The following is a 56,915-nucleotide window of genomic DNA, read 5'->3' as shown; positions in this document are numbered from 1 at the left end:
CCACCATCATGTTGAGCAGCAGCTTGACCCGGTTCTTGGGCAACAGCAGCCGCGGCAGATTCCAGGTGATCGAGGTCTTGGCGTCCTCGATGTGGCCGCGCGCCATGGTCTGGGCGTCGCCGAGATCGATCTGCGCGCCCGCCGAGCCGGCCGCACCAAAGGCGAGGCGGCAGAATTGCAGCCGGGCCGACGCCGTCTTGGCGCTCTTGCGGATCAGCTCCAGCGCGAAGTCGCGATCCTCCGGCTTCGGATTGTCGTCGAGCACCTCGAGCCCATTGACGATGGCGCCGACCGGACTAATCAGGTCGTGGCAGACCTTCGAGCAGAGCAGAGCGGCAAGTTCGAGCGTATCGGGAGCGGGAATCGGATTGGCGATCTCGGGAGAGGACGTGCCGGACATTCGATGTTCCTGAAATCCGCGAACCTGGGCGAATCATGCTTGCGTTAACGCTTGATACACTGCGAAAGCAGGGACCGCCACCGGACTGAGCGCGGGACACGGGAAAGTACGTAGCGGTCTTCCCGGCAGCCGCGGCTCAACGACCATGCGAACGGCCGTACCCGGATGCGCCGGGCGCCAGAACAGGGATACGATGATGCAAGCTGCGTACGGACCGGCCGGAAGGAGCACCGCGCAATGACGACGGCACCGACTGCAGGAACCGTCGAGGTCGAGGCCGCCGCGGCGCTGATGGCGCCCCTGACGGAGCTCGTCGTCGAGGCGGCCCACGCGATCCTCGCCGTCAACCGCCGCGCCATGGCCGTCACCGACAAGTCCGACGGCTCGCCGGTCACCGAGGCCGATCTTGCCGCCGACCGGGTCATTGCCGAGGGGCTGGCCCGGCTGGCGCCGGCGATTCCCGCGCTGTCGGAGGAGCGGGTCGGAGCCAGCGCAGGACCGTTCAAGGGCAGCTTCTTCCTGATCGATCCGCTCGACGGCACCAAGGAGTTCGTCGCCGGGCGCGGCGAGTTCACGGTCAATCTGGCGCTGGTCACCGGCGGCAGCCCGCTGCTCGGCATCGTCTGCGCGCCGGCCATCGGCCAGATCTGGCGCGGGCTGGTCGGCCGTGGCGCCGAGCGGCTGTCGTTCACGGAGGCGGGTCTGGCGGCCGCCGAGCCGATCCGCACCCGGCCGATGCCGCCGCAAGGCGCGGCATGGGTCGCCGCGGTCAGCCGGTCGCATGGCGATGCCCGCACCGAAGCCTTCATTGCGGCGCGACCGGGCGCCGTGCGCCTGCCGCTCGGCTCGGCCGTGAAGTTCGGCCGGCTCGCCGAAGGTCTGGCCGACATCTATCCGCGGCTCGGCCCGACGTCGGAATGGGACGTGGCGGCAGGCCATGCCGTGGTCGTAGCCGCCGGCGGCACCGTCACCAGCGAGACCGGCGCGCCGTTGCGCTATGGCGAGCGCCCCGACGGCTTCATCGTGCCGTCCTTCATCGCCTGGGGCGACCCGGCTGCGGTGAAGGTGTGAGACAGCCCTGCCGCGCTATTGCGGCAGGTCGTCCTCGAGCGCCGGCCAACGGGCCTCCGCACGCGGCAGATAGCGGCCCGGGTCGGCCGCGAAAGCGTCGCGGCTCTCCTCACGGTTGAACAGGAACAGCCGTTCCTCGACCACGACGAAGAAGCGCGGGTTGCCGGCCACCGTCACGCCGCGGGCCACGTCGGTCGGGTCGTAGCCGCCGAATTGCGGGCCGTAGACCTCCGGATGGGCCAGGAACGAGGCGCGATTGCCCTCGTTGCGAAACCGCCAGACCACCCCGCCCTGGGACGCCTCGAAATCCGGCAGCCCCGGCATGGCCTTGCCATCCACGAAATAGGAAACAGGATCGAAGCCGTCGATCGCCAGCCCGCTGAAGCGGTCGGAGATGATGCGCTGCGTCGTGGCCGCCGGCGCGCCGACCGGCGGCAGCGCGGCGAGCGTGATGGCGGCAATTACAAGGCGAAACAGCGACTTTGACCCGGTCTGGGGCGGTTGTTGCCGTTGTGCGGTCATAGTTGGTGCCGATAACATGGGAGTCGCAGGGGCATCGCCCCTCGCCCGACAATCGCCCGATGTGGTTGGCGTCAGGTTAAGGCGAGGCTCGGGCAGCCGATAGCAGGGGATTTCCATCGATGAGTTTCGCATCCCGCCTTGCCGCCACGACGCTCGCGGCCGTGCTGGCCATGACCGCGTCGGTCGCCGCGCAGCAGGCGCCCCCGCCTGCCGCGCCGCCCTACCAGGCCGCGCCGCCGTATCAGCAGCCCGCACCGCCGCCGCGCCCTGCGCCCGGCCCGGACAGCTTCAATCCGGACGAGCTGGTCAATGCCGGCCACCGCTTCTTCGGCAACGTCTCGCGTGGCCTCGCCTCGGTGATCGAGCGCGCCGTCAGCCAATGGGGCCTGCCGAATGGCTACATCCTAGGTGAGGAAGGTGCCGGGGCCTTCGTCGCCGGTCTCCGTTACGGCGAAGGCACGCTCTACACCAAGAACGCCGGCGACCTCCGCGTCTACTGGCAGGGCCCCTCGCTGGGCTTCGACTGGGGCGGCGACGGCGCCCGCACCATGACCTTGGTCTACAATCTGCCGGCCACCAGCGCGATCTATCAGCGCTTCGTCGGCATCGACGGCTCGGCCTACATCGTCGGCGGCTTCGGCATGACGGCGCTGACCGCCAACAACATCGTGCTGGTGCCGATCAGGTCCGGCATCGGCCTGCGGCTCGGCGCCAATGTCGGCTACCTCAAGTTCACGCCGAGCGCGACCTGGAACCCGTTCTGACGGCGCTGGCTGATACCGCCAGGACACGTTCTCCCGTGACGGATCAAGGTTAACACGGCATTGGGCTGGCAATGAATCAGCCCGCCGTGCATTGTGATTCCGTTAATCATTTCGGATCGGGAGTTGTGCGTCATGGTCGAGCCGATCATGTATTTTGCGATCGGTTTTCTGATCGCCATGCTCTGTGCCCTCATGGTCGTGCCGCTGGTGCACAATCGTGCGGTGCGGCTGACGACGCGACGGCTCGAGGCGGCGACGCCGCTGTCGATGGCCGAGATCCAGGCCGACAAGGACCAGCTGCGCGCGGAGTTCGCGATGTCGGCGCGGCGGCTGGAGATGAGCGTCGACGCGCTCAAGAACAAGGCCACCGGCCAGCTCGCCGACCTCGGCAAGAAGACCGACGCCATCAACCGCATGAAGATCGAGCTCGGCGAGAAGAACGCCGCGATCTTCGCCCTCGAGGCGCGCGAGAAGGCGCTCAAGGACCAGCTCCGCGCCACCGAGGAAGAATTCGCCGCCAAGACCGAGGCGCTGCGCGCCGCCGAGCAGGCGCTGAAGGAGAAGCAGGCCGAGCAGGTCCGCCTCACCGCCGAGCTCAACGACAAGGCGCTGCTGGCCGACAGCCGGCAGGTCGAGCTGGTGTCGGTCAGGACCCAGGTCGAGGAGCTGCGCAGCCGCGTCTCCGACGCCGAGAAGGAATTCTCCGCGACCCAGGCCCGCCTGGCGCTGGAGCGCGACGAATCCGACACCGCGACCAAGGCGCTCAACGACGCCCGCGCGCGGGTCGAGAATCTCAGCCAGCGCGTCACCGAGCTCGACCGCCAGCTGATCGTGCAGGTCAAGGAAGCCGAGATGCTGGCGACGCGCGTCGCCGACCTCGAAAGCCGGCTGTCGACCCAGGGCAAGCTGCTCGCCGAGCGCGATTTCGAGAACAACCAGTTGCGCGAGGCCAACGTGGCCGCCGACCGCGCCCTGAAGGAGCTGCGCGAGGAGCTGGCCGGCATGGGCAGCGGCAAGTCGGCCGCGTTCGAGCGGCTCAAATCCGAGAAGGCCACCCTCGAACAGCAGCTGCAGGCCGCCCGCGACGAGCGCACCAAGCTGCAGCGAGAGATGAACGCCATCCAGCAGCAGGCCGAGAGCACCTGGGCCCAGGAGCGGATGGAGAACGCGCTGCTGCGCGAGCGCATCAACGACATCGCCGCCGAGGTCGCCAAGCTCGCGATGCAGATCGAGGGCCCGAACTCGACCATCGAGGCCATGCTCGCCGCCGAACCGGCCCCCGCCAAGCCCGCCAACGCCAATGGCGTCGCCGCGGCGCCGGCTGCTGCGGCCGGCGGCGTGCCCCAGGGCGGCACCCTGGCCGACCGCATCCGCGCGCTGCAGTCGCACGCCTCGCGGGCAAGGCAGATCGGGGCCTGAGAACGGGCCAGCGGGGCGCGGAGTGCGCGGCGGATCTGCCCCTCAGTTCAGCATGGAAGCCGGCACGCCATGGGGCCGGTTTCGGCCCCGATCGAGGACAGCCCGGCGCGCACCAGCAGTTTTCCTCGCCATCTCCGCCGCAAATCCTTGACACCCCCTGCCCGCGCTTCGTAAATCGCGGGCTCCGACGGACTGCTTCGGGCGCCTCGCTGGCTCACAGCCACGACCGCCATCGGCAACCGGGCGCATAGCTCAGCGGGAGAGCGTTCCCTTCACACGGGAGAGGTCCAAGGTTCGATCCCTTGTGCGCCCACCATTTGCCGTCGCCATCCTTTTCCTGTGATGCGACCCCTTGGGCTCGTCTGGCCTGTCGTCATGCCTCGGGCGACGCGATGGTCACGCAGGATTGAGCGGGATCAACGACTGCGTCGGCGCCTGTCCTATGTTAGCTGTCTCGCTCTGCGACCGGAAAGGTAACTCCATCTCGATGCGGCTCGTCCGTACCATCCTGGCGTTCGCGATTGCCCTGTCCGTGGCGATGCTGCCGATCGGCGCATCGGCGGCTGCGATTGCGTCGTCGGACGAGATGCAGACAAGCCTGCAGATGGACGACGGGGCCGGCATGTCGATGGACGAATGCTGTCCCGACGACATGAAGGGCACCGGTTCTCCTTCGCACACCTACAAGTGCGGCATGGGTTTCTGCTGCGCGGGCGGGACGGTTGCGCTCGGCGATGTCAGGGCCGTTGCCTTCGCGCCCCTCGCCGTGAGCGCGATCACGATCGCCATTCCCGCCGATCAGGTCGCTTCTCTTCACAGCGGCAGCCCTCCGTTCCGACCTCCTCGAATCTGATCTCGCACGAGCCGATGCGCGCCCTGCATGCGCGCCGATGACTGACGTGCGCGCCGCGGGCGCCACGGCCGAGATCCATTCATGAGGACAGGACCATGCTTTCCGGAATCAGCACCGCGGCGCTTGCCGCCACCCTTTCGCTCGCCGCATCGGCCGCCGTCGCCGGCGCCGCCGACTACAGTTTCGAGCCCGTCACCGCCGAGATGAAGAAGGGCGACGACGTCACGGTCGCCGTTCGTCTCACCCACAAGCAGACCGGCAAGGCCGTAACCGACGCGGTCATCTTCAAGACCCGCGTCGACATGGCGCCCGACGGGATGGCCGACATGGTGTCGGAGGTGGCGCCGCTGCCCTCCAAGGAGCCCGGCGTCTACGCCTTCAAGACCGACCTGCCGATGGCCGGGCGCTACCAGGTCACACTCTCCGCCAAGGTGCAGGGCGAGCCGGAGACGGTCACCGGCAAGGTCATCGTCAAGGCGACCAAGTGAGCCTGCGGGGCGCTCCCCGACGGGCGCCCCACCCTTCCAATGGATAGCGCGCGCCAGCGCGCCTGATGCCATGACCATTTTTCGCCTGCTCGCGACCGTCACACTCGGCGCCGGAATTAGTATGGCCGGTCTCTGGTCGATCGAGAGCTCGCTCCCGTCGCTTCGCACGCATCTCGCAGCGGCGGCGGCAGAGCGAATGCCGCTGTACTACCGCGATCCCAGCGGCGCCCCTGCCTGGTCGGCGGGCTCCAGGAAAGACGATCGCGGGCGGGACTACCTGCCGGTCTACGACGACGATCAGGCCGCGCCGGAGCCGGCCAAGCCGAAGCAGCAGGCCGACTCCTCGCGCCGGATTCTCTACTACCGCAATCCGATGGGCCTGCCGGACACGTCCCCTTCCCCGAAGAAGGACCCGATGGGGATGGACTACGTGCCCGTGTACGAAGGCGACGATGCCGAGGATGGCGTGGTCAAGCTGTCGCCCGGCAAGATCCAGCGAACGGGCGTGAGATCCGCGTCGGTCGAGCGGCGCACGCTTCGCATCGCGGTCAAGGCGCCGGGTACGATCCAGCTCGACGAGCGGCGCGTCTCGGTGATCGCGATGCGGGCAGAGAGCTTCGTACAGAAGGTCACCGACGTCACCACGGGCACGCGCGTGAAGGCCGGCCAGCCGCTGATGGAGATCTACAGTTCGGCGATCGCTGCCGCCGCAGCCGAATATCTCTCGACGATCAACTCGAACCTCGTCGGCGGCAATGCAGTCTACGGACGCGGCTCGCGCCAGCGCCTGACCAATCTCGATGTCCCGGAGCCGGTGATCACCGCCATGGAGAAGTCGCGCATCGCACCGGTCACGGTGCAATGGTCGGCGCCCCGCGACGGCATCGTGCTCGAGCGCAACGCGATCGAAGGCATGCGCGCCAATCCGGGCGACGTGCTGTTCCGGATCGCCGACATATCCGTGGTGTGGGCGCTCGTCGACGTGGCCGAACGCGACCTCGGCAACATCGCGGTGGGTCAGCCCGTGACCATCCGCGCGCGCAGCTTCCCGGGCCGGACCTTCGCCGGATCCATCGCGGTGATCTATCCCCAGGTGAACAAGGACACGCGTACCGTGCGGGTGCGGATCGAGCTCACCAACCACGACCTCGCGCTGCTGCCGGACATGTATGTCGACGCCGAGATCGACACCGCGGATCCGGCGCCGCTGTTGGCCGTGCCGGCCGATGCCGTGCTCGACACCGGCAGCCGCCAGGCTGTCCTGATCGACAAGGGCGACGGTCGCTACGAGCCGCGCGCCGTGAGGCTCGGCCGCCGCGATGCCAGCTATGTCGAGGTGCGCGACGGCCTGTCGGATGGCGAGGCGGTCGTGACCTCCGCCAACTTCCTGATCGACGCCGAAAGCAACCTGAAGGCCGCGCTGAAGAGCTTCGCGGACGCCGACGGAGCGCAATCCGCCGGCGGCGACCACGCCGGCATGGGAGAGCACAAATGATCGCCCGCGTCATCGCCTGGTCGGCACGCAACCTGCTGCTGGTCCTGTTCGGCACCGGATTCGCCGCCGCGGCCGGCTTCTACGCGCTCATTCACCTCCCGCTCGACGCGATCCCCGATCTGTCGGACACCCAGGTGATCGTCTACACCGAATATTCCGGTCAGGCGCCTCAAGTCATCGAGGACCAGGTCACCTATCCCCTCACGACCGCCATGCTCACAGTGCCGAAATCGAAGGTCGTGCGCGGCTTCTCGTTCTTCGGCGTGTCGTTCGTCTACGTCATCTTCGAGGACGGCACCGACATCTACTGGGCGCGCTCGCGCGTGATGGAGTTCCTGAACGGCGCCGCCTCGCGGCTTCCGGCGGGGGTCACGCCGACGATCGGGCCGGACGCGACCGGCGTCGGCTGGGTCTATCAATACGCCGTCATGTCGAAGGAGCTGAATCTCGCCGACACCCGCACGATCCAGGACTGGAACCTGAAGTTCGCGCTCGCCAAGGCCGAGGGTGTCGCCGAGGTCGCGAGCATCGGCGGCTTCGTCAAGCAGTACAATGTGGTGCTCGATCCGCAGCGCATGCGCGACCGCGGCATCTCCTTGCAGAAGATCCGCGATGCGATCCGCGCCAGCAACGCCGATGTCGGCGGCCGCACCGTCGAGCTGTCCGAGTTCGAATATGTCATCCGCGGCAAGGGCTATCTGCAGAGCATCAACGATCTCGGCAACATCGTGCTCAAAAGCTCCGGCGGCACGCCCGTGCTGCTGCGCGACGTCGCCAATGTCGAGCTCGGGCCCGACGAGCGGCGGGGCATTGCCGAGCTCAATGGCGAGGGCGAGGTGGCCAGCGGCATCGTGCTGCAGCGCTTCGGCGTCAATGCGCTCGACGTGATCGAGAACGTCAAGAAACGCTTCAGGGACATCGCGAGCAGCCTGCCCAAATCGGTCGAGATCGTTCCGGTCTATGACCGCTCGAACCTGATCTATGCCGCGATCGACACGCTCAAGCACACGCTGCTCGAGGAGAGCATCGTCGTTGCCTTGGTCTGCATCGTGTTTCTGCTGCATGTGCGCAGCGCCCTGGTCGCGATCCTGATGTTGCCGGTCGGCGTGCTGATGGCGTTCGGCGCAATGAAGCTGCTCGGGCTCGGCTCGAACATCATGAGCCTGGGGGGCATCGCAATTGCGATCGGCGCCATGGTGGATGCCGCGATCGTCATGATCGAGAACGCCCACAAGCATCTGGAGCGCGCCGAGCCCGACGCATCACGCGTCCAGATCCTGATCGACGCGGCCGCGGAGGTCGGTCCCGCCCTGTTCTTCAGCCTGCTGATCATCACCGTGTCGTTCATGCCGATCTTCACGCTGGAGTCGCAGGAAGGCCGCCTGTTCAGCCCGCTCGCCTTCACCAAGACGTTCTCGATGGCGGCAGCGGCGCTGCTCTCGGTGACGCTGGTGCCGGCGCTGATGGTGATCTTCGTCCGCGGCAGGATCATTCCCGAGCATCGCAACATCATCAACCGCTTCCTGATCTGGATCTACCGTCCGGTCATCAAGGGCGTGCTGCAAGCGAAAACGCTCGTGATCCTCGCAGCCATGGTCGTTCTTGCCGTCTCCATCTGGCCGGCGCGCCAGCTCGGCACCGAGTTCATGCCGAGCCTGAACGAGGGCACGCTGCTCTACATGCCGACCACCCTGCCCGGCATCTCCGTGACCAAGGCGGCAGAGCTGATGCAGATGCAGGACCGGATCATCAAGTCGTTCCCGGAGGTCGCCTCGGTTTATGGCAAGGCCGGACGCGCGGCGACCGCCACCGACCCTGCGCCGACCGAGATGTTCGAGACGGTCGTCAACCTCAAGCCGAGGGAGCAGTGGCGTCCCGGCGTCACCATCGACGGCCTCGTTGCCGAGATGGACAGGGCGCTGCAATTCCCTGGCGTCTCCAACGCCTGGACGATGCCGATCAAGGCGCGCATCGACATGCTCTCGACCGGCATCCGCACGCCGATCGGCGTCAAGGTGATGGGCACGGACCTCGCCGAGATCGATCGTCTGGCCAAGCAGATCGAGCGGGTGATCAAGACCGTTCCCGGAACCTCCTCGGCCTATGCCGAGCGCGGCATCGGCGGCTATTACCTCGAGATCACGCCCGATCGCGAGGCTCTCGCCCGCTACGGCCTCCTGGTCCAGGACGTTCAGGATACGATCGCAGCGGCCCTCGGCGGCCAGACGATCACCACGACCGTCGAGGGCCGCCAGCGCTTCAGCGTGAACATGCGCTATCCGCGCGATCTCCGCGACAATCCGAAGGCCATCGCCAGCGAGGTGCTGGTGCCGATGCCGTCCGGCGGCGCCGTGCCGCTCGGCGAGGTCGCGAAGGTCGAGCCGGCCAGGGGTCCCACGTCGATCCGGACCGAGAACGGACAGCTCGCGACATACATCTATGTCGACATCCGTGACCGCGACATCGGCAGCTACGTCGCCGACGCGCAGCGCGCCGTCACCGAGAACATTCAGTTCCCGGCCGGGTACTACGTGGTCTGGAGCGGGCAGTATGAGTATCTCCAGCGCGCGGCGGCCCGGCTTAAGATCGTCATCCCTGTCACGCTCACCATCATCTTCCTGCTGCTGTATCTGAATTTCAGGGCCATGACCGAAACCCTGATCGTGATGCTGTCGCTGCCGTTTGCGCTGGTGGGCGGCATCTGGATGATGTGGTGGCTCGGCTTCAACCTGTCGGTCGCCGTCGCCGTCGGCTTCATTGCGCTGGCCGGCGTCGCCGCCGAGACCGGCGTCGTGATGCTGATCTATCTCGATCACGCGTTGGCCGAGATGAAGGCCAGGTGTGCTGCCGAAGGTCGCCCCCTGAACCGCCAGGATCTCCAGGACGCGATCATGGAGGGCGCGGTCGACCGCGTGCGCCCGAAGATGATGACCGTCGTCGCCATCATGGCGGGTCTCTTGCCGATCATGTGGAGCACCGGCACGGGGTCGGAGATCATGCAGCGCATCGCCGTGCCGATGATCGGCGGCATGATTTCGTCGACCCTTCTCACCCTGATCGTGATTCCGGCCATCTTCGGCCTGGTCAAGGGACACAGCCTGTCGACCAGAACAGGGACGGCGGCAGGCGCCCCAAGCGAGTCGCAGGACGTGCCGAGGGCCGCTTGACCACACCGACGGCGCCAACAAACGATCGTCACCCCTGAGCCCGCCGACCGTTGATGTGGATCAACCTGAATGGCCCACGTCTGGCCATTGTTGATCGCCCCCTGAAGGAGGACTTGGTCATGCAAAAACTGCCCCTGGCTTTTCTGTTGGCGTTTTCGGCTTTGGCGCATCCCGCCTTTGCTCAATCCTCTACTGACCATTCGGCCCATCATCCTGATCAGAAGGAAGCGCCAGCAACGGATGCCGGCAAATCGGCCAGCGGGGCGAGTTCGTCACAGACCATGATCGGCGGCGGCATGATGAAGATGATGGACGGCATGCCGATGTCCAACATGATGCCGATGATGTCCGGCATGACGCGGCCGTCCGACGATTGTATGGGCGGCATGGAGGTGCTCGATCATGTGGAGGGACGAATCGCGTTCCTGCGGGCGGAGCTCAAGATCACGGACGCCCAGATGCCGGCATGGAACAGTTTCGCCGACGCGTTTCGCGCGCGTGCGAAGACACTCGGCGATCTCAGGACTGCGATGATGTCGCAGGCCGGCTCGGAGACGGTGCTCGACCAGCTGACCGCACAGGAAAAATCGCTATCGGCTCGCCTCGACGCCACGCGAGCGATCAAGACCACCCTGAGCGACCTCGTCGCAACGTTTTCCGACGAGCAGCGAAAGGCGGCCGACGAACTGCTCGCGCCCAATCTCGGCATGATGCCGATGCGGATGCAGGGCGGGCGAATGAGCTCGATGCGGATGCAGCGGGGCCACTAGCAGTCGTCATCCATCCTATCGACTGATGTTCCTATCTTGCTGAAGAAAATCTTCCGTGATCCAGCCGGAGCCGTACTGGAGGACAGGATGGCTTTGGCACCGTCACCACATCCTGAACGCCCGACCGCCATTCCCCAAGTACAATCACGTTTAGCGCACCTTCGACACACATCGGGGCTCCTAGGACCTTGCTCAACAAGGCGACGTTGTCCTGAGCCACTACAACGGGCACTTCCACCGCCGGAACCACGCGGATTTCTTCTTTGGCTGCGCTGGTCACGAACGCAAACGCGGCGAACGCTAGCCCAACTATAGGCGTAATCCAGAAAGTCTCCAGTGTGAGCTGTCGGAATAGGAGCCGTTGCAGTTCCAAATTGGCTGTTGACTGTACTAATTTCCTAAGTGCTACCACAGCCCGCTTTTGGTCTGGTGAGCGGGGCGATCCATCACTGTTTGTGTCCGCACGCACATAATCCCGAAAGCCTTGCAATCCCGTTATCGAAAGCCGCTCTAGCAGTGGCGCCGCGCTGCGCTCTATCTGCATCTTCCAGCGATGCGGCAGTTCCTTGCCATCGGCGAAGTCCTCTAGGGTGAGATTGGGCGGTACGATGACTTTGAGCGAAGAGGCGAATAGACATCCTAGTGCGATGAATCCAGCCATAGCAGCGGATATTGCGACTAAGAGCTGCCAACCGAATCCCAGTGTCCCCAAAGAGGAGAGAGACGTTCCCGCTATGACGCCAGCAGCGGCAACAGCGATACCGCCAATGATCCACTTCGCTGTATCCCGCAACGAGATAGCGTTGGACTCAACGCGCCTACCAGTTTCATTTACGCGCTCTTCGACGTCCTCAAGTCCGATCGGATTCTCGCGCAAGCGCGTGTCACTCATGCTTTCTTCTCTACATCCTCAGGCACCATGACAACGTGAGCATCCACCTCAGGGTGGTCGCGAAGCGCAATTTCTATATCCTCAACCCCTATCGTTGCATCCTTGTCAGCTTTTGATCGAACCCCAAGTACAAATCGCGGTTTGACTTCCGTAATGTTCTCTATTGAACGCGATAATTCTGCAACGGAAGGAACAAGATTTCGGAACGTCCCAACGTTGCAAAAGAGATGAATCCGCGGGTCCTTGGTTATTGCGTCGAATATGCCCATGATAACCTTGTCTCCCGCCGGAGCGACTTGCTCCACGTAACGCTTCTCCAGACAGACCTTGAACTTTCCTTCGTTCGGTATTTCGAAAATATTTTCGTTGTCTAGTTTGAATCGCTTGGGCCGACCACGATCAGCCGCTAGCTCTACCTTCACTTGCTCATCCGTGGCATGTTCTAAGACGGGCGACACTTGCAGCAGATGTTTCCGCTTCTTCGCCATGGTTCACCTTCCTCGTAAACTCATCGCAAGATAGATTAATTACATAAAAGCATCTATTGATTGCATATCCAAACGCAGTCTACTTATGGTCACATGATAGTGATTTTAAGTTGGGATATCTTAGATGGGTCAAGGCAGCCGCGGCGCGAATGACTACGCTTCGCTATAGCGTTGAGACCAGACAGCCGTGGCGGCTCTCAGAGCGGCAACCCAACGAAGTACCGAAGGCGGCCGGTGTTGTTGGCGACCACCAAGCCGCCGACCAGCGCAATGAGGCCCACGTGGCGTAGAGCGGCTTATCCGTTACGCTCATTGTGCCTCTCCGTTTTGAGCTAGTACCCACTTTCCTTAGGAAGTGAGTCGTGATTCAACATTGAGGAGATACCCGAAGCAGGAGAAGTCCGCCCGTCGCTGAAAGATCGCGAGGCGCTTGAGAAACGTTGCCGCTCGCCGGTGACGCTTCAACGCGATTTGAAGAGAGCAAAGATCATTCTGCTGGCAGCGGCCGGGCGCAGCACCCGGTCGATCGCCAAGGAGGTTGGGGTTCAGCCACGGATCGTCAGCCTTTGGCGGCATCGCTATGCGCGATCATGGGCTTGACGGCCTGCAAAGCAAGCCGCTGCCGGGCAAGCAGCGGATCTACACGACGGTCACCGACAAGCAGATTTTCAAGTTGCTCGATAGGTCGCCTTCCGCCGGGTACGGGCGCTGGACCGGACCGCTGCTGGCCCGGGAACTTGGCGATGTTGATATCCGATATGTCTGGCGATTCTTGCGCAGCGACAAGATTGATCTCGCCGTTCGCAAGTCTTGCGTGCGAGAGTGACGATCCCCAGTTTGCGGCCAAAGCGGCCGATGTGGTCGGCCTTTATGCGGCCCCGCCCGAAAGGCGATCGTTCTGTGCGTGGACGAAAGACCGTCGATCTAGGCCCTGGAGCGAGCGCAGGGATATCTGAAACTGCCCAACTGCAAATCTCTGACCGGGCAAAGCCACGACTACATACGGCACAGCACGACCACGCTGTTTGCTGCACTGGAGGTCGCCACCGAGATAGTCCTTGCGACACATTCGAAACGGCGTCGCAGGGTCGAGCTTCTCGACTTCATGGATCGGCTCAAGGCGCATCCCAACGTGAAATTTCACTTCACGCCCACGAGTGCGTCATGGCTCAACCAGGTCGAGGTGTGGTTTCGATCTTACAGGAGCAGTCGTTGAGCGGCGCCTCATTCACGAGTCTCAAGCAGCACATCGGTGCCTATGTCAAAGCCTACAATGACAGAGCTGAGCCCTTCGTCTGAACCAAGAAAAAGGTCCGTCAACGCCCCTTCAAAGGCCAGCCTATCACTCGCTTATGATTCCCGGCACTAGAATGCGATACGCTCCCCGAAGCCGTCGGCTCTGCCTGGCAGTCCTCAATCAGAACGGGGGATCCTCACCTTGCTTGAGCCGCACCGCTCGTGGGTCCCGTGCAACGACCGGCACGACGGGGCCGACCGACGTGGGAGGTTGACCTATATAGGGTACCCCCCTATATTATCTCGATGTCGCATACCATCAAGCACAAGTCCAAGCTTCTCGCGCGCGTCCGGCGCATCAAGGGCCAGATCGACGCGGTGGAGCGCGCGCTCGAGGCGGAGCTCGGCTGCGCCGACGTGCTGATGCTCGTTGCGTCGGTCCGGGGCGCCATCGGAGGCCTGACCACCGAGCTGCTGGAAGATCACATCCGGCACCATGTCGTCGACCCCGCGCACGAAAGCGATCCCGATAGGGCCAAGGGTGCCGCCGACCTGATCGAGGTCGTGCGGACCTATCTGAAGTGAGACTGTCATGACCGATCTGTCCCAACTGCTCCAGCAAGGCAGCGCGCATGCGTGGCTGTTCGTGCCCAGCGCGATTGCCCTGGGTGCGCTGCATGGCCTGGAGCCCGGCCATTCCAAGACCATGATGGCCGCCTTCATCGTCGCGATCCGCGGCACCGTCCTGCAGGCCGTTCTGCTCGGCCTCTCAGCGACCATCTCCCACACCGCGATCGTATGGGTGGTCGCACTCGCCGGCCTTCACTTCGGCCAGGAGCTCTCGGGCGCGCGCAGCGAAGCCTTTTTGCAACTGATCTCGGCCGTCATCATCATCGGCATCGCGGCCTGGATGGTCTGGCGCACCTGGCGCGACCAGAATGGGCACCATGACCATCATCATCACGACGGGCCGCGATCGGTCGCGCTCGCGGGCCACGCGCTGTCGGTCGAGATCTTCGAAGACGGCGTGCCGCCGCGTTGGCGGATCCGGGACGAGACCGCACTCCCGGCCGCCGACACGCTCCACGTCACGACCGTCCGCGACGACGGCCGCGAGCAGCGGTTCAGCTTCCGGACCAGCGGCGACGTCCTGGAGAGCATCGAGGAGATCCCGGAGCCGCACGCCTTCAAGGCACGCATCACGCTTGCCGGGGACTCCGTGGAGATGCTGTTCGAGGAGCACACGCACGATCACATGGACCTCGGCGACGAGGACGATGCCCATGCGCGCGCCCACGCCGACGACATTCGCAGGCGCTTCGCCGGCCGTACGGTCACGACCGCACAGATCGTCCTGTTCGGACTGAGCGGCGGCCTGATCCCTTGCCCCGCCGCCATCACGGTCCTGCTGTTGTGCATTCAACTGAAGCAGTTCAGCCTAGGCTTCGTCCTGGTGCTGTGCTTCGGCATCGGCCTGGCCATCACCATGGTGTCCGCCGGCGTGCTCGCCGCACTCAGCCTTCGGCATGTCGAGCGCCACTGGTCCGGCTTCAGCCGCTTCGCGCACCGAGCGCCCTATCTCTCGGCTGCTCTGATCGTGCTGGTCGGGACCTATACGGGTTGGCTGGGCCTGCACGAACTGATGATCTGAAGCGGAGGCGCTCCGGTGGGCGGGCCCGAGCAGCACGTTCGCAGCGGGTCCAATTGCGCCAAGGACATGCCCTGAGCGCAAGCCTCTCAGCGCATCGCGAAGAGCTCCTGGTGGAATCGCTCTCTGATAGGAAAGTCTTGCGCACCGAAATCTCGCCTGAGAGCCTCGCCGAAGGCGGTCGGACCGCAGAACCAGATGCTTGCGTTTTGCCAGTCCGGCACCGCCCGGCGAACACGGTCGCCCGTCAGTCGTCCGTCGCGGGCGTCGATGAGAACGTGCAGGCGGACATTGGCTGAACGCGCGTCCGCAGCGAGCTTTCCCAAGGCCTCCTCGTCGACATCCGCCGTGGTGTGAAACAAGTCCACCCTCGCGACAGGGAAATCGGGGCTCCCCTTCCGCATCGCCAGCTCTTTCATGCGGGCGACAAAAGGCGTGATACCGATGCCACCGCCGATCCAGATCTGGTGTGTGCAATCGTCGTCGAAGGTGAAGCAGCCATAGGGGCCTTCGACCTTCACCTCCTGCCCGACATGGAGCTTCTCCCGCAACTGGCTCGTATGGTCCCCGAGCTCCTTGGTGATGAAGGTGATCCTGGGGTCCTCAGCGTTCCAGCCGGACGCAATTGTGTAGGGATGGGCGCCCTCGGAGACGTCCGACGTGGCAAAGGCGAACTGGCCCGGCTTGTGCCCGGGCCAGCCATGGGACACCTCGATTTCGGTCTCCATGGCTCTGACGCCGGGATAGTATTTGAGCGACGTGATCCTGCCTTTGACCTGCCGCCCGGCGCCGACGCGTTGCAGCAGCGTAATCGCGGCCGCCCACGTCCCGCAGGCAAGCATCGCCGCCATGGTCAAGCCGAGCGGCGACATCCAGTAGCTGAACTTTGTCAGCGTGACCGCATGAAAGACCAACACCAGGTACGCCAGGGCGAGAAGCCGATGTGTCTTGTAGAACAGCCGATACGGGAAGGACTGAACGAGCGCCAAGGCAATCAGCACCACCGTGCCGTAAAAGGCCCACTCGCCGAGCCCCTCGGCCGATCCATGCAGGCTCGCAAACAGAGACTCGACGGGATTCGCGATGGGCGGCCTTGCCCCACGCTCCGGCCGCGCCAGCAGACCCCAGCCGACCGCCCATTTCGGACCGTTGGCCCAGAGCCAGTGGACGATGGCGGTCACAAGGGCCGCGATGCCGAACCATTTGTGCAGGCGGTACATCTTGTCGAGGCCGCCCAGCCATGCCTCCGGCCAGCGCGGTCGCAATGCGAGGATCATCGCCATGCTCATGCAACCGATTGCCAGGACTCCACTCAGCTGCACCATCCTTTCACGGAGTGGAAAGAAGGCGCCCGGTCCAAATGGATCTGGTTCCGCAACCAGCCACAGCAGCGAGAGAACCGCCAGGGTCCCCCAAAATGCTCGCTTGAGATTTTGCATGCGGGCTTCTCTCACGACGACATCGACGCAATCCTGGACTGATTAAGCGGCGCAGCCTTGAGCTGGCTCAAGGCTGATCGTCATGAGCTGCAAGCCAACTTCAACAGGGCTCGCAGGGTGTTCTCGTTCAGTTAGTTTGGCTGATGACCGTTGATAGCTGATCCGGAAGGCCTCGAGGCAGCGCCCGAGCTTGGCGAGAATGCCGATGCCTGATCGTGGGCTCGAGCAACCTCGGCCGGGATCTCGGCTGCGACGTCGCGCTGCAGGCAGAACTGATCGACGATCCATAGCAGCGCCATGGCCGCTTCGGGCTGGCGAGACTGCGCCGTCCGCAAGGGCGCGAGCGTCGGCACCGCCATGTCACGGCGCTCCGCCTGAGCGTCAGCGAGAGCGCGGTGCGCGAACCTCGCGATCTCCTTGGAAGAGAGAACCGGGCGCTAAACCTTTTGGCATGACATTCATTCCCATGACGCCACGAGGCCACCGCATCGCGATGCGAGCCCGGAGCCCGCAGCCGCAGGTGGAGGCTGCTGCGTAGATGCACTCGGCCAAATTGGCCTCGCTCACCCGCGCATGGGCTCCCTGCGCCCGGCACAATCGTCACAGAATGCCCTCGGCGCTGCCCGTGCCGCCGGTCAAGTCGGCTTTTGCGGGGCGGAACTCTCACGTTTTCCTGATTCCTGCGTCAGAACGCCGCGGATCGAATTCGCCTATGGTCCGGCGCGTTTCCAACCCACGGAGGTTTTCCGCATGCGTAAACTGATCATCGCCACCGCCGCCCTCGCGTTCGTCTCGTCGGCCGCTCTTGCCCAGTCCACGGAGAAGCCGATGACGACCACCGGCCAGTCGGCGAAGAGCGGCGACGCCATGGGCGGGGGCGACACCATGAAGATGAGCAAGACGAAGAAGAAGTCGGCCAAGAAGACGTCCGGCGACGGCATGTCGAAGTAGATCCAGCGCGGGCGTGCCTCAAGGGGCACGCCCGGCGCTGCCAGTGGCTCGGACCGGTCGGTCCCGGTCCCGTCTGGAGAGCGCAATCGCGTCTGATCTCTTCTTCCCGCGCCTCATGGACGCGCCGCTGGCGGCGCCTCTCACGATGCGGGTCTCAGCGCCCGTGATCTGACGTGTCTATGCGGCCGCCAGCCCCATCTGCTGCAATCGCCCCGCGAACCAGGCCGACAGGACCTGGTCGATTCGGGCCCCGACATAGACCTCCGGCGTGATCACGTGGCGGCGGTCGAGAATCACCAGCACGCCGATCCAATAGGCAAACCACAGATGCGGGTCGGTCAGCGCCATCAGCTTGTGGCGGTCGTGCGCCAATGGCTGGTGGTTGCCGGCCTTGCGGACCTCGATCGCCAGCAGATTGTCGGGCACGGCGCGCTTGTGCACGACGATGTCGGGGTAGATCGATTTTCCCAGCTCGTCGTCGGTCGAGACGATGGTGCCGCGCGGGAGCAGCATGGCGCGGTCGCCGAGCCGGTTGTAGTCGCAATCGACGTCCCAGCCGAGGAAGTTGCGCTCCAGATGCACCGAGAGCCGGTGCGTCAAAGCGCGCTCACCGAGATCGCGGTCGAGGATGAAGCGCTCGCGCGCATAGAACTCCTGCAACGCGGAGATCAGCCGGTTCAATTCGCTGTGCATGCCGCCCAAACAAAACAAACGATGGAGACGTCACCATCAACACGCGATCGTGCTGAGTCGCCAACCACATAAATGCTGACATGACGCTGCCATCAACCGGCGGCCGATTTGCGGCCGCCGGGTTGCGGGCGGAGGAACCTACATCTGCACTTCGATCAGGCGCGGACCGTATTCGGCGTTCGCCTCGGCCAGCGCGGCATTGAACTCGTCGGCCGAGGTGACGGCGCGGCCGGGAACGCCCATGCCCTTGGCCATGGCGACGAAGTCGAGCGTCGGGCGGTCGATCTTGAGCATGTCCTGGGCGCGCTGGCCCGGCTCGCCGGCGCCGACGCCGTCGAACTCGCCGCGCAGGATCTGATAGATCCTGTTGGCGAACACCACCGTGACGACGTTGAGGTTCTCGCGCGCCTGGGTCCACAGCGACTGGATCGTGTACATGGCGCTGCCGTCGCCGACGAGGCACATCACCTTGCGATCCGGGCAGGCCACCGCGGCGCCGGTCGCCACGGGGGTCGAGAAGCCGATCGAGCCGCCCATGTTCTGCAGCCAGTCATGCGGCTTGGCGGCCGCCGTCGGCGGGAAGAAGCCGCGACCCGTGGTGATGGATTCGTCGACCACGATCGCGTTCTCCGGAATCGCATAGGCGATCGCCTGCGCGATGGTGGCGTGGTTGAGCGCCCCGGTGGGCTTGATCAGCTCGGCGAGCGGCTGCGGCTTGACGTCCGCGGCCTTGGCGCCGAGATGGCCGGCGAGCGCCTCGAGCGCGGCGGCCGAGTTCTCGCCCCACGCCGTCATGCGGTGGACCTCGGTACCCTCGGCCTTCAGCATGCTCGGCTTGTTCGGATAGGCAAAGAAGGCGACGGGGTCGTTGGCCTCGACCAGCACGATGTGCTTGTAGTTCTTCAGGATCGGCAGCGCCTGCTCGATCACGTAAGGAATGCGGTCGATCGAGAACCGGCCGGCGCCGCGCGCCATGCGCGGGTGATAGGTCTGGCCCATCACCCGGCAGCCGGTCTTGCCGGCAATCTGCTGGGCGAAGGTCAGCGCCTGCTCGGTCAGCGCCCCCGCCGTCATCAGCACCAGGGTCTCCGGACCATGGGCATGCAGGATCTTCGCGGCCTTCTCGACCGCCTCAGCCGAATAGCTCGGGCGCTGCGTCTCGGCGGGAACCTGGGCGATGCCCTCGGCCTCGTTCCAGGCGGTGTCGGCGGGCAGGATCAGGGTCGCGATCTGCGGCGGCGCGCTCTTGGCGGCGGCGATCGCCGCGGCGCCGTCGCCGGCCACGGCCTTGGCGCTCGGCGAGGTCCGCACCCAGTCCGACATCGGCCGCGCCAGGCCTTCGATATCCGAGGTCAGCGGCGCGTTGAAGCCGATGTGGTAGGTGGCGTGCTGGCCGACGATGTTGACGATGCCCGAGCGGGCCTTCTTGGCGTTGTGCAAATTGGCAAGGCCGTTGGCGAGCCCGGGGCCGAGATGGAGAAGCGTCGAGGCCGGCGTGCCCTTCATGCGGAAATAGCCGTCGGCGGCGCCGGTGACCACGCCCTCGAACAGGCCGAGCACGCAGCGCATGCCCTCGACACGGTCGAGCGCGGCGACGAAGTGCATCTCGGACGTGCCCGGATTGGTAAAGCAGACGTCAACGCCCCCCGCGACCAGGGTCCGCACCAGGCTTTCCGCACCGTTCATCCTATTCTCCTGCTGATTCCGCGCGCCATTTGCAATGCTGGGCAGATCAATCATTGTTCGCCCGCGGCGTCAAAGGGGCTGGCCGCATTGCTGCCATCGCCACGGTGCTCATGCGCGGGCTTGGCTAACAGGATGTTGGTCCAGGACGCGGGCGATTTTCCGTGGGATTTGGGTCACGGACCGTCGCCACATACCGGCCTCACGCCGCCGTGGGTTGCGAAGTGCAACCGTTTATGGCCTGTCTGCGAACGGAATTTGACGTTTGCCAGGGGATGGAAATGAAGCGCTGTTTGGCTTTGGGAATTGCTGCGGTGGCGTCGGTGGCAAGCGCCGGAATGGCGCGGGCGGAAATGTTCGACACCAGGGACATCTTCGGCGGCGGGCCGAACTTCTACCAGGGCGCCGTCAGCCCGATCCCGCGCGAGACCGTGATGTTCCAGAGCCAGTATGCGCCGGGCACCATCATCGTGAACACCAGCGAGCGCCGGCTCTATCTGGTCCTGCCCGGCGGCCAGGCGCTGCGCTACGGCATCGGCGTCGGCCGCGACGGGTTCCGCTGGAGCGGCGTGCACCGCATCACCGCCAAGAAGGAATGGCCAGCCTGGACCCCGCCGTCGCAGATGCTGCGGCGCCGGCCCGACCTGCCGCGCCACATGGCCGGCGGCATCGAGAACCCGCTCGGCGCGCGCGCGATGTATCTCGGCTCCACGCTGTACCGAATCCACGGCTCGAACGAGCCCGAGACGATCGGCCAGGCGGTATCGTCGGGCTGCTTCCGCATGACCAATGACGACGTCGCCGACCTCTACGACCGCGTTTCGGTCGGCACCACCGTGATCGTCAAGAACTGAGCGCCGCACGCGGCCGCGACGATGAAGCAACGTCCCAGCGCGCATCCTCGCCAGGAGCGGCCCCGCTCCTGGCGCCCCGTGCGGAGCGCGGTGGTGGCCGCGCTGGCTGCGCTCGTGACCATGCCGCTGCCGGCGTCCGCCGCCGAGATCCCGGCGATCGCCGCCCGCCAGCGCGTCGAGAAGAAGAGCTTCACCGACGCCGAGATCGCCGACGGCTTCTTCAAGACCGCGTTCGGCGCCGAGTATCACCTGGCGGGCCGGGTCGACCGCATCCGCAAGTACAGCGCGCCGGTGCGGGTGTTCGCCGATGGCCGCCGCGCCGACCGCAAGGCGCAGCTCGCCAAGGTCGTCAGCGACATCGCCGCCCGCATCCGCAACCTCGACATCGCGATGACCGAGACCGACGGCGACGCCAATGTCCGCGTCAAGCTGGTGCGCGACCGCGACCTCTACCACACCATCAGCCAGGCCTATGGCAGCGAGCGCGCGCGCGAGATCAAGACCTCGCTGGATCCGCAATGCCTGTCCGGCTTCCGCAAGAACGAGGCGTTCGAGATCGAGCGTTCCGACGTCATCCTCACCGTCGACAACGGCGATTTCGTCTTCCTCGATTGCGCCTATGAGGAGCTGCTGCAGTCGCTCGGGCCTATCAACGACACCGCGAGCGTGCCCTGGACGATGTTCAACGACAACGTCTCGATGGGCTATTTCGACGTCTACGACCAGTACATCCTCAACATGCTGTACGACCCGCGCGTCAAGGCCGGCATGACGCTCGCCGAGGTCAAGGCCGTGCTGCCGGACGTGCTGACGGATGTGCGGGCCTGGGTGAGGAAGACCAACAATCTGGCGGAGTGAGAGGGGTTGAGTTCGCGGGGGGTCTTGGCCCTTAGTTGAGGTTCCTATCGCGCGTCAAACTCTGGTGTCGTCCCGGCGAACGCCGGGACCCATACGCCGCGGCCCTGCGATGAAGCACGCTGGGCGAGACCTTCTTCCAACAATCAAACTCGGTGGTTATGGATCCCGGCGTTCGCCGGGACGACACCGGTTTTGCCGAAACGGACCCGGCAACTCAGTAGCGGCGGCGGCAACTCCGCTACTTGCAAATCCCCTTCAACGCCCGCCATTCTTCCGCGCTCAGCAGCGGCGGGCCGCTCGGCGGCCGGTCTTCGGCGCGCATGCGGGCGAGACGGTCCTCGCTGAGCGGATGGCTGGCCCACAGCGACGGGCGCTTGCCGTCCTCCTTGCCGGTGATGCGGAACAGCAATTCGCCCATCGGCCGCGTCGGCCGTCCGAGCTTGTGCATCACCTCGATCGCGAAGCCGTCCGCGGCCGCCTCCGCCTCGCGCGAATAGGACGCGTTGATCATGGCCCGCGAGGCGAAGACCGCCGCGCCCGCACCGGTGACGTCGCCGAACAGCAGGCCGATCAGGAACGAGCTGCCGCCATTGTGGATCAGCTGCCGCAGGTTGTCGCGATGCTTGAGGTGGCCGAGCTCATGCGCCAGCACGCCGGCGACCTCGTCGGGGTCGTTGGCCTTGTCGAGCAGCCCCCTGAACAGGAAGAACCGCCCGCCCGGCAGCGCGAAGGCGTTGGGGATCGGCGTGTCCAGCACCTGCGACGCGATGCCGTCGTCAAGGCCGGCGGGGCGGCGCAGCGCCGTCACCAGCTTGGCGAAGGCGGCCTGCCCGGCCGCCTCGGTGCAGAGCTTGTCGCCGAACACGGTCTGGATCTGCACCACGGCGGCCTCGCCGAGATGCCGCTCCATGGTCGGCGGCACCAGCGGCGTCAGGCGGTCGGAGGCGAACGGAATCACCACCAGCACGACGGCGACGATGGAGGCCGCGGCCGCCAGCGACCAGCCGACGATGCGCGCGATGGCGCCGCGGGTCATCCTGTTCTGGTCGATGTGGCCGCAACGCGCGATCAGTTCGGCCGACAGCGCCGCGTCGCGGATCTCCAGCCGCGCCAGCGGCGACGCCGACAGGCAGCTTACGCGCAGCGTGCCGCTCGGCGCATCGACACGGCGGATGTCCTCATAGGGCCAGGAGACGAAATTGTCGGCGCTGCGCATCACCAGCTGATTGGCGAGGCCGATCGTGACCGTCTGCCGCCGGTTGGATAGTCCGTCGAAATAGACCGCGGGGCCGCCGAGCGGAGCGGCCGGCTCGACCGGCGTGGCGTTGGCTGGCGCAGCAGCGCCCGCCGGCCCGGGATCAGAATCCGGCGACGTCGAGTCCATCGGCAAACCCTTCGCCGAGCGCGCTGGCCAGATCGCCCTTGGCGGCGACATTGGCCATGGCCTCGATGCCATGCACATGAACCGACTGCAGCACCTTCGCCCACATGTCGCGCACCAGATAGAGCCGCATCACGACGTTGAGCGCCAGGATCCAGGCGATGTAGCCCAATCCGACCAGCACCAGCATCGGCACATTGTCGGACAGCGCCTGCACCTGAGGCAGGCCGTCGCTTCCCGGCCCCAGCAGCTTGATCATCAGCGCGGCGACGCCGCTGAAATAGGCGCCGGAGGCGATCGACAGCAGGAACCACCAGCCGATCACCTTCCAGTAGAGACCGTAGAAGGCACTGTTCGGCAGGTCCGATTCCAGCCGCACGCCGCCGAAGCGAATGCCCGACAGCCACCAGCGCCACTCGATCGCTTTGAACTGCGCATAGACGAATGGAAACAGCGGAAACAGCAGCAGTGCAAACGGCGCGACCAGCCACAGATACCAGGCGCGCTTGAAGAACTCCCAGCCGCGTCCCTCGAAATCGCCGCTGAGATCACCGTAATGCGAATGCCGCATCTTGTAGCGCTCGAGCGCGGCGGCGCGCCACGGCCAGGCCAGCCCCAGCGTGACCACCGCCAACAAGGTCCACAGCATGGCGCGGCCGGCATAGGCCCAGCCCGAACCCGTCATCCAGAACCGGATGCCGCGCCAGACCGTGCGCGTCAGCCGGTAGCGGCGCGCGCGGAAGATGGCGAACTGGCCGAACGCGTAGAAGGCGATCACCAGCGGCACGCTGGCGAAGCCCTGGTAGCGCTCGGCCTCGACGCCGATGAGGAAATAGGCGAGATAGATCGGGACGAGGATCGCCATCGCGAACAGGAAGCCGATCAGGAGCTCCTTGCCGCGCCCGGTATATTCGGCGGCATCACCATCGACAGCCGTGTTGACCCAGAGATGCCGGCGGATGTCGGTCGCGAGCCAGAAGCGGTAGAAGCCCAGTGTGATCAGTTCGATGGCCGCCCCGCGGCTGACCAGCCGGAAGAACTCGCCACGCGCCCCCGAGAAGGTGGCGGTGAGAGGCGGAAGCGGCGGCGGCTGCTCCGGAACGTAACTCATCTGGTTCACGGCTCAGGCCTCCGACACACGCAAAAAGATCTACAATATGCCTCGATGGTTCGTCGCCGGGACGACTCCGAGGTTCGACGCATTTTCTACTTAAGTCGGCCGGAAAAAAACACCGGCCTGGGTGGGGATGATTAAAATATCTGCAACTGGCCGGTTGGCGAACGCATGTCCCGCATACGCCAACCGTTCGGTCGGCGCCTCAGGACGTCTTCTCGAACAATTCCCGCCCGATCAGCATGCGGCGGATCTCGCTGGTGCCGGCGCCGATCTCGTAGAGCTTGGCATCGCGCAACAGCCGCCCGGTCGCATAGTCGTTGATGTAGCCGTTGCCGCCGAGCAGCTGGATCGCGTCCAGCGCACATTGCGTCGCCTTTTCGGCGGCGAACAGAATGGCGCCCGCGGCGTCCTCGCGTGTCGTCTCGCCCCGATCGCAGGCCTTGGCCACCGCATAGACATAGGCGCGCGCGGCGTTCATCGTCGTATACATGTCGGCCACCTTGCCCTGGACGAGCTGGAAGGTGCCGATCGGCTGGCCGAACTGCTTGCGCTCGTGCACATAGGGCAGCACCGCGTCCATGCAGGCCTGCATGATGCCGAGCGGACCCGCCGCGAGCACCGCGCGCTCGTAGTCGAGGCCCGACATCAGCACGTTGACGCCGCGGCCGACCTGCCCCAGCACGTTCTCCTCCGGCACCTCGCAATCCTCGAACACCAGCTCGCAGGTGTCGGAGCCGCGCATGCCGAGCTTGTCGAGCTTCTGTGCGGTCGAGAAGCCCTTCATGCCCTTCTCGATGATGAACGCGGTGATGCCGCGCGGGCCGCCTTGCGGATCGGTCTTGGCATAGACCACGAGCGTCTCCGCGACCGGACCGTTGGTGATCCACATCTTGTTGCCGTTGAGGACGAAGCGGTCGCCTTTCTTTTCGGCGCGCGTCTTCATCGACACCACGTCGGAGCCGGCCTGCGGCTCGGACATCGCCAGCGAGCCGACATGCTCGCCCGAGATCAGCTTCGGCAGGTATTTGCGCTTCTGCGCCTCGTTGCCGTTGCGGCGGATCTGGTTGACGCAGAGGTTGGAGTGGGCGCCGTAGGACAGGCCCACCGAGGCCGAGGCGCGCGAGATCTCCTCCATGGCGATGCAGTGCTCGAGATAGCCGAGGCCGGCGCCGCCATACTCCTCCTCGACCGTGATGCCGTGCAGGCCGAGCTCTCCGATCCGGGGCCAAAGATCGCGCGGAAACTGGTTGGAGCGGTCGATCTCGGCGGCGCGCGGCGCGATCTGCTCCTGCGAAAAGCTCGCCACCGTCTCGCGGATCGCGTCCGCGGTCTCGCCGAGATCGAAATTGAACATGCGCTGCGCGTTGGCGATCACGGGGCGGCCTCCTGCTAGTCTTCTGCTTTGCAACAATAGCTCAAAGCCATATTCCGTGGCGTGGCGCTTGTCACGCCCGACGTCCGGCCGAACACCAGCCTTGCAACGCAAGACTTGACGGGTCAGCCCCCGTCAAACTCGGCGCTTGCCCCGCGCTCCCGGGCAGGATGTAATCGCGCCAAGCATCGCCGGACAGCGCGAATCCGGCCATCAGGGAGACGTCCATGCACGGGACCAGCACGACGGCCGAGGCACATCGTCACGCCGCGAAGGGCGAGCGCGTCATCGACGCTGCCGCCGGCCGCGCCGCATCGCTGCCGCTCGCCGAATTCGACCCCGGTCATCCGGAGTTATTCCGCACCGACACGCACTGGCCCTATTTCGACCGGCTGCGCCGTGAGGATCCGGTGCACTACTGCAAGGAATCGATGTTCGGCCCCTACTGGTCGATCACCCGCTACGACGACATCATGGAGATCGAGACCAATCACGCGGTGTTCTCCTCGGCGTCCGCGCTCGGCGGCATCACCATTCGCGACGTCGATCCGGATCTCCGCCGCGAGAGCTTCATCGCGATGGACCCGCCGCGCCACGCCGCGCAGCGCAAGACCGTGGCACCGATGTTCACGCCGACACATCTCGACGAGCTCGCGATCAACATCCGCAAGCGCTCCGCCGAATGTTTGGACAATTTGCCTGTCGGCGAGGTGTTCGACTGGGTCGATCGCGTCTCGATCGAGCTGACCACGCAGATGCTGGCGGTGCTGTTCGACTTCCCCTGGGAAGACCGCCGCAAGCTGACGCGCTGGTCGGATATCGCCACCACGATTCCCGGCCCCGACGGGCTGGTAGCGACCGAGGACGAGCGGCAGGCGGAGCTGATGGACTGCGCGCGCTATTTCGGTCGGCTCTGGCAGGAGCGCGCCAGCCAGCCGCCGAAGAGCGACCTGCTGTCGATGATGGCCCACAGCGAGGCGACGCGGAACATGGACCCGAAGAACTTCCTCGGCAACCTCGTGCTGCTGATCGTCGGCGGCAACGACACCACGCGCAACACCATGTCCGGCAGCATCTATGCGCTCAGTCAGAACCCTGATCAGTACCGCAAGCTCAAGGACAACCCTGCGCTGATCGACAGCTTCGTGCCCGAGGTCATCCGCTGGCAGACCCCGCTCGCCCACATGCGCCGCACCGCGCTGGAGGACATCGAGTTCCGCGGCAAGCAGATCAGGAAGGGCGACAAGGTGGTGATGTGGTACGTCTCGGGCAACCGCGACGAGTCCGCCATCGAGCGCCCCTACGACTTCATCATCGACCGCGCCCGTCCGCGACAGCATCTGTCGTTCGGCTTCGGCATCCACCGCTGCGTCGGCTTGCGTCTGGCCGAATTGCAACTCAAGATCATCTGGGAGGAGATCCTGAAGCGCTTCGATCATATCGACGTGATGGACGAGCCGAAGCGGGTCTATTCCAGCTTCGTGAAGGGATATGAGACATTGCCGGTCAGAATTGCGGTGTAGGTTGTATTTGAGGGCGAATCCAATTGGCGCCGGCTCGAACGGGCCAGTAGCTGTGCGATACAGTGCCCTCTCCCCTTGTGGGAGAGGGCATCTCCGGCCCATCCGCGCACACGGTTGGGTGAGGGGTATCTCTCCGCGATCGACGCCCGCGGAGACAGACCCCTCACCCGACCGAGTTCACAGGGCTTTCCTGCATGCCCTCTCCCACAAGGGGAGAGGGCGCATTCATACGCACCTCATCTGCCGACCCTCGATCGGCAGATGCTGAGTTCAACGAAAGGGACCACCCCATGACCGTCCAGGCCGCGCTGCGTTCCGACAAGGCCGATCTGCTGCGCGACGCGCGCCTCGAGGCCTATGCGACGCCGATCGAGGACTTCCATCCCGGCGCACCGCGGCTGTTCCAGAGCGACACGATCTGGCCGTGGTTCGAGCGGCTGCGCAAGGAGGCGCCGGTGCACTACTGCACCAAGGCGCCGATCGAGCCCTATTGGTCGGTGACGCGCTATCACGACATCATGCATGTCGACACCAGCCACGCGCTCTTCTCCTCGGACGTCAGCAATGGCGGGATCATGATCCGCGACGTGCCGCCCGGCTACGAATGGCCGAGCTTCATCGCGATGGACGAGCCTCGCCATGGCGAGCAGCGCAAGACGGTGCAGCCGATGTTCACGCCGGAGCATCTCGACGAGATGGCGGTGCTGATCCGGCAGCGCTCGGCCAAGGTGCTGGACTCGCTGCCGCGCAACGAGACCTTCAACTGGGTCGAGAAGGTCTCGATCGAGCTGACGACGCAGATGCTGGCGACCCTGTTCGATTTCCCGTTCGAGGAGCGCCGCAAGCTGACGCGCTGGTCGGATGTCTCAACCGCGCTGCCCAAGAGCGGCATCGTGTCATCGGAAGAGGAGCGCCGCCGCGAGCTCGGCGACTGTGCCGAGACCTTCGGCCGGATGTGGAAGCAACGCCAGGCCGAGCCCGGCCGCGACCTGATCTCGATGATGGCGCATAGCGAGGCGACGCGCCACATGACGCCAGACAATCTGATGGGCAATCTGATCCTGCTCATCGTCGGCGGCAACGACACCACCCGCAATACGATGACCGCCTCAGTGCTGGCGCTGAACGAGAACCCGGCCGAGTATCAGAAGCTGCGCGACAATCCGGCGCTGATCGAGACCATGGTGCCCGAGGTGATCCGCTGGCAGACGCCGCTCGCCCATATGCGGCGCACGGCGCTGGTCGATACCGAGCTCGGCGGGAAGACAATCAGGAAGGGTGATCGCGTCGTGATGTGGTACGTCTCGGGCAATCGCGACGAGGAGGTGATCGAGAACCCCGACGCCTTCATCATCGACCGCAAGCGGCCGCGCATCCACCTCTCCTTCGGCTTCGGCATCCACCGCTGCGTCGGCATGCGGCTGGCCGAGCTGCAACTGCGCATCGTCTGGCAGGAGATCCTCAAGCGCTTCGACCGAATCGAGGTCGTGGGCGAGCCGAAGCGGGTCTATTCCAGCTTCGTGCGAGGTTACGAGTCGCTTCCTGTGAGGATTCCGGGGTGAGGGCCACGCCTGAGGCCCCCCACCTGTTCGATCGCCCGTCGTCGCAACCCGGCGGCGCGATTCGAGTTAGAAGCCGCGACTGAAATTGCCGTCAGCCCGCCCAATCTCGAGCGCCTGGGCCTTCGACACCCGATCGCGACACATGATGTATTTCAGAACCTGCGCGTCGGTCCCGGCACGATGAGCACGCCACATGTCGAGGGAGAAGCCGTCCTTTGCCATGCAGGCTTGAGAATGAGGACTGTCGTTGCGCTCTCTGGCGTTCGCAACGCCGGAAGCGAAGAGTGCGGTCGATACCAGGAAAATACCAAGCAGTTTCATCAAATCATTCCCTTGAGATGTCATGTGAGATCAAACACGGGAACAATAGCCGGCACGATCGCAAGCACAAGCGTCGGGTTGCCCATGGAATCACGGGGAGACATGATGACCTCATGTGATGAGGCGCAACGCGTGCTTTGACCAGATCATTCCTCGCACCCTTTGCGGGTGCTCATTTACCGAAAGTCGTCATGGCAGTATCCGACCCGCCGACAACAGGCCCCGACTGGCCGCTTGCCATCTACGAGGCGCTGAAGGCCGCCGGCGTCCGGCAACTCTGCTACGTCCCGGACGCCGGCCATTCCCGTCTGATCGGCCTTGCGCATGACGATCCCGCGATCGCCACCACGGTCCTGACCACCGAAGAGGAAGGCGTCGCGCTGTCCGCCGGCGCCTGGCTCGGCGGCCAGCGCGCGGTGCTGCTGATGCAATCGAGCGGCGTCGGCAATTGCGTCAACATGCTCTCGCTGCTTCAGAGCTGCCGCTTCCCGTTCCTCACTTTCGTGACCATGCGCGGCGAATGGGCCGAGTTCAATCCGTGGCAGGTGCCGATGGGAAAGGCCACGCAGGCCGCCTTCGAGATCATGGGCGTCACCGTGTTCCGGCTCGAGCATCCCGAGGACGCCGGCGAGATGGCGGCGGCCTCCGCCAAGCTTGCATATGACAGCGATCAGCCGATCGCGGTGCTGATCTCCCAGCGCATGATCGGCGCCAAGAAGTGGACGGAGGTGAAGTGATGAGAGCACCGCTCGACCGCCGCACCGCCGTCAAGGCGCTGCTGCAGGACCGTGGCGACCTGCTGGTCGTCAGCGGCCTCGGTTCAGCGTCCTACGACGTGTTCGCCGCGGGCGATCACGACACCAACTTCTATCTCTGGGGCGCGATGGGCGGCGCAGCCATGGTCGGCCTGGGTCTCGCCCTGGCGCAGCCATCGCGCCCGGTCGTCGTCATCACCGGTGACGGCGAGCAGTTGATGGGGCTCGGCAGCCTCGCGACATTGGCTGCGAAGAGGCCGCGCAATCTTGCGATCGTCGTGCTCGACAACGCCCATTTCGGCGAGACCGGGATGCAGATGAGCCATTCCGGGCTCGGCGCAAATCTCGAGCTGATCGCGACCGGAGCCGGCTTTCCCTCGGTCAGCACCATCGAGGACAGCGCGGCGCTCGATGCCTTCCGGCCGAAGCTGCACGCGTTATCCGGGCCGCATTTCGCCCGCGTCGCGATCTCGACCGATCACGTCGACCGCGCGCTGCCCGCACGCGACGGTGTCTTCCTCAAGAACCGTTTCCGCGGCCATCTCGGATTTCCCGTCAGCTAGAACGCAGCCGCAGGCCGCCTGCTCTGTCGCTCCGGCAAGGCTGCTCGGCTGCAACGCTGGCATTCCAAGCTTGCCAAGCGTGACCCGCTTGGTCATAGGCTATCAGGAACAAGTCCAGGGAGAGAGCCCAGGCCGCGTCACGGCGGCCCGCGGAGCAACACATGACAGACCAGCATCAGCACGACGATTACGCCGACATCCGCGACGCAGTGGCCAAGCTGTGCGCGCAGTTCCCCGGCGAATACTGGCGCAAGCTCGATCGCGAGATGGCCTATCCTTCCGCCTTCGTCGATGCGCTGACGCAGGCCGGCTATCTCTCCGTGCTGATCCCCGAGGAGTATGGCGGCGCCGGATTGAAGCTGTCGGCGGCGGCGGCGATCCTCGAGGAGATCCAGCGCGCCGGCTGCAATGGCGGCGGCTGTCATGCCCAGATGTACACGATGGGCACGGTGCTGCGGCACGGCTCGGCCGAGCAGAAGGCGAAGTGGCTGCCGAAGGTCGCCAGCGGTGAGTTGCGGCTGCAGGCGTTCGGCGTCACCGAGCCGACCTCGGGCACCGACACCACATCGCTGAAGACGGTCGCGAAGCGCGACGGCGACAGCTACATCGTCAACGGCCAGAAGATCTGGACCAGCCGCGCCGAATACTCCGACCTGATGATCCTCTTGGCGCGCACCACGCCGAAGGATCAGGTGCAGAAGCGCACCGAGGGTCTCTCGGTGTTCATCGTCGACATGCGCGAGGCCAAGAAGGCCGGGCTCACCATCCGCCCGATCCGCACGATGATGAACCACGCCACGACCGAGGTGTTCTTCACCGACATGCGGGTGCCGGCGGAGAACCTGATCGGCGAGGAGGGCAAGGGCTTCCGCTACATCCTCTCCGGGATGAACGCCGAGCGCATCCTGATCGCGGCCGAATGCGTCGGCGATGCCAAATGGTTCATCGCCAAGGCGACCGCCTATGCCAAGGAGCGCGTCGTGTTCGGCCGTCCGATCGGCCAGAATCAAGGCATCCAGTTCCCGATCGCCAAGGCCTATGCCTCGATGCGCGCGGCTGAGCTGATGGTGAAGGAAGCCACGCGCAAATACGAGGCCGGGCAGGATTGCGGCGCCGAGGCCAACATGGCCAAGATGCTCGCGGCCGACGCCTCGTTCGAGGCGGCCAATGCCTGCATCCAGACTCATGGCGGCTTCGGCTTCGCCGAGGAATACGACGTCGAACGCAAGTTCCGCGAAACGCGGCTGTATCAGGTGGCGCCGATCTCGACCAACCTCATCCTCTCCTACGTCGCCGAGCACGTGCTCGGCATGCCGCGTTCGTACTGATATGCACGGTCGGAACAATCGCCCGCGGCCATCCTTCGAGACGCCCGCCTGCGGCGGGCTCCTCAGGATGAGGATCTTGTATGCGACGAAATCTTTAGCCCCTCATGGTGAGGAGCGCCGCCCTTGCGGCGCGTCTCGAACCATGAGGCCCCATTTCGTGAGTTCACGCCATGCTGCCGCTTGAGGGAATCACCGTCATCGCCGTCGAGCAGGCGGTGGCCGCGCCGTTCTGCTCGTCGCGGCTGGCCGATGCCGGCGCTCATGTCATCAAGATCGAGCGGCCCGAGGGCGATTTCGCCCGTGGCTATGACGCCGCCGCCAAGGGGCAGAGCAGCTACTTCGTCTGGCTCAACCGCGGCAAGGATTCGCGCGTCGTCGATCTCGCCAAGCCGGAAGGCCGCGCCGAGCTCGAGAAGCTGATCGCCGGCGCCGACGTGCTGCTGCAGAACCTCAAGCCCGGCTCGATGGACAGAATGGGCTTCGCCCGCGAGCGGCTGCGCAAGGACTATCCGAAGCTGATCTGCTGCACCATCACCGGTTACGGCGACACCGGTCCCTACGCCGACCGCAAGGCCTATGACCTGCTGATCCAGGCCGAGAGCGGGCTCGCCTCGATCACCGGCGGGCCGGATGGTCCGTCGCGCGTCGGCATGTCGATCGTCGACGTCGCCACCGGCGCGACGGCGCATGCCGCGATCCTGGAGGCGCTGATCAAGCGCGGCCGCACCGGCGACGGCGCCGATATCAGGATCTCGATGTTCGACGTGATGGCCGACTGGCTCACGGTGCCGCTGCTCAACGCGGAAGCCGGCAATGCGCCGAAGCGCATCGGCCTCGCCCATCCCTCGATCGCGCCCTATGGCGTGTTCACCTCGAAGGACGGCAAGGACATCCTGATCTCGATCCAGAGCGAGCGCGAGTGGAAGACGCTGTGTGCCAAGGTGCTGGACCAGCCGGCCCTGCCCGACGATCCGCGCTTCGCCAACATGGTCGCGCGCGTGCGCAATCGTGCGCTGACCGACGGCATCGTCGCCGAGCGCTTCGCGGCGCTGTCGCGCGATGAGCTGCTGGGCAAGCTCGCGAGCGCCGACATCGCCTTTGCCGAGGTCAACAGCATGTCGGATCTCGCGGTCCACCCGCATCTGCGGCGGATCGAGGTCGACACGCCAAACGGCGTCGTCAGCTATCCCGCACCGGCGGCGATCGTGGTCGGCGACGACAGGCGTTACGGCGCCGTGCCCGCGATCGGCGAGGCCGCCTCGCCCCATCAGCGAAAGGGATGATCATGACGGACATGCTCGATCTCGATCACCTCCGGCAATGGATCGGCCGCAGCGCCGAGGCGACCGACCTCGTCACCCCGCAGCTCACCAAGGGCCTGCGCGCGACGCTGTTCCTGGACATCGGCGAACCGACGACCGGCGACATCGCGCCCTACACAGTGCACTGGTGTTTGGGCCAACCGGTGTTTCCGCACGATCAGCTCGGCCCCGACGGCCATCCGACGCGCGGCGGCTTCCTGCCGCCGGTGCCGCTGCCACGGCGGATGTGGGCCGGCGGCGAGGTGCAGTTCGTCGATCCCCTGCGCGTCGGCGATGTCGCGACGCGTGTTTCGACGATCACCGACGTCACCCTGAAGAGCGGCTCGACCGGCCAGCTCTGCTTCGTGTCGGTGGAGCATGTCGTATCGACGCCGCGCGGTGTCGCGGTCCGTGAGCGCCAGGACATTGTCTATCGCGACATGGGCGGCGCGCCGGCTGCGCCGGCAAAAGCGCCGCCGCCTCCGGTCGCGCAGCACAGCGAGACGCGCGTGTCCGATGCGGTGCTGCTGTTTCGCTATTCCGCGCTGACCTTCAACGGCCACCGCATCCACTACGACCGCGACTACGTCACCAGGGTCGAAGGCTATCCGGGCCTGATCTTCCACGGCCCGCTGCAGGCGGCGCTGCTGGTCGAGTTCGCCGCCAGGCTGAAGGGCAAGCCGCCGGCCAGGTTCACCTACCGCGGCGTGCAGCCGTTGTTCGAAGGCAGCGAGTTCTCGGTCAACGCCAACGACAAAGATGGCGGCCTCGAGCTGTGGACGGCCAACGCCGAGGGGCAGCCGACCATGAAGGGCACCGCGACGTGGTGAGATAGGCTATCGTCATTGCGAGCGAAGCGAAGCAATCCAGGGCCGCACCCGGGACTCTGGATTGCTTCGTCGCTTCGCTCCTCGCAATGACGGCAATTCGAGGAAACGCCTTTGGCAAAAACAACCAAAACAACAACCAAGCCCGTCACCGTCAAGCAGGCCACCTTCGACCTGTTGCGCGCCTTCGGCATCAAGAAGGTGTTCGGCAATCCCGGCTCGACCGAGCTGCCGTTCCTCAGCGACTGGCCCGAGGACATCGACTACGTGCTCGGCCTGCAGGAGGCCTCGGTCGTCGGCATGGCCGACGGCTACGCGCAGGCGACGCGCAATGCCGGCTTCGTCAATCTGCATTCGGCGGCCGGCGTCGGCAACGCGCTCGGCAACATCTACACCGCGCACCGCAACCAGACTCCGCTCGTCATCACGGCCGGCCAGCAGGCGCGCTCGATCCTGCCGCTGCAGGCGTTTCTCTATGCTGAGCGTCCCTCGGAGTTTCCGCGCCCCTACGTCAAATACAGCGTCGAGCCGGCGCGGCCCGAGGACGTGCCGGGCGCGATCGCGCGCGCCTACTACACGGCGATGCAGCCGCCCTGCGGGCCGACCTTCGTCTCGATCCCGATCGACGACTGGATGCATCCGGCGCAGCCGATCGCCGCACGCAAGGTCAGCCGCGAGCTCGGCCCCGATCGCACCGCGATGGACGAGCTGGTGGGCGCGCTCGCAGCCGCGAGGAATCCCGCGCTCGTGGTCGGCCCCGGCATCGATCGCGCCGGCTGCGTCGACCTGATGGTTGCGGTCGCCGAGAAGGCCAGGGCCGCGGTCTGGGTCAGCCCGTTCTCGGCGCGCTGCTCGTTTCCCGAGCGCCATCCGCAATTCCAGGGCTTCCTGCACGCCTCGCCCGGACAATTGTCCGATGCCCTGAAGCCGCACGACCTCGTCGTCGTGATCGGCGCGCCGGTCTTCACCTTCCATGTCGAGGGCCATGCCGCGATCTTCGACGGCGCCACCCCACTTTATCAGATCACCGACGACGCCGAAGGCGCTGCGGTGCCGCCGATCGGCACCAGCATCATCGCGACGATGCGCCCGGCGCTGTCGCTGCTGCTGGAGCTGCTGCCGGAGACCAGGCGCACCGCGCCGAAGGGCCGCGTGCTGCCCGACGCGCCAAGGCCGTCTGATCCGATCCCGGTCGATTATCTCCTGCACACCCTGTCGCAGACGCTGCCCCAAGGCAGCGCCGTGGTCGAGGAGATCCCCTCGCACCGGCCGGTGATGCACAAGTACATGCCGATGCCGGGCGCGGATTCGTTCTACACCATGGCGAGCGGCGGGCTCGGCTACAGCCTGCCGGCGGCGGTCGGCATGGCGCTGGGCCGCAGCTCGGGCCGCACGGTGTGCCTGATCGGCGACGGCTCGGCGATGTATTCGCTGCAGGCGCTGTGGACATCAGCGCAGCGCCGGCTGCCGCTGACGGTCGTGGTCATCAACAATTCCGGCTATGGCGCGATGCGCTCGTTCAGCCAGGTCATGCAGGTGCGCAACGTGCCCGGGCTCGAGCTGCCCGGCCTCGATTTCGTCAAGCTCGCCGAGGGCATGGGCTGCGACGCGGTGCGCGTGAGCCATGCCGCCGAGCTCGAAGGTGCGCTGGCGCGAGGCCTCGCCCATGCCGGCACGAGCCTCATCGAGGTGATGGTCGACGCCGCGGTGCCGCTGCTCTACGCGCAGAAGGGCTGAGCCCGCGTTCGTACAGCGGACGTTCTGTCAACCACGCCGTATGCGACAATGCGTCGCATCTTCAATGGCGGCAGCATGGCTCGCCGCGAAATGCTCATCGGCCCGCCGCAACCGTGCAACCGGCGGTGTCGAGCGCAACCAATTGTTTCCAAAGCTTTCTGCTCCCCCGCGCCATCTCGCCGCGGCCGGCTTGCCGCAAACATCGCGAAATCCTGCCGTCAGCTCGCAGGCAGACGCCTTGCTGCTTGCAAGGTCCGACCATTCTGCAAGCCAAAATCATTTTCAAAAGGTTCCATCATCCAATCCAGCGTACCAAGGGAGTTGAGCTGATGGCGGATAAGAAGAATCTTCAAACCGCGGCGTCGAGGACCGATCTCTATCGCCATGTCAGCGTGCTGGCCCTGATGTCCGCTCTGGCGGTGACGGCGCTGCCGCATCAGGCCCATGCGCAGGCGATGACCACCGCCCTTGCCACGTCGGCCACCACCAACGCCGCCGCGAAGGCGGCGCAGGATGCGGCGGCGAAAGCCGCGGCACAGGCGGCCGCCAAGGCTGCCCAGGATGCCGCTGCCAAGGCCGCGGCTGCTGCCGCCGCCAAGGCCGCGCAGCAGGCCGCCGCCAAGGCTGCGCAGCAGGCTGCTGCGAAGGCGGCGACCGACGCGGCTGCGAAGGCTGCAGCCAACGCCGCTGCGAAGGCCGCGGCCAGCGCCGCCGCCAAGGCTGCTTCCACGGCTGCCTCCACGGCTGCGACCGCCGCTGCGGCGACCGCGGCGAGCAGTGCCGCCAAGACTGCGGCTGCAACGACGACGGCCGCGGCCATGACGACCAGCACCACCGCCAAGCCGGTTGCTGCCACCACCACTTCGGCTGCGACGACCAGCACGGCCGCCAAGCCTGTCGCCGCCGCCAGCACCGCTGCCAAGCCCGCTGCTGCCGCCACCGCGGCAACGACGACGACCGGCACGGCCAAGACCGCCGCCGCGACCACCACGAGCACGACCACCACCGCCGCCAAGCCGGCCGCGGCGGCCACGACCACTGTCGCGCTCGCCAAGGCCACCGCGGCGCCGGCAGCCGCAGCGACGCCGGCCAAGGCGGCCGCTGCAGCGTCGAGCAGCAGCGATGCCGTCGCCAAGGCCAATGCCGCCGCAGCAGCCGCGGCGCAGACCGCGGCCGCCGCCGAGGCGCAGGTCGCTGCCGACCGCAAGGCGATCGACGTCGCCCGTCAGGCCGAGCAGAACGCGAAGGGCGCCGCGATCGAGGCGCAGGAACAGGCTGAAAAGAACCCGACAGCCGCCAACCAGGCCGCGGCGACCGCGAACGCCGCGAAGCTAAGCGCGGCCTCGGCCGCGCTGCAGGCCGCGTTCCAGAAGCTCGACAAGGACATCGACGTCTCCAACGAGGCCAAGGAAGCCGCCAACGCCGCCAAGGACACCGCGCGCGAGACGGCCGAGGCTGCCGGCAAGGCGGCCCAGCAGGCCGGCCAGGCGGCCGGCAACGCCAACAATGGCGGCAATGCCAACAATGGCGGAGCGGCGGCCGGCAACGGCGGCAACAACAACAATAACAACAACCAGCAGAACCAGGCGGCCCAGGAAGCCGCCGAGCAGGCTGCGCTGCAGGCGGCGTTGAAGACCGGCGAGCAGGCACGCGCGGTCGCCCAGCAGAAGACCCAGGCCGCGCAGGCGGCTGCGACCCAGAACCAGAAGACGGTCGAGGCTGCGCTGAACCAGAAGATCGGCACGATCGATGCGACCGTCGAAGCGGCCGAGCAGAAGGTGAACGCCGATCGGCAGGCCCTGGAGCAGGCGCGCCAGGCCGCGCAACAGGCCAAGCAGGACGCACAGGAGGCCGCCGAGGTCCTCGAGCGCGCCAACAATGCGGCCAACCAGGCCGCACTCGCGGCCGCGCAGGCCAAGGCGCAGACCACCGCCAACGCCTTCAACCAGGCCAACGCGACGCTGAACGCCGACAACCAGGCCCTGACCCAGGCCCGCGAGACCGGCGAGCAGCAGGAGCAGGCGCTGCGGGCCACGGCTCAGCAGCAGATCCAGGCCGGCTACACCGCCGCCCAGCAGGCCACCCAGGCCGCCTGGGCCGAGGCGCAGCAGATCGGCAACGCCGCGCTGGCCGCGCTCGAACAGTAAGACCGCTCCGCGCCGCCGCTCGGGTTACGCCGGGCGGCGCGGACACCGATAACGATAACAAGACCATCACCAGCCGCATGCCGAACCGACCGGGGATGGCGCACGCGTCGGCGACCTGACCTCATCCCGCCGCGTGAGACTCCCCGGTCACCCCACCCGTCAGGCATGCATTGCCTCGAGGCCCCGTCCCCTGCGGGGCCTTTCTTTTTTGCGCGAGATGGGCCAGCCCGCCCTCGACGGCCATGCAGACCGGGCGCATCGGCCACAAATCCGGTCGGACAGACGTCGCCGCGTCGGATGCGCGGGTTCGCGTTCGCGCCCTCGCTGTCGCGCGGCTCGCGCGGAACGACGGGCCGAGGTGCACGCGGCGACTGTCGTCCACCCGCCCTGTTGCCCGCTCAATATTGGAATCGCACGCCGACGACGCCGACCACCGCCATGAAGTTGTTCAGCGCGATGTTGGAGCGGGTCCATTCGGTGCGGACCTCGCTCTTGAGCTGAACGTTGCGGTTCATCTTGTAGGTGCCGCCCGCGGCAACGAACATGCGCTGGTCGACGCGGCCGATGCCGACGAACTGATCCTGGCCGTAGCCGCCGCGCAGCGTTCCGATCAGCCACGGCTCGAACTGATGATCCATCTGCAGGATCACGTCGCGCGACAGGATGCCCGAGACGTTCATCGCCGGCGTCTCGGAGGCCTGCGAGCGCGCCACCAGCACGAAGGTGGTGGCGTCGGTCGCGGCCCAGGCGAGCGTCGCATCCGCGATCACGCCGTTGATGTTCGGCATCAGCGGCGAGTCCATGCGGCGCGTGAGATAGCCGACCGAGGCTTCGCCGGTCAGCGTTCCCACGTTGACGACGGCGCCGCCGCGCGCGGTGATGCCGCTGGAATCGCGGCGCTGGCCGTTGAAGTCGACCTGCAGATCGTGGTTGCGCCGATCGAAACTCATGTCGACGAACGGCGAGATGTTCGGCGTCAGCGCATAGGTGATGCGGACCTGCGCGCCCGGCTGGGTGTAGTTGCGGTCCTGCGTCCGCAGCGGCACGTTGGCGACGATCAGCGCGTCGTTGAACACGACGCGGTCGGCCGATCCCTTGAATGCGATCTCGGCGGGACCGATCTTCTGCAGCACGCCGGCGCTGCCGCCGAACGTCGTGGCGCGGGGCAGCTTGAGCGCGCCCGGCAGCGCCAATGCATCGTTGACGAAACGCGCCTCGCCGGTGATCGCGGTGCCCTCGGTGACGTCATAGCGCCCTTGCGCCCGCGCCTCGAAGGTCGGATGGCTGAGCGAACGGACGTTGGTGTCCTCGGTGTAGGCGCCGCGGAAATCGGCGTTGAGCTGATGCCGCTCCCATTGCGAGCGGACCGCGACCTCCGTCGCCACGATGGCGACCGGTGAGCCCTGCCCGCCGTTTCGCCGGGTCGGATTGGTGTCGTAGCCGGCCTGGATCTCGACGGCGGGCTTCACCAGGAACGACCCGACCGTCACACCCGTCGGATCGTAGGGCTTCGCATCTGCGGTCACCGGTTGCGGTTTCACCGTGTTCAGATTGCGATCGGGAAGAACGTCGCGGTTGCGCAGCACGGCCGCGGGCTGGGCTGCTGCCACGGTCTCGTCCGGCTTGGCCGGCTGTGCCTCGGCGGCTGGCTTTGCTGCGATCTGCCGTGCGGCGGGTTGCGGCGCGGCGCGTTGAGCGTCTCCCGCCGGCTCGGCCGTGGCGACGCGCGCGCCACGGGCGGGCTGAAACGCGGCGAATCCGAAGCTGCCGACCGCCGCGTCGCGCTTGCCCGGCGCGGCCAGCGACGGCGCACCGGCCTCGCGCACCGGACGCAGCAATGCGCTGACGCCACGCGGGTCCTGGCGCATCATCAGCGTCCGGCTGTCGTTGGTGATCCGCGGAACGTTGTAGTAGATGCTGCGCGCCGTCACGTGACGGAAGAACAGCCGGTCGGCGCGTCCCGGAACGACGTCCGTCGGCTTGGCCTTGATGGTCTGCTGCGCGGACGCGCCGTCCACCACCATCACGGTCAACAGCAGCACCTCGACGAGCGCGAGCGTGACCCCGCGGTGGGATCGCGTCACCATGAGCCGCTTGGTCCGCACCGCGAACGCGCCGGTCTTGTGTGGTGAATGAGCCTGCAAAGCAATGCCGGGGTATGCCAATATCACGTGACGACGTCAGGTCAGGGCGCCGTCGCAATGAATACGCAGCGCATGCACGCGACGAGCTCCCCTTGTCTGGCAGATAGCCGGAAAACGTCGGCGGAAGTTTTGCCGAGCCGGGATGATTTCAGGCGAGATTGAGAGCTATTCGCAATGAGTCGCCGCGAAGCCGCGCAGCGGTGTCTTGGCGTTCGCAGACCAAACTAATTAGTTGAAACGAAGACGATCGCTGCGCGGAAGCCGGCGAAATTCGGACCTCGGCATGATCCTCTTTCGACGACAATCAAGGGTCCGAGACGGCTGCGGCGATCGCGGGCGCTGCGTCGTCGGCGACGGCCGACGCCTCTCGGATTCAGGACGCGAGGAAGCCGCCATCGGCCGCCAGGACGTGGCCGACGACATAGGACGACGCGTCCGACAATAGCCACAGCACGGCCTCGGCGATGTCCTCGGGCTGCCCCATCCGCCGCAGCGGCAGGCCGGCGGCGACGGTCGCGATGTCGCCGACACCGGCGCGCAGCATCATGTCGGTGACGACGCGTCCGGGCGCGATCGCGTTGATCCGGACGCCGCGCGGCGCCGCCTCCATCGCGGCCGATCGCGTCAGCGAAATCACGGCGGCCTTCGACGCCGAATAGAGCGCAAGCCCCGCATTCGGATTGCGCACGCCGCTCACGGAGGCGTTGATCACGATGCGGCCGCGGCCCTGCGCATACATGACCGGCAACTGCGCGCGCAGGCACAGGAACACCGAGCGCACATTGGCGTCGAACACGTCCGCATAGACGCCGTCGCCCTGCTGCTCGATCGGCGCCCGGCGCTCCTGGAATCCGGCATTGTTGAACGCCGCATCCAGCCGGCCATAGCGATCCAGCACGGCCTGCACGAGGTTCGCGACGTCGTCCTCGCGCGTGACGTCGGCCTTCACCGCGAGCGCCTCGGCCCCGAGCGCCCGGCATCGTGCCGCCGTATCGGCCAGCTCGGCCTCGCGCCGTCCGGCGACGACGACTGCCTCTGCGCCGCCGGCGGCGAGCTTCAAGGCGGCGGCGCGGCCGATGCCGGAGCCGCCCCCGGTGACGAGGCAGACCTGCCCCTGCATCCGCGACGCCGCGGGCGCGCTTGCCCCGGCCGTGAGCTGCGTATCACTCATCTCCGACCCTCCGCTGTACGGCGTCGTCGATGCCACGTTGCATCGTCTATTTGTTGTATGATACAACTATATGGCAGGAGTCAAGATGCCCGACCCGGATCTCACGCTCGTCGACGACATCCGCGCCGCCGCGCGCCTGATGGTGCGCGAGCTCGGCTTCATGGAAGCGACGCTGGCCGCCACCGACCTTCCGCCGTCGGCGGTTCACACCATCCTGGAGATCGGCCTGCGCGGCCCGCTGACGGCGATGCAGCTCGGCACGATCCTGCATCTGGAGAAATCCAGCATCAGCCGCATGGTCCGCAAGCTGATCGACAGCGGCGAGTTGCAGGAGACGATCGATGCCGGCGACGCCCGCATCAAGCCGCTCTGCCTCACAACCAAGGGACGGAAAACGCTGGCGGCGCTGCACGCCTTCGGCCGCCAGCAGGTTCGCGGCGCCCTGTCGTCGCTGTCGAAGGCCGAGCAGCGCACGGTGCGCGAGGGCCTGTTGCTGTACGCCCGCGCGCTCGAAGCTTGGCGCGCGGCAGAGCAGGACATGCAGCCGTCGGAGCCATGAGCGCGCCCGACGGGCAGATTGCGCATGCGCGTCATGACGAAACTGCCCGTCGTGTTGAAATGCCGCAGCACGTGGCCTTGCACCGTCGGGCAAATCAGGACGATGTTTCCGCGCATCCCGCCTCACACGAAGGGGCGTTGCGCGCGATCGTCACGACACGCGAGGCGGGGAGCGATGGCCGCGAGATGTCGCAGCGTGCTTGCGCGCGGACGAACGGCAACTTGCGGACGTGAAGTCGCAGGGTCCTGATACCCCGACGCTGGTATCACCCGCGCAATGCGCAAGCATTGTCGCGGCATGGTGGCCAACAAGCCCGGCGCACCAGGGAGACTGCGTATAAGCGTGAAGACCGTCGCGCAGGGAATGCCGGAGTGTTCGGCTTTGCCTGTGGTACCTGCCGCCTGCATTTTTTTCTGCAGGCGGGCCATGGGTGAGGCCCTCACCCGGCATTCCCTGCGCCCTTCGTTTGTTCGGAGGGACAAGTCAGCCGTAGAGCTCGGGCATGATGTGCCGCGAGAAGGCCCAATGACGTCCAGCGATGTTTGATCATGTCCGCTGCTGATGGTGTGCAGACAATCTCTCCCCATCGTCATCCCGGCGAACGCCGGGATCCATACGCCGCGGCCGAAATCGTCGAGCGAGATGGTCGACGCGCGTGCCTCGAACTGCTCCCTGGGGTTATGGGTCGCCGCATTCGCGACGACGACGGCGGAGGGCGTTGAGGCAGTTCGCCGTCAACGTCGGCCGACGATGACCACGGACCTACTTGCCGAACTCCTCGCGGACCTTCGCCTGGATCTTCGCCATGCCGCCGAGCCAGCGGTCGTAGTTCTCGGTCTTCTTGCGCATGTAGCCGAGCACCTGCGGATGCGGCAGGATCAGGAAGCTCTCTTCGGCAAGGCCCTTCAGCACGTCCTGCGCGACCTGCTCCGGCGTCAGGTCGCCGTCGCCGGATTGCGGGCCCTTCGGAATCGCGCGCAGCATGTCGGTGTCGACGCCCTGCGGACACAGGATCGAGACCTTGATGTTGTCCGCCTTGTGCGAGATCGCGAGATTCTCGGCAAATCCCACCGCGGCGTGCTTGGTGGTCGAATAAGGCGCGCTGCCGACCTGCGACAGCAGGCCGGCCGCCGAGATCGTGTTGAGGAAATAGCCGCCGCCGCGCGCCTTGTAGCGCGGGATCAGATGCCGCGCCGCGTAGACATGCGCCATCACGTGAATGGCCCAGCTCCGCGCCCACGGCTCGTCGGACATGCCGCCGACATTGACCGACAGCGGGTCGAAGCCACCGCCGATGCCGGCATTGGAGCAGAACAGCGCAATCGGGCCGAACTGCCGCTCGGTTTCCTCGATCACGTGCCGGATGTCGGCTTCCTGGGAGACGTCGCACCTGAAGGCGGCGCCGCCGATGCCATCAGCGACGGCCTTGGCGCCGGCTTCGTCGAGATCGGCCACGATCACCTTGGCCGCCCCAGCAGCCGCGAACGCCTCGCACAGCGCCTTGCCGATGCCGCGGGCTCCGCCGGTGACCACAACAATCTTGCCGGTCACCTTCATGCAAAGCCCTCCTCGTGGAATTTTCTAGGTCAAGACCAAGTCGAGCACTGCCGTATAATGAAAGCCGGCGCCCAGCAACACGAAACCATGCCAGATCGCGTTCTGGAAGCGCAAGCGCCGCCACGAGTGGAAGATGACGCCGAGGCTGTAGAGGATGCCGCCGGTGAGCACGCAGGCCAGGACCGAGGCCGGCATCACCGAGATCACCCGGTCGTACATCATGACGCCGCTCCAGCCGAGCGCGAGATACAGCCCGATCGACAGCGCGTCGAAGCGGCCCGGCCAGCGCAGCTTCAGAACGATGCCGAAGATGGCGACGCCCCAGACCCCGAGCAGCAGCGCGGCCGAGAACACCGTGTCCTTCAGGGCGGCGATGAACGGCGTATAGGTGGCCGCGATGAGCACGTAGATGGCGGAGTGGTCGAAGCGGCGCAGCACCCATTTGGTCGGCGACACCGGCCACAGATTATAGGTTGCCGACAGCGTCAGCATCGAGAGCAGTCCCGCGACATAGATCGACACCACCACGATGTCGACGGCGCTGGCATAGATCGAGGTCAGCACGACGAGCACGGTTGCGGCGACCAGCCCGGCGGCGATGCCGACGACGTGGACGACGCCGTCCGCGATCATCTCGACCTTGTCGTAGTTCCAGCGCATCGCGCCGGTGGCGGCATGGACGGAGGTCGAGGCGAACTGCTTCAGTTGAAATACGGTCATGTCAGAGCCTGGTGCCGGTTTTCCGGGACAATTGTGCCGGAAGGATTATGGTTTCCAGTGGTCAACGTTCCGTTCAAAGTCTGGTTCTATCCGGAAACGGGCCGGAATTGTGAGCTTGAATCCGGTGTTTTGCATCGCCACCTGTCAACAATCGCTCACGCCCTTTTCAACTGGCGAATTCCCCTCCTCCCATGGTGACCTTTTCCGAACTCGTCGAGGAAGCGCGGCTCTCGGCCCGTGCCCTGCTCGATTATGGCGAGAGCTTCCTCAACCCGACCGTCCGCCTTGGCGTCACCGGGCTGTCGCGGGCCGGTAAGACCGTGTTCATCACGGCGCTGATCCACGACCTCGTTCGCGGCGGGCGCATGCCGGTGTTCGAGGCCTTGGCCTCGGGCCGCATCGCCCGCGCCTATCTGACGCCGCAACCCGACGACGGCGTGCCGCGCTTTGCCTATGAGAGCCACGTGCGGGCGCTGGTCACCGAGCGACGCTGGCCGAGCTCGACCGTCGACATCAGCGAGCTCAGGCTGGTGATCGAATTCCAGCGCGCCAACGGCGCCGAGCGGACGCTCACGCTAGACATCGTCGACTATCCCGGCGAATGGCTGCTCGACCTGCCGCTGCTGAACAAGAGCTATGAGCAATGGGCGCGGGAAAGCCTCGCGCTGTCGCGCAGCGAGCCGCGCGCGCATGTCGCCAGGGACTGGCACGCGCATCTGGCGACGCTCGCCCCCGAGGGCCGCGAGGACGAGTCGGCGACGCTCGAGGCCGCGCGGCTGTTCACCGATTACTTGCGCGCCTGCCGCGACGAGCGCTTCGCCATGAGCCTGCTGCCGCCCGGACGCTTCCTGATGCCGGGCAATCTCGCGGGCTCGCCGGCGCTGACCTTTGCGCCGCTCGACGTGCCGGCCGACGGCCAGGCACCGAGCGGCTCGCTGTGGGCGATGATGGCGCGCCGCTACGAGTCCTACAAGGACATCGTTGTCAGGCCATTTTTCCGCGACCATTTCGCCAGGCTCGACCGCCAGATCGTGCTGGTCGACGCGCTGGCCGCGTTCAATGCCGGACCGGAGGCGCTGCACGATCTCGAGGCGGCGCTGACCGGCATTCTCGATTGCTTCCGCGTCGGACGCGGCAATCTGCTGACCGCACTGTTCCGGCCGCATATCGACCGCATCCTGTTCGCGGCGACCAAGGCCGACCATCTGCATCACACCAGCCACGACCGGCTCGAAGCCGTGCTGCGGCGCGCCGTCAACCGCGCGGTGGCCCGGGCCGAGAGCACGGGCGCTGCGATCGATGTGGTGGCGCTGGCCGCCGTCAGGGCGACACGCGAGGCGCTGGTCGCCCGCGGCCGCGACAAGCTGCCGTCGCTGCTCGGCACGCCGGCCGCCGGCGAAAGCGCCAATGGCGAGATCTTCGACGGCGACACCGAGGTGGCGACGTTTCCGGGCGAGCTGCCGGCCGATCCGGAGGAGCTGTTCAAGGGCGGCGCCTACCGCGGCCTGTCGAGCGCTGCTGCCGACGGCACCGACTTCCGCTTTCTGCGCTTCCGCCCGCCTTTGCTGGCCCCCGATGCTGGCGGCGAGCCCGCTTTGCCCCATATCCGCATGGACCGCGCCCTTCAGTTCCTGATCGGAGACCGGCTGCAATGAGCGAACGCGCCAAGCCTCGTCGTCCCCAGACCTTCCGGCTCGATGATCCCGACGTCGTCGTGGTCGATGCCGAGGACGCCGCCCGGCCCGGCCGGGGCACCATCCAGATCACGCCTGAGGCCGACCCGGCGCAATTGCCGGTGCCGGTCGAGACCGTGCTGCCGGCACGGCGCGGCTTTCGCTGGGGCGCCGTTTTCTGGGGCTCGGTCACCGGCCTCGTCCTGCTCGGCCTCGGCCTCGGCGTCACCCGGCTGATCGAGGATCTGTTCGCGCGCAGCGAGGCGCTCGGCTATGTCGGCGCGGGATTCGCGGCCGCAGCCGCGATCGCATTGGCGGTCGTCATTGCCCGAGAGACCTACGGCCTGGTGCGTCTCGCCACCATCGAGAAGCTGCATCAGCGCGCGGCCGCCGTGCTGCTGTCCGACGATCGCGCCGAGAGCCGGGAGGTGGTCGCCGAGCTGCTGCGGATCGCACATGCCAATCCCCGGCTGGCGCGTCCGCGTGCCGCGCTCGCCGGCCACGCCGACGACATCATCGATGGCGGCGACATGATCAAGCTTGCCGAGCGCGAGCTGATGGCGCCGCTCGACATCGAGGCACGGCGCCTGGTGTCGGTCGCGGCGCAACGGGTTTCCGTAGTCACGGCTGTCAGCCCGCGCGCGCTGATCGACGTGCTGTTCGTCTTCGTGGCAAGCTTGCGGATGATCCGGCAGCTCGCGCGGCTCTATGGCGGCCGTCCCGGCGCGCTCGGCATGATCAGCCTGTTGCGCCATGTCGTCGCCCACCTCGCCATCACCGGCGGCATGGCCGCGAGCGACAGCCTGATCCAGCAGGTGCTGGGCCATGGCATCGCGGCAAAGCTGTCGCAGCGGCTCGGCGAGGGCGTGCTCAACGGACTGCTCACGGCGCGGCTCGGCCTCGCGGCCATCGACGTGACGCGCCCGATGCCGTTTGCCGCGCTGCCGCGACCGGCGCTGGCGGATCTCGCCAAGGATCTCCTGCGCAAGCAGGAGGAGCAGGAATGAGGCTCAGGCCTGCGGCGCGGAATCGAACTCACCGGCGAGCCAGCGCCATTGGTACAATGGCGAGTCCGGCGGCGGCGCCAGTTCGGGCGTCCAGCCCGTCAACTTGCCGAAAACGTAGGTGTCCATGACGCGGCCGCGCCAGCTCCGCTCGACGCGTCCGAGCGGCTCGCGGTGCGCGGTCGTGTCCGCCAGCAGCGGGCCGGCATTGTCCGGCTCGCGCACGACGTAGAGGCCGGCATGTCCCGCGATCCGGTTCATGCCGGGATCACGAAAGCCGATGAAGCGGGCACGCTCGTTGATCTGGATCACCGGCACGCGGCCGCGAAAGAACCACCGCATCATCGCGTAGGTGCGATAGTCGGAGGTCGCGATCCAGGTCGCGCCGATCTTTTGCAGCTCCTGCTCGGCGCGCGCCGCCACCTGCTGATAGCCCGCCTCGGCGCCGATCGGATCGGCCCGCCCGAGGAAATTCCAGGGTGCGGCGACGTAGTAGAGGAAGATCAGGACCACCATGGCGATGCCGCTGACGACGGCGATGCGCGCCCAGCGCACGGTGGATCGGACGAACCAGGCGGGCGCGCCGTCCTGCGGCAGCTTGACGATGTTGATCGCGACCGCCGCAAACCCGATCGGCCACATGAACATCGGCCAGGTGTCGCCGATCCGCAAGGTGAACGACTTCCAGAGGAAGTAGAGGAACGGCACCAGCACCGCCGTCGACAGCAGGATCGCGACCGGCTCACGCGTGCGATAGCCGCGCCAGGCCGTGAAACTCAGCGCCGACAGCGTGACCGGCAGCAGCACGAAGCCGACCTGTCCGAACTGCAATCCGATGTAATCGCCGAGCGTCCGCAACGACAACTCATGCGGCGCGGTGGCCCGAACGAACTGGAAGCGGAACGAGGCCCAGTCGTGCTGTACGTTCCAGATCAGCACCGGCGAGAACACGGCCAGCGCAATCAATGCTCCGCACCATGGATAGGGACTGAACAACCAGCGGCTGCGCCAGGCCGGAACGAGCAGGAATGCCGCCACGCCCGGCAGCAGCATGACCACCGTGAATTTGGACAACAGCGCCAGTCCGCCGAACAGGCCGGCAGCGAGCCACCAGCGGCCGTCATCGCTCTCGGCGAGGCGAACCAGCGCCCAGATCATCGCGAGCGCAAACGGGATCACCGCGACGTCCGGGGCCACCTTGGCCATCAGCAGGCCATAGTAGAGCGCGGCCTCTGGCAGCAGCACCACGATGATCACCGCCCGCATATTGTGAGTGGCGCGGCGAACGATGTCGGCGAGCAGGAGCTGCGTCGCGCCCATCGCGAGGATGCCGGCAAAGCGGACGCCGAGATTGGTATCGCCGAACAGGGCAGTGCCCAGCCGGATGAACCAGGCGATCATGGGCGGATGATCGAGGAAGCAGAGCTGCAGCTCCTTCGACCAGGTCCAGTAATAGGCCTCGTCGGTGCGCAGATCGAGCGCAGCGGCGTAGACGAGACGGATAATCGTCATGCTTGCGATCACGGCCGCAGCCATCAGCCACGCAGCGCGCGTGGAGCGAAACTTTGGGCTGTCGATGCCTGGGGGAATGGCCGTCACGCGGTGCTTTTCCCCGACTCCGCCGGGCGAGTCAACGTTCGCGCGCACAGCTCGCGCCGCCGGATGACCACCGCCATCAGCCCTCTAGGACAACAGGGAATAAATCTCTAGCATTGCGGCTCCAGATCATACGGACCACATGACCATTTCGATTTCCCATCGTTTACAGTCCGCCCGGCGCGGCATCGGTGTGCGGCAGGTACGGCTGATCTGCGGCTTCATCCTCTTCAGCTACCTGCTCAGCCATTTTCTCAACCATGCGCTCGGCAACATCTCGCTGCAGGCCCTCGCCGAGGGCGTGTCCTATCATGTGGCGTTCTGGCAGTTTCCTCCGATCGCCGTGCTGTTCTATGCGGCCGCTCTCACCCATGGCGGGCTCGGCGTGTGGGCGCTTTATCAGCGCCGGCAATTCAGCCGCAGCACGATGGAGCCTCTGCAGCTGCTGCTCGGCCTCAGCATCCCCGCGTTGATCTTCAGCCACATCGCCGGCGTCCGCATCGGGCAGGCCCTGTACGGACAAGAGAAGCTGTACCCGCAGGTTCTGTACTCCTATTGGACCGGCCCGTCCTGGCGGATCTGGCTGATGTCGGCCGCGCTGCTGACGTCATGGGCGCATGGCTGCATCGGGCTGCACTTCTGGCTGCGGCTCAAGCCGTTCTACAAGCGCGCGGCGCCGTGGCTGCTCGCCTGCGCCGTGCTGATCCCGGCGCTGGCGCTGCTCGGCTTCTACCGTGGAGGCCGAGACGTCATCGCGGCAAGCGCAGCGCCGCAGTGGCGGGTCGAGAATCTGTCGCGGCAGATGGGCACGCCCCTGGAGCAGGCAGTACTCGAGACCATCATGAACGGCTTCCTGATCGGCTATGGCGGCCTGATCGGCTTGGCGCTCGCCGCGCGCGGCGTGCGAGCGGTGCATGAGCGACGTGGCGGCATGGTCACGCTATCCTACAACAATGGCCGCTCCATCCGGGTGCCAAAGGGTTTGTCGGTGCTCGAGGCCAGTCTGCGCAACAACGTACCGCATGCCAGCATGTGCGGCGGCCGCGCGCGCTGCTCGACCTGCCGCATCAGGGTGATCGGAGATCCCGGCGCGCTGCCGCCACCCTCGCCTCGCGAAGCCTTCGTGCTCGCGCAGATCGGCGCGGCCGACCCGTCGGTCAGGCTGGCCTGCCAGTTGCGCCCCACCGGCGATCTTTCATTCTTTCAGCTGTTCATGCCGAACCCGACACCCGGCGAGCGCACTAGCTCGCGCGCCGGAATCGGGCAGGAGCGCTACCTCGTCAGCCTGTTCGTCGACATGCGCGGATCGACCGGCCTCGCTGAGAAACGGCTGCCGTTCGACGTCGTGTTCATCGTCAACCGCTTCCTCAGCGCCGTCTCCCAGGCCGTGCTGGCGAATGGCGGGCAGCCCAATCAGTTCGTCGGCGACGGTATGCTCGCGCTGTTCGGACTAGCCACCGATTCACATGTCGCGTGCGGCCAGGCGATCCAGGCGGCGCGCGACATCGCGGCCAACATCGCCGAGCTGAACGCGTTCCTCAGCCATGATCTGCATGACCCGATCCGCTTCGGCATCGGCATTCACGGCGGCGAGGTGATCGTGGGCGAGATCGGCTATCGCGACCACATGGTGTTCACCGCGCTGGGCGACGCCGTCAACGTCGCATCACGACTGCAGGACATGACGAAGACCCTCGGCTGCCAGGTCATCATCTCGGACGAGGTCTACGCGCGGGCGCGACTTGCCGCCGACGTGCTGCCGCAGCGCGAGGTCGAGATTCGCGGCCGCGCTGAGCCGATGCGCGTCAGGACGGCCATGGATGCCGCCGAACTCGCGATGCTCTCGGACGAAGGGACGGCTGCATGACGAGTTGCGTTGAACCTGTTTGCAGCCTGCGCTGTCATACCGAGAACGGTTGCAGCGGGTCCGCGGCTACGGGCGGAACGGTGGCGTTGCGGTCAAAAGCCGCAAAGCCGCCACGATATCGATCATTTCGGGCCAAAACCGCCCGCTGTTTGCGCTATCACGCCTGTCACAACCGCAGTATTCTCGAATTCCGGGCCTGACGGTTTGCGGGGACCGCCGGTTCGAATTGGATTGATCCCGCGGAGGCGACGTATGGCTAAAGGTACGGTCAAGTGGTTCAACCCGACCAAGGGCTATGGCTTCATTCAGCCTGCGGCCGGGGGCAAGGACATTTTCGTTCACATCTCCGCCGTGCAGAAGGCCGGGCTGGCGACCCTCAACGAGGGCCAGACCATCGAGTACGACGAGATTGCCAACCGCGGCAGGAGTTCGGCCGAGAACCTGAAAGTGTAGCGGATCAATTGGCGCGCCATTCCGCCTCGCGGCTTTTCGGCGCGATCGTTCCCCTCACCAAGCCAGTATGATTGTCGACACGTCGAAATAGACAGGAGCGGTGCCCGCTCCTGATCACATCTTTACGCTTGTTTGTAGTTTCAGCTCCCTCCCCGCCATTGCCTCGCCCGCCCGACCCGGGTCAAATGCGCCTCGAACCGCGCCGACAACAGAATTCCAGCGCGCGGAAACAAGCGACGGGAGCGACGCATCATGGACGACAAGGGCATTTTCCATGGCCTGAAGGTGCTGGACTGCGCGAGCTTCATCGCGGCTCCCGCAGCCGCCACCGTGCTTTCCGATTTCGGCGCTGACGTCATCAAGATCGAGCCGCCCGGCGCCGGCGATCCCTACCGCAACCTGCCGAACCTGCCGGGCTATCCGCGCAGCGAGCATAACTACGCGTGGTATCTTGAAGCCCGCAACAAGCGCAGCCTCGCGCTTGACCTGTCGAAGCCGGAAGCGCAGGCCGTCCTGCATAGATTGGTCGGTGAGGCCGATGTCTTCATCACCAACTTTCCGCCGTCGGTCCGCGCCAAGCTCGGCCTCACCCACGACAAGCTCGCGCCGCTCAATCCACGGCTGATCTACGCGTCGTTCACCGGATATGGCGAGAAGGGCGAGGAAGCCGACAAACCGGGCTTCGACAGCAATGCCTATTGGGCGCGCTCCGGGTTGATGGACCTGGTCCGTGCCGACGAGAGCACGACACCCGCCCGCTCCGTCGCCGGCATGGGCGACCACCCCTGCGCGATGGCGTTCTATGGCGCGATCGTCACGGCGCTTTACCAGCGCGAGAAGACCGGCAAGGGCTGCCATGTCGCCTCCAACCTGATGGCCAACGGGGTCTGGGCGGCCTCCGTGCTCGCTCAGGCCAAGCTTTGCGGTGCGACCTTCGTCGAGCGGCGGCCGCGCGAGCGCGCGCTGAACGCGGTCGCCAATCACTACAAATGCCAGGACGGCCGCTGGATCATGCTGTCGCTCCTCAATGAGGAGAAGCAGTGGCCGATCCTCGCCCGCTGCCTTGGCCGGGAGGAGCTGATCGACGATCCGCGCTTCATCACCAAGGCCGATCGCCACGCCCGCTCGGTCGAGCTGATCCATGAGTTCGACGCGGTATTCGCGACCAGGCCGCTGGCCGAATGGCGCCGGATCCTCGACGGCAGCGGGCTCGTGTTTGGCGTGGTCGGCATTCTCGACGACATCCCGAACGACAGGCAGATGATCGAGAACGAGGTGCTGGTGCCGTTCGAGAACGACACCATGCTGACCGTCAACAGCCCGATCTTCATCGACGGCCAGCGCAAGGTCGCACCGCGCAAGCCGCCCGGCATCGGGCAGCACAGCGACGAGATCCTGCGCAACGCCGGCTTCGACGACGACGCCATCCGCGACCTGCGCGCGCGCGGCGCAGTGGCCTGAGCTAGCGCGTCGCGATGAAGCACATGCCGAACTGCGTCGCCGGCCCGGTCTGACAGGAAAGGTTCGCGGCGCAGGTCCAGGTCGAGAAGCTCTTGTCGTTGTCCGTCGCGTCAGCGTGGCGCGCGTAGCAATGCCCGCCCCAGCCGTCATTGTAGACCGTGCCGGCGAGCTCATCGCTGCCGCGCAGCTGCGGGCGGCTGGCGAAGCCGCGCGAGAAATCCGGCGTACGGCCCTCGGCAAAGGCGTTGAGGATGTCGCGCCGGCGGACCTGGTCGCCGAAGAAATGCGGCGAGCCCGGCACCACCACGGTGTTGGACGGCTTCTCCGCCATCCAGTCGACACCGGGGAAGTGGAAGCCGCCGATGCCGCGGGTCTGATGGCAGCCGCCGCAGCTCGAATCGTTGAGGCGACGCTCGAAGCCCGCGACCGACTGGATGTTCTGCAGCACGATGCCCTGCGCGGCCGCCTTCTCCAGCGCGCCGACCACATCGGACTCGGTGAACACCGCGCCCTGCCCGGCCGCGCTCCCCTGCACCAGCCCGTAGGCCGGCAGCAGATCGGAATTGACGAAGCCGACCGGGGTCGGAGCCACCGCAACCTTGGCCAGGAACTGGTCGGGGATCACCGCGGTGCCGCGGTCGAGCTCGCCGAGATGGACGGGGTCGAGCAGCCAGGCCTTGAACTCGCGCGCCAATGCGGCATCCGAAAGCAGCCGGTCGCGATCGACCTGATCCTCCAGCACCGCCTCCTCGAACGTCCCGCTCGCGGCCTGATAGTCGAACACCTTCATCATGTAGTCGGTGCGGAAATCGCGGATCGCCGATTTCGGCGCATGCGCGATCTGCAGGTTGGTCTCGATGCGGTGGATGTTCTCCGGCCTGATCAGCGCCAGCGGCCCGTCCGGCGCCATCAGCTTCGCGGCAAGCTCCGGCCCGGTCAGTTGCAGATCGGACGTCGCCAGCCACCGCTTGGCGATCTCGGCGCAGCTCGGGGAGTTGCTCTTGGCTTGCGCGTCGCTGCGCGCCTTGAGCACGATGTTGAGCGTCATCGGCAGCCGCGGCGAGGCGACCTCGCCGTCCTTGGCCTCGGGCGGCGTCGTCCGCGTCAGGCGGTACAGCAGCCGCACCTCGCCGCAATGGTCGGGATCGACGAAGGCGCGATCCATGCGATTGACGACACCGGCCAGCACGAAGCGGGCATCGGACGAATCGAGCACGGTGCGGTCGAACAGCTGGAACGCGTAGGACGTGCCGACGCCGATGCTCTCGTTCGGCAACGTCGTCTTGTGCTTGTCGACGTAGCGGTCGAACTCCGCCTCGAGCGCCTTGCGCACGGGGGCCATCGACGGCAGCGCGAACAATGCCGCGTCGGTCAGCGGCGCATCGCTCGCGCGCGCGAGCATCTTTCCGAGGCCGAACGCGCCGTTGTCGAGCTCACGCAGCGCGAACGGCTCGAGGATGGCGGCGCCGCGCTCGATCGGCGCGCTCTCGTCCGCGTAAGCGAACGGGGCGCAGCACAGCATCACAAGGCCGAATACCGACAGTCGCAAGATCCGCCTCCTCGATTCCATGGCGCAACTGACGGCCTGCTAGCCCTCGAAGATAGCCGAAAGGCGGGCGGCTTCGGACAATTGTGCGACGAGGCGCCTCACGTCGCGGTGAGGCGCCTCGTCAGATTCGTCTCCCAAAACAGATGGTCGGTCAGCGCGAGACGACAAGCCCCTTGGTGGTGACGACCACCCAGCGGCCGTCCTGCTTGCGGATCGCGTCGACCTTGCCGAGACCCGGCACGGGATCGCCGGCATAGACCTCGTAGAGGCCGCCGCGGCCCTCGATCAGCGCGCCGCCACGACCGACGTCGCGCAGCACCCAGCCCTCGACGACCTTGGGCTTGGCGGCCTCCGCGCGGTTCGGCTCCGGACGAGCAGCGGCCTCCGCCCGCGCCGGCTCGGTCCGGCTCGCCTCTGCCCTTGCTGCCTCGGTCCTGGCTGCCTCGGCGCGGTTCGCCTCCTGGCGGCTCGCCACCCCCGCGGGCGGGGCCGCCGCATTGATCGCGCCCACCGCCTGCGGCACGGATGCCGCGCTGTCACGTGACGCCGCCTGCTGCGATGTCGCGGAAGCCTGCGCGGCGCGCAGCCGGTCCACGGCCTCGCTCAGACGCTGCAGCTCGCTCGGCTTGGCCGACGATTTCGTCGACAGGTCACCCAGGATCTTCTCGAGCCGGTCGAGACGCTCGGCGGACTTGTTGAGCTCGACGAGGCTGGTTTGATTGGTCTGGTCGAGGCTCGCCTTCAGCGCGGCGACATCATTGTCGATCCGCGCCACCGTCGCGCCAAGCGTGGAATCCGCAGCCTCGCCGGCGGTCGCATCGGCCACGTCACCACCGCCGGAGCGCGTGACGAATTTGGCGGTGACCAGACCACCGGCAACGCCGCCGACGACCATCGACAGCAACAGGATCGCGGCCATGGCCGGAAGGCCGAGCCTCCCGTTCGCGGCATGCGGAATCACGGCATGCGGAAGGGTCTGCGCCTGCGGAGGCGGCGACGCCCCAGCGGCGCGAGCTGCCGTCGCGGCGGCCGCCGGCTTGGGCGCCGCATCGACCTTGAACGGCTCGGTCTTGAACTTCGCCCTGGCCCAGGCTGCGGCCTTGTCGACGGCGGCAAGAGCACCAGCCTTGGTCAGCGGTCCGGCGACCGCCTGGACCGGCGTGACCGGACGCGGCGCGGACGCCTCTGGCTTGGCTGCGGATGCCGACTTGGCAACGGGCTCCGGCTTGGCAGCCGGCTCCGGTTTGACGGCCGGCTCGGGCCGGACGACGGCTTCCGTCTTGGTGGCAGTCACGGGCTTGATCGGCGCATCCGGCTTGATGGGCGCGTCCGGCTTCGGCGAGGTCGTAGCCATCGGACCCACCTTCGGCGCATTGGCCGCGAGCGTCGACAGCTTCGGCGTCTCGACCTTGAGGAGCTCGCCGGCCGCCGCCGCCTTGATCGGCTCCGATTTGACCGGTTCGGTCCTGATCAGATCCAGGATCGTCGAGGGAGATTTCGCAGCACTCGGGATCGCTCCGGCTTCGACCTTGCCCGGCGCCGTGCCCCTTGCCGCCTGCGACTTTGTCAGCTCGGGCTTGACCTTGTCGGACTTGCCCTTGTCGGATTTGACCAGGTCGAGCCGCGCAGGCTCGGGCTTGGCGCGCTCCAGCTTCACCGCCTCGATCTTGGCGGGCTCGATCTTGTCCGGCTCGGCCGTGACAACTTCGATCTTCGCCTGCTCGGGCTTGATCGTTCCGATCTCGGTGCCGGCCGTCATCCCGGTATTGATCGCAGAGCTGTTGATCGCTGGGCTGTTGAGCGCTGGGCTGTTGAGCGCAGACTTGGCGTCGGTCGTGGCGCCGTCCAATGCAACCGGTCCGGCCTTGGTGTCGAGCTGCGGCTCGGGCGCGGTCACCGCTTCCACGATTGCCGCCTTGGGGTCGATGCCCGGACGATCAGCCGCCGGCGCTTCGTGATCCGGCGCGATCATGGGCGGGGCGACCGCAGCGATCGCGGGCACCGCCGGATCGACTGCATCCGGGGAGGCGGATGTCGTCAGGGCCGGGTCGACGCTCGCACTGGCCGCGCCAGTCGTACCGGCCACGCCAAGGCTGGCCCGCTCGGGCTTTTGGTCGCTCACGTTCAGAGTCTCCGCATGACGTTGAGCACTTGGTAACCTTAGTTAGCGTTCGATTGATTGCCAAAATCTTACTTTTGCAGGGCTTACCTGAGTTTTAGGGATTCATACCGGGCGGATTTGCGCCGACAAAGTGGAGCAGATGTGGCGGGCGGTGCCCGAATATTCAGCTCTGGGGGCCCCATCCGGCAGCAGCACGCACGATTGGCACGCGGCGCAGCGTGGTCGACGCGGAGTCAAACAGAGCCGCTCTCGCGGCGCGATTGCACCCGAGCTTTGACCATCATTCCCTCCGCATCGGTCGGAGGGCGCAGGGAAGGCCGGGTGCCGACTGGCACCCGTGGCCCCCGTGCGGAAAGATTGCACGGGGCAGGAACCACAGGTTCAGCCGGAGCGACCCGGCCTTCCCTGCACGATGGCTTTACGGCTGCTTCGTAGTCTCCCCGGTGCGCCGGGCTTTCTGGTCACCGTCATCCGCACGAGGCGAAGCCTGCATGCGAACTTGGCATCGGCATCGGGATGCCAGGACCCTACGACTTGACCGTCCGTACCGCGCTTGCTCGCCGGCCCGCTTGCGCAAAGCCCCAAGCCCGATACGGCCACCGCTCCCCGCTGCTACGCCTCGTGACGATCGGCCGAAACGTCCCTCTTCATCGCAGGCGGGATGGCCGGGATCATCGTCGTGATTTGCCCGACGCGACAAGGCCGCCAACGTGCGACAAACTGGCTCGACGGGCAGTTTGCGCATGACGGGATTGCGGGAATTGCCCATCTTGCTGGGTGGAAGTGAAGGCGTTGTAGACGGATTCCAATTTGTGCAGTCCAGCACTGTCACCGCACATTTTGTGCAGCGTCACCGCAATCCGGTGGGGCGATTGACCATCCTGATCCCGCAGGACACTCGGGTAAGACGATTAAAGTGCACCATCCGATCGCTGAGAAGGGGGTTGTCTTTCCACACACGTTGCGGTTGATTTTCCGCATTGGGGGGAATGACGCGATGGGGATACTGTCCGGCAAGAAAAAATGGGAGAGCACGTTTCGGCTCCGGAGCCATCCCGGCGCCGGCCGAGGGGTTTTGACAGTGCTCTTTTGGCTATGGGGCAGCATCGGACTGCTGCTCAACGGCGGCAGCCTGATGGGCCTTACCGGATCGGTCGGCGTCGGCACGTCCGCCTATCTCACCGCCACCAGCTTAATATGGATCGGCGGAATGATCCTGTTCGGACTGGGTGCCCTCCTCTCTCACAACGATTTCGACGGCGAGCGGCCGGCGGACCCGGATGTCGGCGACCTGAACATCACGAGATAATTTACGATCTGAGCAGCTATTAAATGCTCTGGACTGCACCCCTCAAGTGAGACACGATAATCTCAGTGACAATGGGTAAAGTCATCGCATCGTGTTTTGCTTGAA

At 66.1% G+C, this 56,915-nt stretch carries 49 protein-coding genes, 1 tRNA gene and 1 pseudogene (1 of these 51 running past the window's edge); 32 read left to right on the top strand and 19 right to left on the bottom strand.

What is annotated here, in order from left to right:
• On the bottom strand, positions 1-400 hold the 5' portion of the coding sequence (gene chpT, locus QW845_RS19705; protein WP_315752676.1) for a histidine phosphotransferase ChpT. It extends 263 nt beyond the left edge of the window; the window shows 400 of its 663 coding nt (coding positions 1-400); it begins with the start codon at positions 398-400; its stop codon lies beyond the left edge, outside the window.
• A 237-nt stretch (positions 401-637) separates the two neighbouring features.
• Between chpT and cysQ the strand changes: the two genes are divergently transcribed.
• Positions 638-1,471, top strand: a complete 834-nt coding sequence (gene cysQ, locus QW845_RS19700; RefSeq protein ID WP_315803215.1) for a 3'(2'),5'-bisphosphate nucleotidase CysQ — start codon at positions 638-640, stop codon at positions 1,469-1,471.
• 15 nt (positions 1,472-1,486) lie between these two features.
• On the opposite strand, the gene QW845_RS19695 is transcribed toward cysQ, so the two are convergent.
• Positions 1,487-1,993, bottom strand: a complete 507-nt coding sequence (locus tag QW845_RS19695) for a YHS domain-containing (seleno)protein (RefSeq protein WP_315803214.1) — start codon at positions 1,991-1,993, stop codon at positions 1,487-1,489.
• A 119-nt stretch (positions 1,994-2,112) separates the two neighbouring features.
• Between QW845_RS19695 and QW845_RS19690 the strand changes: the two genes are divergently transcribed.
• The 8 genes from QW845_RS19690 to QW845_RS19655 all read left to right on the top strand — a co-directional run bounded on the left by QW845_RS19690 (position 2,113) and on the right by QW845_RS19655 (position 10,949).
• Positions 2,113-2,757 carry a DUF1134 domain-containing protein gene (locus tag QW845_RS19690; protein WP_315803213.1) on the top strand — a complete coding sequence of 215 codons (645 nt, stop codon included), beginning with the start codon at positions 2,113-2,115 and terminating at the stop codon, positions 2,755-2,757.
• A gap of 132 nt (positions 2,758-2,889) precedes the next feature.
• A complete protein-coding gene (locus tag QW845_RS19685; RefSeq protein WP_315803212.1) occupies positions 2,890-4,176 on the top strand; it encodes a hypothetical protein in 1,287 nt (428 codons plus the stop codon).
• A gap of 241 nt (positions 4,177-4,417) precedes the next feature.
• Positions 4,418-4,492 (top strand) — tRNA-Val (locus tag QW845_RS19680).
• A 171-nt stretch (positions 4,493-4,663) separates the two neighbouring features.
• Entirely contained in the window at positions 4,664-5,029 is a 366-nt protein-coding gene (locus QW845_RS19675; RefSeq protein WP_315803490.1) for a hypothetical protein, read from the top strand.
• Between the two features lie 95 nt (positions 5,030-5,124).
• Positions 5,125-5,517 carry a FixH family protein gene (locus QW845_RS19670; protein ID WP_315803211.1) on the top strand — a complete coding sequence of 131 codons (393 nt, stop codon included), beginning with the start codon at positions 5,125-5,127 and terminating at the stop codon, positions 5,515-5,517.
• Positions 5,518-5,587: 70 nt separating this feature from the next.
• The gene (locus QW845_RS19665; RefSeq protein ID WP_315803210.1) at positions 5,588-7,012 is read left to right on the top strand and encodes an efflux RND transporter periplasmic adaptor subunit; all 1,425 of its coding nucleotides are present in this window, start codon (positions 5,588-5,590) and stop codon (positions 7,010-7,012) included.
• Positions 7,009-10,179: an efflux RND transporter permease subunit gene (locus tag QW845_RS19660; RefSeq protein ID WP_315803209.1), complete on the top strand. Its 3,171-nt coding sequence runs from the start codon at positions 7,009-7,011 to the stop codon at positions 10,177-10,179. The genes QW845_RS19665 and QW845_RS19660 overlap by 4 nt, the downstream gene beginning before the upstream one ends.
• A gap of 53 nt (positions 10,180-10,232) precedes the next feature.
• Positions 10,233-10,949 carry a Spy/CpxP family protein refolding chaperone gene (locus QW845_RS19655; protein WP_315803208.1) on the top strand — a complete coding sequence of 239 codons (717 nt, stop codon included), beginning with the start codon at positions 10,233-10,235 and terminating at the stop codon, positions 10,947-10,949.
• A 31-nt stretch (positions 10,950-10,980) separates the two neighbouring features.
• Here the strand turns inward: QW845_RS19655 and QW845_RS19650 are convergent, their stop codons facing one another.
• Both QW845_RS19650 and QW845_RS19645 read right to left on the bottom strand, forming a co-directional pair.
• Complete coding sequence (locus QW845_RS19650; RefSeq protein ID WP_315803207.1) at positions 10,981-11,841, bottom strand: hypothetical protein; 861 nt, start codon at positions 11,839-11,841, stop codon at positions 10,981-10,983.
• Positions 11,838-12,329: a hypothetical protein gene (locus QW845_RS19645; protein WP_315803206.1), complete on the bottom strand. Its 492-nt coding sequence runs from the start codon at positions 12,327-12,329 to the stop codon at positions 11,838-11,840. Before QW845_RS19645 ends, QW845_RS19650 begins: the two co-directional genes overlap by 4 nt.
• Positions 12,330-12,710: 381 nt before the next feature.
• Here QW845_RS19645 and QW845_RS19640 point away from each other — a divergent pair.
• From QW845_RS19640 to QW845_RS19630, 3 genes and pseudogenes are all read left to right on the top strand, one after another.
• A pseudogene (locus tag QW845_RS19640) lies at positions 12,711-13,628 on the top strand (IS630 family transposase).
• 243 nt (positions 13,629-13,871) lie between these two features.
• Complete coding sequence (locus QW845_RS19635; RefSeq protein ID WP_315803205.1) at positions 13,872-14,150, top strand: metal/formaldehyde-sensitive transcriptional repressor; 279 nt, start codon at positions 13,872-13,874, stop codon at positions 14,148-14,150.
• 7 nt (positions 14,151-14,157) lie between these two features.
• Positions 14,158-15,216 (top strand): nickel/cobalt efflux transporter, encoded by a 1,059-nt coding sequence (locus QW845_RS19630; protein WP_315803204.1) that lies wholly within the window; start codon positions 14,158-14,160, stop codon positions 15,214-15,216.
• Positions 15,217-15,302: 86 nt separating this feature from the next.
• Here QW845_RS19630 and QW845_RS19625 read toward each other — a convergent pair whose 3' ends face one another.
• Entirely contained in the window at positions 15,303-16,652 is a 1,350-nt protein-coding gene (locus tag QW845_RS19625; protein WP_315803203.1) for a ferric reductase-like transmembrane domain-containing protein, read from the bottom strand.
• 131 nt (positions 16,653-16,783) lie between these two features.
• Positions 16,784-17,011, bottom strand: coding sequence for a hypothetical protein (locus QW845_RS19620; protein ID WP_315803202.1), 228 nt, complete (start codon positions 17,009-17,011; stop codon positions 16,784-16,786).
• A 391-nt stretch (positions 17,012-17,402) separates the two neighbouring features.
• Between QW845_RS19620 and QW845_RS19615 the strand changes: the two genes are divergently transcribed.
• On the top strand, positions 17,403-17,603 hold the full coding sequence (locus QW845_RS19615; protein WP_315803201.1) for a hypothetical protein: 201 nt from the start codon (positions 17,403-17,405) through the stop codon (positions 17,601-17,603).
• Positions 17,604-17,780: 177 nt separating this feature from the next.
• On the opposite strand, the gene QW845_RS19610 is transcribed toward QW845_RS19615, so the two are convergent.
• Together QW845_RS19610 and QW845_RS19605 are read right to left on the bottom strand one after the other, a co-directional pair.
• The gene (locus QW845_RS19610) at positions 17,781-18,296 is read right to left on the bottom strand and encodes a hypothetical protein (protein WP_315803200.1); all 516 of its coding nucleotides are present in this window, start codon (positions 18,294-18,296) and stop codon (positions 17,781-17,783) included.
• Between the two features lie 138 nt (positions 18,297-18,434).
• Positions 18,435-19,982: an acetolactate synthase large subunit gene (locus QW845_RS19605; protein ID WP_315803199.1), complete on the bottom strand. Its 1,548-nt coding sequence runs from the start codon at positions 19,980-19,982 to the stop codon at positions 18,435-18,437.
• A 278-nt stretch (positions 19,983-20,260) separates the two neighbouring features.
• On the opposite strand from QW845_RS19605, the gene QW845_RS19600 reads away from it, so the two are divergent.
• Positions 20,261-20,833 carry a L,D-transpeptidase gene (locus QW845_RS19600; RefSeq protein WP_315803198.1) on the top strand — a complete coding sequence of 191 codons (573 nt, stop codon included), beginning with the start codon at positions 20,261-20,263 and terminating at the stop codon, positions 20,831-20,833.
• Positions 20,834-20,953: 120 nt separating this feature from the next.
• The gene (locus tag QW845_RS19595; protein ID WP_315803489.1) at positions 20,954-21,691 is read left to right on the top strand and encodes a DUF2927 domain-containing protein; all 738 of its coding nucleotides are present in this window, start codon (positions 20,954-20,956) and stop codon (positions 21,689-21,691) included.
• A gap of 238 nt (positions 21,692-21,929) precedes the next feature.
• Here the strand turns inward: QW845_RS19595 and QW845_RS19590 are convergent, their stop codons facing one another.
• The 3 genes from QW845_RS19590 to QW845_RS19580 form a co-directional block, all read right to left on the bottom strand.
• Positions 21,930-23,075, bottom strand: a complete 1,146-nt coding sequence (locus tag QW845_RS19590; RefSeq protein ID WP_315803197.1) for a M48 family metallopeptidase — start codon at positions 23,073-23,075, stop codon at positions 21,930-21,932.
• Positions 23,050-24,183 (bottom strand): DUF898 family protein, encoded by a 1,134-nt coding sequence (locus QW845_RS19585; protein ID WP_315803488.1) that lies wholly within the window; start codon positions 24,181-24,183, stop codon positions 23,050-23,052. Before QW845_RS19585 ends, QW845_RS19590 begins: the two co-directional genes overlap by 26 nt.
• 208 nt (positions 24,184-24,391) lie before the next feature.
• The gene (locus QW845_RS19580) at positions 24,392-25,564 is read right to left on the bottom strand and encodes an isovaleryl-CoA dehydrogenase (protein WP_315803196.1); all 1,173 of its coding nucleotides are present in this window, start codon (positions 25,562-25,564) and stop codon (positions 24,392-24,394) included.
• Positions 25,565-25,788: 224 nt separating this feature from the next.
• Between QW845_RS19580 and QW845_RS19575 the strand changes: the two genes are divergently transcribed.
• Entirely contained in the window at positions 25,789-27,084 is a 1,296-nt protein-coding gene (locus tag QW845_RS19575) for a cytochrome P450 (RefSeq protein ID WP_315803195.1), read from the top strand.
• A 290-nt stretch (positions 27,085-27,374) separates the two neighbouring features.
• Positions 27,375-28,646: a cytochrome P450 gene (locus QW845_RS19570; RefSeq protein WP_315803194.1), complete on the top strand. Its 1,272-nt coding sequence runs from the start codon at positions 27,375-27,377 to the stop codon at positions 28,644-28,646.
• Positions 28,647-28,712: 66 nt separating this feature from the next.
• On the opposite strand, the gene QW845_RS19565 is transcribed toward QW845_RS19570, so the two are convergent.
• Entirely contained in the window at positions 28,713-28,967 is a 255-nt protein-coding gene (locus QW845_RS19565; RefSeq protein WP_315803193.1) for a hypothetical protein, read from the bottom strand.
• Between the two features lie 191 nt (positions 28,968-29,158).
• On the opposite strand from QW845_RS19565, the gene QW845_RS19560 reads away from it, so the two are divergent.
• The 7 genes from QW845_RS19560 (at position 29,159) to QW845_RS19530 (ending at position 37,625) form a co-directional block, all read left to right on the top strand.
• Positions 29,159-29,704, top strand: a complete 546-nt coding sequence (locus tag QW845_RS19560; protein WP_315803192.1) for a thiamine pyrophosphate-binding protein — start codon at positions 29,159-29,161, stop codon at positions 29,702-29,704.
• Entirely contained in the window at positions 29,704-30,285 is a 582-nt protein-coding gene (locus tag QW845_RS19555) for a thiamine pyrophosphate-dependent enzyme (protein ID WP_315803191.1), read from the top strand. Before QW845_RS19560 ends, QW845_RS19555 begins: the two co-directional genes overlap by 1 nt.
• A gap of 161 nt (positions 30,286-30,446) precedes the next feature.
• Positions 30,447-31,613, top strand: a complete 1,167-nt coding sequence (locus QW845_RS19550; RefSeq protein WP_315803190.1) for an acyl-CoA dehydrogenase family protein — start codon at positions 30,447-30,449, stop codon at positions 31,611-31,613.
• Positions 31,614-31,783: 170 nt separating this feature from the next.
• Positions 31,784-32,896, top strand: a complete 1,113-nt coding sequence (locus tag QW845_RS19545; protein ID WP_315803189.1) for a CaiB/BaiF CoA-transferase family protein — start codon at positions 31,784-31,786, stop codon at positions 32,894-32,896.
• A gap of 2 nt (positions 32,897-32,898) precedes the next feature.
• The gene (locus QW845_RS19540; RefSeq protein ID WP_315803188.1) at positions 32,899-33,744 is read left to right on the top strand and encodes a MaoC family dehydratase N-terminal domain-containing protein; all 846 of its coding nucleotides are present in this window, start codon (positions 32,899-32,901) and stop codon (positions 33,742-33,744) included.
• A 111-nt stretch (positions 33,745-33,855) separates the two neighbouring features.
• Positions 33,856-35,478: a benzoylformate decarboxylase gene (gene mdlC, locus QW845_RS19535; protein WP_315803187.1), complete on the top strand. Its 1,623-nt coding sequence runs from the start codon at positions 33,856-33,858 to the stop codon at positions 35,476-35,478.
• A 329-nt stretch (positions 35,479-35,807) separates the two neighbouring features.
• Positions 35,808-37,625 carry a hypothetical protein gene (locus QW845_RS19530; RefSeq protein WP_315803186.1) on the top strand — a complete coding sequence of 606 codons (1,818 nt, stop codon included), beginning with the start codon at positions 35,808-35,810 and terminating at the stop codon, positions 37,623-37,625.
• A 398-nt stretch (positions 37,626-38,023) separates the two neighbouring features.
• Here QW845_RS19530 and QW845_RS19525 read toward each other — a convergent pair whose 3' ends face one another.
• Both QW845_RS19525 and QW845_RS19520 read right to left on the bottom strand, forming a co-directional pair.
• A complete protein-coding gene (locus QW845_RS19525; protein ID WP_315803185.1) occupies positions 38,024-39,712 on the bottom strand; it encodes an outer membrane beta-barrel protein in 1,689 nt (562 codons plus the stop codon).
• A gap of 430 nt (positions 39,713-40,142) precedes the next feature.
• Positions 40,143-40,940, bottom strand: coding sequence for a glucose 1-dehydrogenase (locus QW845_RS19520; protein WP_315803184.1), 798 nt, complete (start codon positions 40,938-40,940; stop codon positions 40,143-40,145).
• 85 nt (positions 40,941-41,025) lie between these two features.
• Between QW845_RS19520 and QW845_RS19515 the strand changes: the two genes are divergently transcribed.
• Positions 41,026-41,499: a MarR family winged helix-turn-helix transcriptional regulator gene (locus tag QW845_RS19515; RefSeq protein ID WP_315803183.1), complete on the top strand. Its 474-nt coding sequence runs from the start codon at positions 41,026-41,028 to the stop codon at positions 41,497-41,499.
• Positions 41,496-41,732: a hypothetical protein gene (locus QW845_RS19510; protein ID WP_315803182.1), complete on the top strand. Its 237-nt coding sequence runs from the start codon at positions 41,496-41,498 to the stop codon at positions 41,730-41,732. Before QW845_RS19515 ends, QW845_RS19510 begins: the two co-directional genes overlap by 4 nt.
• A 529-nt stretch (positions 41,733-42,261) precedes the next feature.
• Here the strand turns inward: QW845_RS19510 and QW845_RS19505 are convergent.
• Positions 42,262-43,056 carry an SDR family oxidoreductase gene (locus QW845_RS19505; RefSeq protein WP_315803181.1) on the bottom strand — a complete coding sequence of 265 codons (795 nt, stop codon included), beginning with the start codon at positions 43,054-43,056 and terminating at the stop codon, positions 42,262-42,264.
• A gap of 24 nt (positions 43,057-43,080) precedes the next feature.
• Positions 43,081-43,776, bottom strand: coding sequence for a PAQR family membrane homeostasis protein TrhA (gene trhA / locus QW845_RS19500; protein WP_315759485.1), 696 nt, complete (start codon positions 43,774-43,776; stop codon positions 43,081-43,083).
• A gap of 191 nt (positions 43,777-43,967) precedes the next feature.
• On the opposite strand from trhA, the gene QW845_RS19495 reads away from it, so the two are divergent.
• Together QW845_RS19495 and QW845_RS19490 are read left to right on the top strand one after the other, a co-directional pair.
• Complete coding sequence (locus QW845_RS19495) at positions 43,968-45,431, top strand: YcjX family protein (protein ID WP_315803180.1); 1,464 nt, start codon at positions 43,968-43,970, stop codon at positions 45,429-45,431.
• Positions 45,428-46,456: a TIGR01620 family protein gene (locus QW845_RS19490; protein WP_315803179.1), complete on the top strand. Its 1,029-nt coding sequence runs from the start codon at positions 45,428-45,430 to the stop codon at positions 46,454-46,456. The genes QW845_RS19495 and QW845_RS19490 overlap by 4 nt, the downstream gene beginning before the upstream one ends.
• Positions 46,457-46,459: 3 nt before the next feature.
• On the opposite strand, the gene QW845_RS19485 is transcribed toward QW845_RS19490, so the two are convergent.
• Positions 46,460-47,965: a glycosyltransferase family 39 protein gene (locus QW845_RS19485; protein WP_315803178.1), complete on the bottom strand. Its 1,506-nt coding sequence runs from the start codon at positions 47,963-47,965 to the stop codon at positions 46,460-46,462.
• Positions 47,966-48,191: 226 nt separating this feature from the next.
• On the opposite strand from QW845_RS19485, the gene QW845_RS19480 reads away from it, so the two are divergent.
• From QW845_RS19480 to QW845_RS19470, 3 genes are all read left to right on the top strand, one after another.
• Positions 48,192-49,916, top strand: a complete 1,725-nt coding sequence (locus QW845_RS19480) for an adenylate/guanylate cyclase domain-containing protein (protein WP_315803177.1) — start codon at positions 48,192-48,194, stop codon at positions 49,914-49,916.
• A gap of 252 nt (positions 49,917-50,168) precedes the next feature.
• On the top strand, positions 50,169-50,369 hold the full coding sequence (locus tag QW845_RS19475; protein WP_315713975.1) for a cold-shock protein: 201 nt from the start codon (positions 50,169-50,171) through the stop codon (positions 50,367-50,369).
• A gap of 252 nt (positions 50,370-50,621) precedes the next feature.
• A complete protein-coding gene (locus QW845_RS19470; RefSeq protein WP_315803176.1) occupies positions 50,622-51,830 on the top strand; it encodes a CoA transferase in 1,209 nt (402 codons plus the stop codon).
• Between the two features lies 1 nt (position 51,831).
• Here QW845_RS19470 and QW845_RS19465 read toward each other — a convergent pair whose 3' ends face one another.
• Positions 51,832-53,400, bottom strand: a complete 1,569-nt coding sequence (locus QW845_RS19465; RefSeq protein ID WP_315803175.1) for a hypothetical protein — start codon at positions 53,398-53,400, stop codon at positions 51,832-51,834.
• A 130-nt stretch (positions 53,401-53,530) separates the two neighbouring features.
• Entirely contained in the window at positions 53,531-55,501 is a 1,971-nt protein-coding gene (locus QW845_RS19460; protein ID WP_315803174.1) for a hypothetical protein, read from the bottom strand.
• Between the two features lie 997 nt (positions 55,502-56,498).
• Between QW845_RS19460 and QW845_RS19455 the strand changes: the two genes are divergently transcribed.
• Positions 56,499-56,810: a hypothetical protein gene (locus QW845_RS19455; RefSeq protein ID WP_315803173.1), complete on the top strand. Its 312-nt coding sequence runs from the start codon at positions 56,499-56,501 to the stop codon at positions 56,808-56,810.
• Positions 56,811-56,915 lie beyond the last annotated feature (105 nt).

It is taken from the genome of Bradyrhizobium sp. SZCCHNS3002 (assembly GCF_032377435.1).
In the GTDB taxonomy this organism is placed as follows: domain Bacteria; phylum Pseudomonadota; class Alphaproteobacteria; order Rhizobiales; family Xanthobacteraceae; genus Bradyrhizobium.
Note: the sequence above shows the minus strand (reverse complement) of the source record. Positions and strands in the feature narration are given on the sequence as shown.

What these genes read in the sequence shown, in the direction of transcription:
- cysQ (WP_315803215.1), top strand. Translation starts at nt 638, where the DNA reads ATGACGACGGCACCGACTGCAGGAACCGTCGAGGTCGAGGCCGCCGCG.
- QW845_RS19695 (WP_315803214.1), bottom strand. Translation starts at nt 1,993, where the DNA reads ATGACCGCACAACGGCAACAACCGCCCCAGACCGGGTCAAAGTCGCTG.
- QW845_RS19690 (WP_315803213.1), top strand. Translation starts at nt 2,113, where the DNA reads ATGAGTTTCGCATCCCGCCTTGCCGCCACGACGCTCGCGGCCGTGCTG.
- QW845_RS19685 (WP_315803212.1), top strand. Translation starts at nt 2,890, where the DNA reads ATGGTCGAGCCGATCATGTATTTTGCGATCGGTTTTCTGATCGCCATG.
- QW845_RS19675 (WP_315803490.1), top strand. Translation starts at nt 4,664, where the DNA reads ATGCGGCTCGTCCGTACCATCCTGGCGTTCGCGATTGCCCTGTCCGTG.
- QW845_RS19670 (WP_315803211.1), top strand. Translation starts at nt 5,125, where the DNA reads ATGCTTTCCGGAATCAGCACCGCGGCGCTTGCCGCCACCCTTTCGCTC.
- QW845_RS19665 (WP_315803210.1), top strand. Translation starts at nt 5,588, where the DNA reads ATGACCATTTTTCGCCTGCTCGCGACCGTCACACTCGGCGCCGGAATT.
- QW845_RS19660 (WP_315803209.1), top strand. Translation starts at nt 7,009, where the DNA reads ATGATCGCCCGCGTCATCGCCTGGTCGGCACGCAACCTGCTGCTGGTC.
- QW845_RS19655 (WP_315803208.1), top strand. Translation starts at nt 10,233, where the DNA reads ATGTGGATCAACCTGAATGGCCCACGTCTGGCCATTGTTGATCGCCCC.
- QW845_RS19650 (WP_315803207.1), bottom strand. Translation starts at nt 11,841, where the DNA reads ATGAGTGACACGCGCTTGCGCGAGAATCCGATCGGACTTGAGGACGTC.
- QW845_RS19645 (WP_315803206.1), bottom strand. Translation starts at nt 12,329, where the DNA reads ATGGCGAAGAAGCGGAAACATCTGCTGCAAGTGTCGCCCGTCTTAGAA.
- QW845_RS19635 (WP_315803205.1), top strand. Translation starts at nt 13,872, where the DNA reads ATGTCGCATACCATCAAGCACAAGTCCAAGCTTCTCGCGCGCGTCCGG.
- QW845_RS19630 (WP_315803204.1), top strand. Translation starts at nt 14,158, where the DNA reads ATGACCGATCTGTCCCAACTGCTCCAGCAAGGCAGCGCGCATGCGTGG.
- QW845_RS19625 (WP_315803203.1), bottom strand. Translation starts at nt 16,652, where the DNA reads ATGCAAAATCTCAAGCGAGCATTTTGGGGGACCCTGGCGGTTCTCTCG.
- QW845_RS19620 (WP_315803202.1), bottom strand. Translation starts at nt 17,011, where the DNA reads ATGGCGGTGCCGACGCTCGCGCCCTTGCGGACGGCGCAGTCTCGCCAG.
- QW845_RS19615 (WP_315803201.1), top strand. Translation starts at nt 17,403, where the DNA reads ATGCGTAAACTGATCATCGCCACCGCCGCCCTCGCGTTCGTCTCGTCG.
- QW845_RS19610 (WP_315803200.1), bottom strand. Translation starts at nt 18,296, where the DNA reads ATGCACAGCGAATTGAACCGGCTGATCTCCGCGTTGCAGGAGTTCTAT.
- QW845_RS19605 (WP_315803199.1), bottom strand. Translation starts at nt 19,982, where the DNA reads ATGAACGGTGCGGAAAGCCTGGTGCGGACCCTGGTCGCGGGGGGCGTT.
- QW845_RS19600 (WP_315803198.1), top strand. Translation starts at nt 20,261, where the DNA reads ATGAAGCGCTGTTTGGCTTTGGGAATTGCTGCGGTGGCGTCGGTGGCA.
- QW845_RS19595 (WP_315803489.1), top strand. Translation starts at nt 20,954, where the DNA reads ATGCCGCTGCCGGCGTCCGCCGCCGAGATCCCGGCGATCGCCGCCCGC.
- QW845_RS19590 (WP_315803197.1), bottom strand. Translation starts at nt 23,075, where the DNA reads ATGGACTCGACGTCGCCGGATTCTGATCCCGGGCCGGCGGGCGCTGCT.
- QW845_RS19585 (WP_315803488.1), bottom strand. Translation starts at nt 24,183, where the DNA reads ATGAGTTACGTTCCGGAGCAGCCGCCGCCGCTTCCGCCTCTCACCGCC.
- QW845_RS19575 (WP_315803195.1), top strand. Translation starts at nt 25,789, where the DNA reads ATGCACGGGACCAGCACGACGGCCGAGGCACATCGTCACGCCGCGAAG.
- QW845_RS19570 (WP_315803194.1), top strand. Translation starts at nt 27,375, where the DNA reads ATGACCGTCCAGGCCGCGCTGCGTTCCGACAAGGCCGATCTGCTGCGC.
- QW845_RS19565 (WP_315803193.1), bottom strand. Translation starts at nt 28,967, where the DNA reads ATGAAACTGCTTGGTATTTTCCTGGTATCGACCGCACTCTTCGCTTCC.
- QW845_RS19560 (WP_315803192.1), top strand. Translation starts at nt 29,159, where the DNA reads ATGGCAGTATCCGACCCGCCGACAACAGGCCCCGACTGGCCGCTTGCC.
- QW845_RS19555 (WP_315803191.1), top strand. Translation starts at nt 29,704, where the DNA reads ATGAGAGCACCGCTCGACCGCCGCACCGCCGTCAAGGCGCTGCTGCAG.
- QW845_RS19550 (WP_315803190.1), top strand. Translation starts at nt 30,447, where the DNA reads ATGACAGACCAGCATCAGCACGACGATTACGCCGACATCCGCGACGCA.
- QW845_RS19545 (WP_315803189.1), top strand. Translation starts at nt 31,784, where the DNA reads ATGCTGCCGCTTGAGGGAATCACCGTCATCGCCGTCGAGCAGGCGGTG.
- QW845_RS19540 (WP_315803188.1), top strand. Translation starts at nt 32,899, where the DNA reads ATGACGGACATGCTCGATCTCGATCACCTCCGGCAATGGATCGGCCGC.
- QW845_RS19530 (WP_315803186.1), top strand. Translation starts at nt 35,808, where the DNA reads ATGGCGGATAAGAAGAATCTTCAAACCGCGGCGTCGAGGACCGATCTC.
- QW845_RS19525 (WP_315803185.1), bottom strand. Translation starts at nt 39,712, where the DNA reads ATGGTGACGCGATCCCACCGCGGGGTCACGCTCGCGCTCGTCGAGGTG.
- QW845_RS19520 (WP_315803184.1), bottom strand. Translation starts at nt 40,940, where the DNA reads ATGAGTGATACGCAGCTCACGGCCGGGGCAAGCGCGCCCGCGGCGTCG.
- QW845_RS19515 (WP_315803183.1), top strand. Translation starts at nt 41,026, where the DNA reads ATGCCCGACCCGGATCTCACGCTCGTCGACGACATCCGCGCCGCCGCG.
- QW845_RS19510 (WP_315803182.1), top strand. Translation starts at nt 41,496, where the DNA reads ATGAGCGCGCCCGACGGGCAGATTGCGCATGCGCGTCATGACGAAACT.
- QW845_RS19505 (WP_315803181.1), bottom strand. Translation starts at nt 43,056, where the DNA reads ATGAAGGTGACCGGCAAGATTGTTGTGGTCACCGGCGGAGCCCGCGGC.
- trhA (WP_315759485.1), bottom strand. Translation starts at nt 43,776, where the DNA reads ATGACCGTATTTCAACTGAAGCAGTTCGCCTCGACCTCCGTCCATGCC.
- QW845_RS19495 (WP_315803180.1), top strand. Translation starts at nt 43,968, where the DNA reads ATGGTGACCTTTTCCGAACTCGTCGAGGAAGCGCGGCTCTCGGCCCGT.
- QW845_RS19490 (WP_315803179.1), top strand. Translation starts at nt 45,428, where the DNA reads ATGAGCGAACGCGCCAAGCCTCGTCGTCCCCAGACCTTCCGGCTCGAT.
- QW845_RS19485 (WP_315803178.1), bottom strand. Translation starts at nt 47,965, where the DNA reads ATGACGATTATCCGTCTCGTCTACGCCGCTGCGCTCGATCTGCGCACC.
- QW845_RS19480 (WP_315803177.1), top strand. Translation starts at nt 48,192, where the DNA reads ATGACCATTTCGATTTCCCATCGTTTACAGTCCGCCCGGCGCGGCATC.
- QW845_RS19475 (WP_315713975.1), top strand. Translation starts at nt 50,169, where the DNA reads ATGGCTAAAGGTACGGTCAAGTGGTTCAACCCGACCAAGGGCTATGGC.
- QW845_RS19470 (WP_315803176.1), top strand. Translation starts at nt 50,622, where the DNA reads ATGGACGACAAGGGCATTTTCCATGGCCTGAAGGTGCTGGACTGCGCG.
- QW845_RS19465 (WP_315803175.1), bottom strand. Translation starts at nt 53,400, where the DNA reads ATGGAATCGAGGAGGCGGATCTTGCGACTGTCGGTATTCGGCCTTGTG.
- QW845_RS19455 (WP_315803173.1), top strand. Translation starts at nt 56,499, where the DNA reads ATGGGGATACTGTCCGGCAAGAAAAAATGGGAGAGCACGTTTCGGCTC.